A 57,671-nucleotide genomic window follows, 5' to 3' on the forward strand; every position below is an offset into this window, starting at 1 on the left:
GGTGTTTCGTGCGCCGCTGCTGATCGGCCTGGCCGCCGCAGCCGGGCTCGCCTTCGGACTGTTCGGCGACGGGCTCTGGGACGGCCTGTGCTGGCTCGGGCTGTCGATTCCGATTCTGCTGTCGCTCGCATACGGCACGAAACTAAGCCGCGGCGCGAAGGCCGGAGCGCAAGGCGCTCAGGCCGGGACGCAAGATCTGCCGCTCTGAGCGCCGACGTCCGCCGTCGGTCGGCGGAAGATACCCCGCATCATTGACCTCGATCCGCGCTGCTGGACGACGCGCCCGGCGCGATGACCCTGATGCGCTCGGCCGGCCAACGATCCCACGCATCTCTTCTCTCACGCGTCCTCTCGCGCGCGGCGCCTCATTGCGATGGCAGCGCGCTGCGTCGGCGGCGCGTGATCGGTCTCGCGCAGCGAGGACCGACGCGAGCGGCGTCGCTCCGCCCTGGAAACAAACAGATACAATGGTCCCGGTGCTTTCTTCGATCTGCGCGCGGCGCGGCGGAGATGTGGCGCATTTGAAAGCAAAGATTGATTCAAAAGTGGCAATTTGATTAGTTATCATCGTACGATTGATCGAAAGTATCTCGATGAGTTCGAGACGATCGGTGTCGTGAGTTGTATCAGCCGACGCGATCGCATCGCTCTTCCCCGCGACATGCGCTTCTTTTGAAGGCTTCAAAGAAGCGGAGGGAAAAGAATCTCGTAGTAGCGACAATCTGTTGAGCCGATCGATTCGGCGAAGCTGTCGCTCGTTAGACGAGTTCTACGTCGCGCGGCGCCATCCTCAAATACCTGTATGTTAGGACCACCGACGAGCCGAGTTGGAACTTGGAATGATCGGGGTGTCAGGATGGTCTGTCGCATTTGGGATAAAGACGTTGGATTGACGATGTCGTTGGGACTTGTGAGCTCATTGGCGCTCTCGCTGAATGTCGGAGGCGTTCAATCGGCCTTCGCGCAGACCAAGCTCCCCGATGTGACCGTCGACGCGCCGAAGCCGAAAGTCCGGCAGACCGCTTCGAGACCGCAGACGACCGCGACGCGGACCGCTCAGCAGCGCCGCGTCGCGCCGCGCAACCTGCCGCCGACCGCCCCGGTGGCCTACGTGACGCCGTCGACGGGCACGATCGGCGCGCCGCCGTCGCCCTATGCCGGCGGCCAGGTCGCGAGCGGCGGCGGCCTTGGGCTGCTGGGCAACCGCGGGGTGATGAACACGCCGTTCAATCAGACGAGCTTCACATCGCAACTGATCCAGAACCAGCAGGCGCGCACGATCCGCGACGTGCTGATCAATGATCCCTCGGTGCGCACGATCCAAGCCGCCGGCGGCGGCGCCGACAGCCTGTTCATCCGCGGCTTCTACTACGACAGCGGTGACTACGCCCTGAACGGGCTGGCCGGAATCGCGCCATATTATTCGACGGGCGCCAATTTCATCGAACGGGTCGAATTGCTGAAGGGGCCCGCGGCTCTGCTCAACGGCATGACGGTCGGCGGCACTGGCGCCTCAAGCGGCGGCGCGGTCGGCGGTAGCGTCAATCTCGTCACCAAGCACGCGCTCGACACCGACATCACGCAGCTAACGGCGACCTATGCGTCCAAGACGCAATTCGGCGAGCAGATCGACGTCGGCCGTCGCTATGGCGAGCACAAGGAGTGGGGCGTACGGCTGAACAGCAAGTATTCGAACGGCGATACCCCCTGGAACCGGCAGACCGACGAGTTCGGCAATGCGCACCTCGCCGTCGACTATCATGGCGAGAATGTCCGAATCGATGCCGATGTCGGCTATCAGGCGGACAAGCTGAATCCACCGCTGCGATTCTTCGGCGTGGGTACTGCCGTCACCAGCATTCCGTCGCCACCGTCGTCCGGCACCAATTTCCAGGTGCCGTGGGCGTATTATGCGCCGACCGATTTCTTCTCGACGGTGAAAGGCGAGGTCGATCTCAACGATCGTATCACCGCCTATGCCGGATTCGGCTATCACGACAGCAACATCAACTACCGCTATCCATCGCCGGTGCTCTCGAGCAATGCTGGCCTGTTGTCCGGGACTCCGGGAACGGGAAGCGAGACGTACAAGACGTACGCCGGGGAGGCCGGCCTGCGCATGACGGCCGATACCGGCCCGATCAACCATGCCATCAATGTCGGCTATTCGGTTACCGACCGCACCTATACCCAGCAGGTGGTCTCCGGCAAGATGCCCAACTGGAGCCTTTACAGCGAGCCAACCAACATCGGGTTGCCAAGCTTTGCGACGCTCCAAGCCAATCAGACCGTCGGCGCCAATCTCTGGAGCATCGGCGTCTCCGACACGATGTCGCTGCTGAACAAGCGGATTCAACTGACCGTCGGTGTGCGCAGACAAACCGCGGGAACGGAAGTCACGAATCTCGTTACTCCGGCATCGAGCCGCCCCTTCGAGGACACCTCGGTGTGGACGCCAGCCTATGCACTCGTGGTCAAGCCCGTCGAGTTTGTGTCGCTTTATGCCAATTACATCGAAGGCCTGCAGACCCCGACCGTCGTCGCCGCCGGCTATGCCAACAGCGGCACGGTCTTCCCGCCAGGGCAGACCAAGCAGGTCGAGACCGGCATCAAGGTCGACTTCGGCCGAATCACGACCACCGTCAGCGCCTTCGATATCTCGCGCCCGAGCGTGATTACCACGAGTTCAGGGGGAGTCTTGACTCAAGAGCTGAATGGCCGGCAGCGCAATACGGGGGCCGAGTTCAACGTGTTCGGCGAGGTCACGCCGACGCTGCGGCTGCTAGGGGGCGTCGCGTATATTCACGGCGTGCAGGAGAAGACCTCGGGCGGCCTGACTGACGGCAAGCGGGCGATCGGCGTGCCCGAGCTCACCGTGAATCTCGGCGCCGAGTGGGATACACCGTTCGTGCGGGATCTGACGCTGACGGGGCGGGTCGTCTACACCGGTGCACAATATGTCGACGCGGCCAACAAACTCTCGCTGCCGGATTGGACACGCGTCGACCTGGGCGCCCGCTACACCTTCACCTCGCCCTGGAACGGCAAGCCGATCGTGCTGCGGGCGAGCGTCGAGAATGTCTTCGACAAGGCGTATTGGGCGTCGGCCTATAGCGGTGTGATCACCCTGGGGGCGCCGCGCACCTATCTCGTTTCCACGACGTTCAATTTCTAGGACGTCGATACGCGTTGGCGATGATGGGGCCGCCGCACGGCCGTTGTGCGGCGGCCTTGTTAGTCTGAGCGATGCGGACGGCGTTCAATTCCAATCTGATGAAAATTTGCGTAGCTCATCGATTGCGTCGAGGCGTGATCATCCCCGCGGTGACAAAGCGGTCGGGTCAGCAAATCATCTAGTTGGAGCCGATACATCCTCGTGTTGAATCGTCACCTGCGTGTCACCTTGGAGAGATTAAAAACTTCGATCGGCGGTATCCTTTTGACTGTCATTATCAACTGCATTACTCGTAGTCCATCAACGTCGATTGTTAGTAGGAGTAGCCGGGCATGATGGTCTTCGACAGAGATGACGTCACCTTCACCGTCGTCGTGAATCACGAAGAGCAATATTCGATCTGGCCGACCTTCAAGGACATTCCGAACGGATGGACGGCCGTCGGCGTGACCGGAAGCAAGAAGGAATGCCTGGACCATATCGAGCAGGTGTGGACCGACATGCGGCCGCTCTCGCTGCGCAAATTTATGCAGGACAACGCTCTCGCATCAGCCGAATCCTGACGCGAAGGAGATCGCTGCGATGCGGCTCATCTGTTTGCCCTATGCCGGCGGCAGCGCCATGGTCTATGCGCGCTGGAGGAGAGGTCTTCCGTCCTGGATCGAGGTCCAGCCGCTGGAGCTGCCAGGACGAGGCGCACGGATGGACGAGCCGCTGCAAACGGATGCGACGGCGTTGGTCGATCAGCTCGCGTCCGAACTGGTCGGGACGCCGTTGGCGGAGCCTTACGTCCTGTTCGGGCACAGCCTCGGCGGCTTGCTTGCCTTCGAGCTCGCGCACAGGCTGCTCGCGCTCGGCGCGCCGAGACCGCAGATGCTGCTCGTATCGGGAACGGAAGCGCCGGCCGTGCGCGACGGCAGCCGCTGGCGCGAGCCGCTCGGTGACGCCGCATTGCGCGAGGAGCTTCTCAGGCTGAACGGCACACCGCCGGAAGCGTTGCAGAGCATGGAGATCATGCGCAGCACGCTGCCGATCCTGCGGGCCGATTTCCTGATGTGCGGGAACTACGTGTATCGGCGGCGCCAGCCGTTGCCGTGTCCGCTGCACGTGTTCGGCGGAGAGCTCGACGAAACGCGTGCCGAGGCGCTGGAGGCATGGCGGGCCGAGACCTCCGGCACGTTCGGCCGCGACATGCTGCCGGGCGACCATTTCTTCATCCACAGCCAGCAGGCGGATCTGCTGAAGCTCGTTGCCGCATTGCTGGTACGTCGGGCATGGCCGGAGCCCGCCGTTGCTCGCGCGGGGCCTTGAGCGGCGCGTCGAAAGCAGGACCCAGCCGGAAAAGCCGGCTGGTGAAGAAACTTCGATGCCGAAATCGACGGGAGACGGGGAGAAGTCATGTTCGCAATACAATCTAAAGTAGAACAAGAATCGCTGCCGTTCCTTCTGCGGGCCAGCCGCACGCAGCAGCCGCTGATGGAGGCCGTCAGCGAGGTCCGCGACATGATCGAGCGCCAGCTCTACGCGTGCGGCGGAATTCTCTTCCGTGGCTTCCATCTCGACGGCGCCGAGGCGTTCAGGAGCTTCGCCGCGAGCTTCGGCCATCCGCTGCTGTCCTATGAATTCGGCTCGACGCCGCGATCGCAGGTCAGCGCCGGCGTCTACACCTCGACCGAATATCCGCCGCACCAGAGCATTCCGCTGCACAACGAGCAGGCCTATACGCGCGACTGGCCGATGAAGATCTGGTTCTATTGCGAGCAGGCGGCGCAGCAGGGCGGCGAGACGCCGGTCGCCGACAGCCGGTCGATCCATCGCGACATGCCGGCCGCGATACGCAACCGCTTCGCCGAGCGGGGCGTCATGTATGTCCGCAACTATGGCAGCGGACTCGATGTCGACTGGCGGCAGGTGTTCGGCACCGAGTCGAAGGCCGAGGTCGAGGCCTATTGCGCCTCCCATGCGATCGCCTGCGAATGGAAGGGTGGCGACGAGCTGCGGACGCGGCAGGTCTGCCAGGGGACCGCGGTGCATCCCGTGACCGGGGACATGGTGTGGTTCAATCAGGCGCATCTGTTCCACGTCTCCAGCCTTGCGCCCGAGGTGCGGGAAAGTCTTCTCGACATCGTCGGTGATCCGCTCGAGCTGCCGCGCAATGCGTTCTACGGCGACGGCTCGCCGATCGAGGATGAGACGCTGGCCACAGTCAGAGCCGTGCTCGACCGGCACAAGATCGTCTTTCCCTGGCAGACCGGCGACGTCGTCATGCTCGACAACATGCTGACGGCGCACGCGCGCGAGCCGTTCAAGGGGCCGCGCAGGGTGATCGTCGCGATGGCGCAAGCCCATCGCGTGAATTGAGCCTGCGCGATCGATCCTCACATTGTTATCGGACCTTCGGAAGATGCCGACACAGACCCTCGTCGAACGACTCCGCGAGCATGCCGCCTCGCGTGCCGACCATCCGGCGCTGCGCTTCATTGAAGGCGACGATGTCGTCGACGAGCTGACATTCGCGGCGCTGGATCGACGCATTCGCGCAACGGCCGCACATCTGCAGCAGCTTGCCGGCGCAGGCGAGCGCGCCGTGATTCTGCTGCCGAACGGTCCCGACTATGCCGTCGCGTTCTACGCGTGCCTCTATGCCGGGGTCATTGCCGTGCCGGCCTATCCGCCGGAAGCCGGGAAGGAGCGTTACACGAGCCGGCTCGACGGCATCCTGCGCGATGCGGCGCCGCGGCTCATTCTCACCCAGGCGCGTCTGCGCGACGCCGTCGTCGCTGCGTTCGGCGAGACCAATGCTCGTGTTGTTGCCGTCGACGAGGTGCCGGTCGATGCCGCCGCATCGTGGCGCGAGACGGACTTGCACGGCGAAGCGATCGCGTTCCTCCAATATACGTCGGGTTCGACGTCGCAGCCGAAGGGTGTCTGCGTCACTCACCGGAACCTGGTCGCCAATGAGTTCGCAATAGAGGCGGCGCTCGGCGGGACCAGGGATGACGTCTTCGTCAGCTGGCTGCCGCTCTATCACGACATGGGGTTGATGGGCGGATTGCTGAATCCGCTGTTCACGGGCTTCACGGCGGTGCTGATGTCGCCGCGCAATTTCCTGGAGCAGCCGCGGCGCTGGCTCGACGCCATCCATCGCCACGGCGGCACCTGCAGCGGCGGGCCGGACTTTGCGTTCGCGCTCTGTGCGGACCGGATCTCGGACGAAGCGATCGCGCGGCTGGACCTCGGCCGATGGCGGTTCGCGTTCTCCGGCTCGGAGTTCGTGCGCCGCGCGACGCTGGATCGATTTGCCGCGCGCTTCCGGCCGGCGGGCCTCGATCCTCGCGCGCTGACGCCGTGCTACGGCCTTGCCGAGGCGACCTTGCTGGTGACGGCAGGCGACCGCGCGAGCCGGGCGGTTTGTCACACGCTCGATCCCGCAGCGCTCGCCGGCGGGCGCGTTGCGGACGCCGGCGAGGGCACGGATCTGATGGCGTGCGGCGCCGTGGCAGACGGCCACGCCGTGCGCATCATGAGGGTCGATGCGTCCGCCGAGGCCGAGAGGAATGAGGTCGGCGAAATCTGGGTCGCAGGCCCGAGCGTCGCGCAGGGCTATTGGAACAATCCCGGGGCGACGCAGCAGACGTTCGTCGTTCGCGACGGCGCGCGCTGGCTGCGGACCGGCGACCTCGGCTTTGTCCGCGACGGCGAACTCGTCGTCACGGGAAGGCTCAAGGATCTGCTGATCGTCCGCGGCCAGAACATCTATCCATTCGATCTGGAGCAGGCCGTCGAGACCGAGGTGGCCTCGGTTCGGAAGGGACGTGTCGCGGCCTTCCCGGTCGAGATCGATGGCGTCGAAGGCATCGGCGTAGCTGCCGAGTTCAGCAGGGCAGTGCTGCGGCGAACGCCGGCCGACGTGCTGATCAAGGCGATCGGCGACGCGGTCATGCGGCAGACGCAGGAATATCCGGCGGTGGTCGTGCTGCTGAACCCGCAAGGCATGCCGCTGACCACCAGCGGCAAGCTGCAGCGGTCCGCCTGTCGCGCCAGATGGGTGCAGGGCACGCTCGATAGCTTCATGGTGTTCGAGCAGCGACGCGAGGCGGCGGACCCATCGCCGTCCCCGGAGCTTGCGACGGCGACCGAACGCCGTCTTGCGCTGATCTGGCGGGATGTGCTCCGGCGCGAGACCGTCGATCGCGACGACGACTTTTTCATGCTCGGTGGCAACTCGGTCGCAGCCGCTCAGATCACGGCGATGGTGCGCGAGCAGTTCGGAATCGAGCTCGCGCTGCGCGGCTTCTTCGATGCGCCTACGCTCGCCGCGCTCGCAGAGCTTATCGATGCGGCCGGCGCGGACGCGAAAGTGCTCCCGCCGCTGCAGCCGGCACCGGCGGGCATACGCGAGCTGCTGTCTCCCGCGCAGGAGCGGCTGTGGTTTCTCTGGAGCATGGATCCGGCCGGCACGGCCTACACTATCGCCTGCACGGTGCATTTCGACGGCCCGCTCGATCAGGCACTGATGGTGCAGGCGCTGACCGAAATCGTCGCCCGCCACGAGACGCTGCGCACCACCTTCTCCGCCCCGGATGGCCGCGTCGTGCAGGTCATCCATGCGGCGCCCGACATTCCGGTCGCGGTCGAGGATCTGCGGCGCAGCCCGGCGGCGGAGCGCGCGTCGCGGGTCGCGGCGCGGACACGCGAGGAGCTGGCGCGGCCGTTCGATCTCGTCAATGGCCCGCTGCTGCGCGCCGTGCTGATGCAGCTCGCGGACGACCGCCACGTGCTGCTGCTGTCGGCGCATCACATCGTCGCCGACGGCCTCTCGCTCGACGTGCTGCTGGCGGAGATCGCCGCGCTCTATGACGGGCTCCGGCGCGGGGCAGGGGCGCCGCCGTCCCCATCCGCCGTCCAATATGCCGACTACGCCGCATGGCAGCGGGATTGGCTTTCCGGCCCCGAGGCTGCGCAGCAGCTCGCCTACTGGCGCGGGCGGCTCGGCGACGCGGATACGCCGCTTGCATTGCCGTTCGACCGGCCGCGCCCGCCTTTACCGAGCTATCGCGGCGACACCATTCACGTCGAGATCGAGCCCGATCTGGCGCTGAGGCTCCGCGCGCTCGCCAGGGAGCATCGCGTCAGCATGTTCATGCTGCTGCTCGCCGCCTATCAGTTGCTGCTGTTCCGCTACTCCGGCCGCTCCGACCTGCGCGTCGGCGTGCCCGTCGCCGGGCGCCGCCAGGCCGAGCTGGCGTCGCTGATCGGCTGCTTCGTCAATACGCTGGTGCTGCGGGCCGACGTGGCCGACGGCATGAGCTTCGCCGAGCTGCTGGGGCAGGCGAAAGAGGAGGTCATCTCCGGGCTTGCACATCAGGATCTGCCGTTCGACCGTCTCGTCGATGCGCTGAAGCCGACCCGCTCCGGCGGCCACAATCCACTGTTCCAGGTCAAGTTCAACTACATGGCCGCGCCGGCCGGATTTGCGCTCGGCGATGGCCTGCACGCCCAGCCGCGCATCGTCGATCTCGCCGGCTCGCATTTCGATCTCGCGCTCGACATCATCGACGGCCCAACGGGCATGAATGCGAGCCTGAATTTCGCAACTGATTTGTTCGATGCGGCCACGGTCGAGCGGATCGGGAGCCAGCTCGTCGATTTCCTGCGGCAGATCGCGGCGGGCATCGACCGGCCGCTGCGCGACTTCGCAATCGCGCGAGACGTCAGGCAGGTCGTCGCGGCGGAGGTGAAGAGCTTCCCATCGATGGACATCCTCGATCTGATCGACGCTGCGTTCGCGGGCCGCGACGATCGGATCGCGCTGCGCCAAGGACAGGACACCGTCAGCGTCGCCGAGCTCGTGGGTTGGTCGGACCAGATCGCGCGCATGCTCGTTGCGGCGGGCGTCACGCGTGAGACGCCGGTGGCGCTGTGGATCGAGCGGTCGCCGAGCTTCGTCGCGGCGCTGCTCGGCGTCTTGAAGGCGGGCGGCGCCGCCGTGCCGCTCGATCCGGCGTGGCCGGTGGCGCGTGTTGACCGTATTCTTCACGATGGTGGCATCGACATCCTGGTCGCGACCGGCGAATGCCTCGCTGCGGCGAGCGCGTTGCAATGCGTCGCGCTGGATGGCGAGCCGCGCAGCGATGCGTCTCGCGGCGAGTTTATTCGCCCGCACGTTCATCCGGCGCAGACTGCCTACATCATCTACACGTCGGGCTCGACCGGCGCGCCCAAGGGCGTCGCCGTGTCACACGGTGCACTTGCCAACTATGTGCAGGCGCTATTGTCCCGGCTGCGGCCACGCGCCGACGCGAGCATGGCGATGGTCTCGACCGTTGCCGCCGATCTCGGCCACTCCGTGCTGTTCGGCGCACTCGCGAGCGGCGCAACCTTGAATCTTCTTCCGGCCGATGCCGCGTTCGATGCGGATGCGTTTGCGCAAGCGATGCGCGACGGCGAGGTCGGCGTCCTCAAGATCGTGCCGAGCCATCTGCGCGGCCTGTTGCGGGCGCAGCGGTCGGCCGACGTTCTGCCGCGCGACATGCTGATTCTCGGCGGCGAGGCTTGCGATCCCGGCTTGATCGAAGAGGTCCGCCGGCTGCGGCCGCACTGCCGGATCGTCAATCACTACGGCCCGACCGAGACGACGGTCGGCGTGACGACCCATGAGTGGACGGACGCCGAGGCCAAAGGTGTGCTGCCGGTCGGATTGCCGCTTGCCAACCTGCGCGCCTACGTTCTCGACGATACGCTGAATATCGTCCCGGCCGGGGTCACCGGTGAACTCTATGTGGGCGGCGCCGGGCTGGCGCGCGGCTATCGCGGTGCGCCTGGACAGACGGCCGAGCGCTTCATTCCCGATCCGTTCGGACCCGCAGGCGAATGCCTCTACCGGACCGGCGATTTGGTGCGCTGTGATCAAGCGGGCCGGATCGTGTTCCTGGGCCGGCGCGATGATCAGGTGAAGCTGCGCGGCTACCGCGTCGAGCCCGCCGAGATCTGCCGCGCGATCACATTGCTGAGCGGCATCGCCGATGCAGCCGTCGTGGCCCGCGCCGTCGATGCTGAGCAGGAGCGCCGGGAGCTCGTGGCCTATTGTGTCGCTGCGGCCGGCGTCGTGTTGCAGCCGGAGGCGCTACGGCAGCAACTCTCGGCGATGCTGCCGGACTACATGGTGCCGTCGCGCATCGTCGTGCTCGACCGGCTGCCGCTGACCGCCAACGGCAAGCTCGACCGCGCGGCGCTGCCGCAGCCGGACGAGGACGCCGTGCTATCCTATGCCGCCCCGGCCGGCGCGGTGGAGGAGACAATCGCCGCGGTCTGGCAGGACGTGCTGGGCCGCGAGCGGATTGGCCGCAATGACAATTTCTTCGAGCTCGGCGGCGACTCCATCCTCAGCCTGCAGATCATCGCGCGGCTGCGCAAGCGCGGCGTCATGCTGACGCCGAAGCAGATGTTCGCGCAGCAGACGATAGCGGCGCTGGCCGGCGTGGTTGCGACCACCTCCGCGCCGGCCATCACGCCGCCGGCAGCAGCACGCAACGCAATGAACGCCTGCGCTGCGGAGCTGCTGCCGATCCAATTGCGCTTCTTCGCGGAGGATATCTCCAACCGCGATCACTTCAACCAGGCGGTGCTGCTGATCCCGCGGGACCGGATCGACTGGAGCGTGCTGCAGCGGGCGCTCGCTGCCGTCGTGGGGCATCACGATGCGCTTCGCATGACGTATCGGCAGGTCGCGGGTGAATGGCAGGCGGTGCCGTCCGACCTGCCTGCCGCGCCTGAGCTGCTTTGGCTCCGCACGGCAGTCGAGCCGGCCGACGTCAGCGCGATCGCGTCGGCGGCGCAGGCGAGCCTGTCATTGGCATCGGGATCTCTGCTGCGCGCCGTCGGATTCGACATGCGCGACGGCAGCCAGCGGCTGCTGGTCGCCATTCACCATCTCGCCGTCGATGGCGTGTCATGGCGGATTCTGCTCGAGGACATCGCGTCGGCTTGCGAGCAGCTGACGGGGCAGGCGGGCGCCGTCAACCTGCCGCCCCAGAGCTCCACGCCGTCCTCCTGGGTGCAGCGACTGCGAGCGCATGCGGCCTCCGACCGGCTCGGAGACGAACTGCCGTTCTGGCTGGCGTCCTCCCACGGCAGCGAGCTGCCCTGCGACGACGACCATGGTGGCACCGACGTCGAAGCCGACGCCGAGGAGGTCGTGCTGAACCTCGAGGCGGAGCTGACCGAACGGCTGCTCGATGCCGCGCCTGCGGCCTATCGCACGCAGGTCAACGACCTGCTGCTGGCTGCGCTGGCGCGTGCGGTCTGGAACTGGCGTGGGATCGATGGCGTCGTGATCGAGCTCGAAGGCCACGGCCGCGAGGATGTCCTTGCGGACTGTGACCTCACACGGACGGTGGGCTGGTTCACGACCGCATTCCCGGTCCGTCTCGACAGCGGCAGCGAGACCGACGGCGCGCTCATCACCCGCGTCAAGGAGACGCTGCGCGCCGTGCCCGATCGCGGGCTCGGCTATGGAGTGCTGCGCCATCTCGGTGCGAAGGAGCATCGCGAGGCGCTGGCCGCGGTGCCGAACCCGCGCATCGTCTTCAACTATCTCGGCCGCTTCGATGGCCAGCTCGGCGCGTCGGCGCCGTACCGGATTGCGCCGGAAAACCCGGGACCGATGCGAGCCGCCGACACGCCGTTGCGGGCCTGGCTCACCATCAACGGCGAGGTGCGTGACGGGCAGCTGCGTCTCGGTTTCCGCTATGGCAGCCGGCGCTATCGGCGCGCGACCGTCGAACGGCTCGCGGAGCTCTATCGTGCGGCGCTGCACGGTCTCGTCGATCATTGCCTCGGCGGCGCCGGCGGTCTCACGCCGTCCGACGTTTCGCTCGCGGGGCTCGATCAGGCGGCGCTCGACCGGCTCTGCGCGACGATCGACTGTCGCTCCGTCGAGGACATCTATCCGCTGTCGCCGATGCAGCAGGGCTTGCTGTTCCATGCCCTGCGCGATGGCGCTGATGATGTCTATGTCAACCAGCTCTCGATCGAGCTCCGGGGCGTGACGCCGGCGCGGTTGCGTGCGGCATGGCAGGCGGCGAGTGCGCGGCATGCGGTGCTGCGGACTGGATTCGTCTGGCAGCAATTGTCCGGAGCGGCCCAGCAGATCGTGTACCGGCAGCTCGACGTGCCCGTCGTCGAGGAGGATTGGCGCAGCCGTATCGCTGATGGGGCCGCGGCGGCGGATATCGAGGCGGCGCTTGCGGAGGCGGCACGGCGCGAGCGTGAGCTCGGCTTCGACATCACCCGGCCGCCGCTGCAGCGGCTGCGGCTGATCCGGCTCGGCGATGACAGGCTGTGGCTGATCTGGACGCATCATCACATCGTGATCGATGGCTGGAGCTCGGCGCGGCTGCTCGCAGACGTGCTGCAGCAGATCGGCGGCGCAGCGCCGTCGGCGGCGCAAGCCAGTTATCGCGACTACATCGCCTGGCTGCAGACGCGCGACCACGCGGCGGCCGTGGATTTCTGGCGCGAGACGCTGCGCGGCTTCGATGAGCCCACGCCGCTCGCCGACGCCTTGCGCGCGAGCAGCGCGATCGACGCTGCGAGCGGCCACGGCCGGCTGACGCTGCGCGTGGACGTCGATCTCGCTGCCCGCCTGCGGCGGTTCGCGACGCAGCAGCGCATCACGATGAATACGCTGCTGCAAGGGGCCTGGGCCCAATTGCTGCGGCAGTATACCGGGCAAAGCTCGGTCTGCTTTGGCGTGACGGTCTCGGGCCGTCCGGCCGAGCTTGCCGGCGCCGAGCACATGGTCGGCCTCTTCATCAACACGCTGCCGCTGATCGACCGCGCGCACCCGCAGACCGCGACCGGCGATTGGCTGCGAACCCTTCAGGCGCAGAGCGTCGCGGCGCGCGACTATGAGTGGCTGCCGCTGCACGAGATCCAGCGCCTCGCCGACAGGGCCGGGCAGCCCCTGTTCGACAGCCTGATGGTGTTCGAGAACTATCCGATCGATCAGGCGCTCACCGCGCGCAACGGTGCCGGGCCGCAGATCGGGCGGGTCGAACATGTGACGCCGACCAGTTATCCGATCGCGGTCATCGTGTTCGACGGACCCGAGGGCCTGCGCCTCGACTTCAACTACGATCGTGCGCAATTGGACGAGCACGCGATTCGACGGGTGAGCGCGTCGTTGCGGGACTGGCTGATGCAGATTTCGGCGGATGCCACCCGTCCGACCGGCAGCCTTCGAATGGTCGATGGGGAGGCGCTGGCGTGGCTCTTGCGCTGGAGTGGAGCTGCGATTGGCGAGACGTCATCCCCACGTCCGTTGATCGACGCAGCGCCCGGCGTGGTGGCGCAGATCGAGGCGCGGGCGAAGGTTGTCCCGGACGCGGTTGCGATCGTCAGCGGCGACCGCCGGATCAGCTACGGCGAGTTGAACGCGCGCGCAAACCGGCTGGCGCGGCGACTGCGCGCGCGCGGGATCGGCGCCGATGTCGTGGTCGGACTGGCGCTGGAGCGCGACGCCGAGATGATCGTCGCGCTGCTCGCCGTGCTGAAGGCGGGTGCGGCCTACCTGCCGCTCGACCCGGATTATCCGGCCGAGCGTCTTGCTCACATGCTGAGCGACAGCGGCGCGAGGCTTCTGCTGACGCAAGCTGGGCTGCAGGATCGGTTCGCGCTTGCGCTGGCCGACAGCGGAGCCGAGGCCTGGCTGCTCGATCGCGACGATGATGCGGGCGACGCCGACAATCTCGGCAGCACCATCCATCCGGAGAGCCTCGCCTACGTCATCTATACCTCGGGCTCGACCGGCCTGCCCAAGGGCGTGATGGTGCGTCACGGCGCAGTGACGAACTTCCTGGCGACGATGGCCGAGCAGCCAGGGATCGCATCCGACGACCGGGTGCTGGCATTGACCTCGCTGTCGTTCGACATCGCGGTGCTGGAGCTGTGGCTGCCGCTGACACGGGGCGCCCGGATCGTGCTGGCCGATCGCGCCTCGGCGCAGGATCCGATGGCGCTGAAGGCGATCGTGGCCAGGCACGGCGTGACCATGATCCAGGCGACGCCGTCGAGCTGGCGCATGCTGCTCGATCATGACGGGACCGCGCTGCCTCGTCGCTGTCGCGTACTCTGCGGCGGCGAGGCGCTGGCTCCCGATCTGGCACGGCGGCTCGTCGCGCTGAGCGGCGAGGTCTGGAACATGTATGGGCCGACCGAGACCACGGTGTGGTCTGCGCGCCACCGGCTCGATTCCAATGATCCTATGCCGGTGCTGGGTGGTCCGATCGGCAACACCACGCTCTACGTGCTCGACGCCAATCTCAATCTGGCGCCGCCCGGCGTGACCGGCGAACTGTTCATCGGCGGCGAGGGACTGGCGCGCGGCTATTGGAGGCGCGCCGGGCTCAGCGCAGAGCGCTTCGTTCCCGATCCGTTGGGCGGTGCTGGTGCGCGGTTGTACCGGACCGGCGATCTGGCGCGCTGGCGTGCCGATGGCACGCTCGACTATGTCGGCCGCGCCGATCACCAGGTCAAGATGCGCGGACATCGCATCGAGCTCGGCGAGATCGAGGCGCGGCTGCGCGCACTGCCCGGCGTTCGCGACAGCGTCGTGGTCGCGCAGGAGTTCGGCGGCGGGCGGCACCTGATCGGCTATGTCAGCAGTGACAGCACCCTCGACGGCGGCGACTTGCGCGCGATGCTCACGGCCATGCTGCCGGACTACATGGTGCCGTTGCGCGTCATCGTGCTGCCGCGGCTGCCGCTGACGCCGAACGGCAAGGTCGACCGCAAGGCGCTGCCGCTGGCGTCACAAGGCGAGGCGGGGGACGACTATCAGGCTCCGGTCGGTGAGATCGAGATCATCGTGGCCGGCATCTGGGCGGAACTGCTCGGCCTCGATCGCATCGGGCGGGACGATCACTTCTTCAGGCTCGGCGGCCACTCTCTGCTGGCGGTACGGCTGCTCAGCCGTGTCGCGCAGGAGTTCGGCACGTCGGTGCAATTGTCCGAGCTGTTCGCTCATCCGGAATTGGCGGAATTCGCGCGCGTCCTCTCGATCAGTCTGATCGAGCAGGAGTTCGCCGAAGGTGAGCTCCAGGAACTGATGACGGCGGAGCTATCATGAGCGGACAATCAGGACGGTCTCTTCTGCGTGACCTCGATCTGGAGACGCTGCGCCGGTTGGCATCGCGCGCGCGACAGCGCGGCCGCAACGCCGCCAGACGCGACACAAGCACGATCCCGATCGTCGATCGCGGGGGCCGGCTGCCGCTCTCCTTCGCGCAGCAGCAGCTGTGGCTGCTGGCGCAGCTCGATGGCGGAAGCGCGAATTATCACATCGACGTGGCGCTGCGGTTGCGCGGCCGGCTCGACATCGGCGCATGGCGCCGCAGCCTCGACCGCCTGTTCTCCCGGCACGAGGCGCTGCGGACGGTCTTTGTCGCCGAGGACGGCGAGCCGCGAATTGCGCTGCTGCCGTCCGACACCAGCCTGCCGCTGGAGATGCATGATCTTCGCGGCCGGCCGGACCGCGAGAAGCAGCTGGGCGACGTGCTGGATGAGTGCACGCGCGCGCCGTTCGATCTCGCTCGGGGGCCGCTGATCCGCAGCCATTTGATCCGTCTGGGCGATGATGATCACGTCGTTCTGCTCAGCCAGCACCACATCATCTCCGACGGATGGTCGATGGGCGTCATCGTCCGCGAGCTCTCGGCGCTGTATGGCGCCTTCGCCGCAGGCGGCGATGATCCGTTGCCGCCGCTCGCGATTCAGTATCCGGACTATGCAGCATGGCAGCGCCATTCGCTGACGGCAGATCGACTGCAGCGGCAGCTCGATCATTGGACCGCCGTGCTGCGCGACGCGCCATCCTTGCTGACATTGCCGACCGACCGTGGGCGTTCTGCGCCGCGATCCAACGCCGGCGCCGCGGTGCCGGTGGAGATCGACGACGGTCTATCGGCCGACATCAGGCGGCTGGGCCACGCGCTCGGCGCCACCCCGTTCGTCATCGTGCTGGCGGCCTGGGCCATCGTGCTGTCGCGGTTGGCGGGCCAGCAGGATCTCGTGATCGGCACGCCGAGCGCCAATCGGATGCGTTCGGAGCTCGAAGGCCTAGCCGGCTTCTTCGTCAACATGCTGGCGCTGCGGCTCGACCTCTCGCATGGTCCTGCTGTCGCCGAGCTGATCGACCGCGTCAAGACGGCGGTCCTCGCGGCGCAGGATCATCAGGATCTTCCGTTCGAGCTCCTGGTCGAGGCGCTCCAGCCGCCGCGGCATCCGGAATACACGCCGGTGTTCCAGGTGGTGTTCGCGTGGCAGAGTAACGATGTCGGCTCGTTCGCACTGCCCGGCCTGGCGGTCGAACGCCTTGCGATCGAGCAGCACAAGATCAAGTTCGATCTCGAGCTCGATCTCAGCGAAAGTGGCGGCCGCATCACTGGCAAGCTCAACTACGCGACGGCGCTGTTCGACGCCGATACCGTACAGCGCTATCGCTTCTATCTGTTGGCTGCGCTGCGCGCCATGGTCGCCGACACCAGCCAGCCGGTCGATCGGATCGAGCTGCTGCCGGCCGAGGAACGTACGCTGCTGCTGGATGTCTGGAACCGGACGCAGTCGTTCACGCCAGCCGACTGCTGCATCCAGGAGCTCATCGCAGAGCAGGCGCGCCGCCGCCCCTCCGCCGTGGCGCTGGTGCATGGCGCGGTCAGCTTGAGCTATCGCGAGCTCGAGCTGCGCGCCAATCGCCTCGCACATCATCTCGTTGCGCTGGGCGCCGGTCCGGACCGGCTGGTCGCGATCTGCCAGCAGCGCGGCATCGATGCGATCGTCAGCATGCTCGCGGTTCTCAAAGCGGGAGCGGCCTATCTGCCGCTTGACCCTGCCTATCCGCCGCAGCGGCTGCGCGAGACCGTGGCCGATGCTCAGCCGACGCTGTTGCTCTGTGACGGTGAGAGCGCCAGCACGCTCGGCAGCGTGGCGCACCCTGTGATCGATGTGGAAAGCGATGCGCCGGCCTGGAGCCGGCTGCCGGAGAGCGCACCGGATGTTGCTGCCCGTGGCCTGACGCCGCGCAATCTCGCCTATGTCATCTACACGTCGGGCTCGACCGGACAGCCGAAGGGCGTGATGGTCGAGCACCACGGCCTGGTCAATCTCGCGCAGGCCCAGATCGGGCTGTTCGACACCGGTCCGCACAGCCGGATCGTGCAATTCGCCTCCTTCAGCTTCGACGCAAGCGTGTGGGACATCGTCATGGCGCTTTGTGCTGGTGCCGAGCTGCATCTGCTCGGAAGCCGCGAGCATCGCGACGCGCCGGAGCTGTTGAATTATCTCGTCGAACATCGCATCACCCACGCCACCTTGCCGCCCGCGATGCTGCAGGGCCGCTCGGACCTCGCCCGGCTCTCCGGGCTCGAGGTGCTGGTTCTCGCCGGCGAGTTGCCAAGGCCGGAGCTGTTCGAAGCGCTGCCGCCCGAGATTGCGGTCTTCAACGCCTACGGGCCGACGGAAGCGACCGTCTGCGCCACCGCATGGCGCCGTCCGCCCGGCTTCGCCGGCGGTGTCGTCTCCATCGGTCGCCCGATCGCCAACGCGCGGATCTATCTGCTCGACGCCCAGGGCATGCCGGTGCCGCGCGGCGCCGTGGGCGAGATCTGGATCGGCGGGGCAGGGGTTGCCCGCGGCTATCTCAACCGTCCCGATCTGTCGGCGCAGCGCTTTGCTGCGGATCCCTTCGATCGTTCGGCCGATGCACGGATGTATCGAACCGGTGATCTCGGCCGCCATCTCGCCGACGGCAACATCGAATTCCTGGGCCGCAACGACCATCAGGTGAAGATCCGCGGCTTCCGCATCGAGCTCGGCGAGATCGAGCATCGGCTGAATGCGCAGGCCGGCGTGCGGGACTCGGCAGTCCTGGCGCGGCGCGATGCGCAGGGCGATCTCACGCTCGTCGCCTATGTGGTGCCGGCGGACGATGCAGGTGATCCCAGCGCATGGGCTGCGCGCCTGCGCACGCAATTGCAGGCGTGTCTTCCGGACTACATGGTTCCGTCGGCGATCGTTCACCTCGATGCGTTTCCGCTGACGCCCAACGGGAAGGTCGACCGGCAGGTGCTGCCGGCGCCGGACGACGAGGCGTTCTCGCACGCCACCTATGATCCTCCCCAGGGCGAAGCCGAGCAGACGCTCGCTGCCATCTGGCGCGAGTTGCTTGGCGTCGAGCGCGTCGGCCGCAACGATCACTTCTTCGAGCTCGGCGGCCATTCGCTGCTCGTCGTCCGCATGCTGGACCGGCTGAAGCGCCATGCGCTGACGATCGATGCGCAGATGGTGTTCGCCAAGCCGGTGCTGCGCGATCTCGCGGCCAGCCTGCGGCAAAGCGAGGAGACCGCAATTCCTGACAACCCGATCACGGCGCAGAGCCCGGTCATCACGCCGGACATGCTGCCGCTGATCGCGCTGAGCCAGGACGAGATCGACCGCGCGGTGGGCCGTGTGCCGGGCGGCGTCGCCAACGTCCAGGACATCTACGCGCTGTCGCCGTTGCAGGAGGGAATCCTGTTCCATCATCTGCTCGCGACCAAGGGCGACCCCTACGTGCTGGTCGCGCAGATGGCATTTGCGGGCCGTGATCTGCTGGATCGCTATCTTGCGGCCGTTCAGGACGTGATCGACCGGCATGACGTCCTGCGGACGTCATTCCTCTGGGATGAACTGTCGGTGCCGGTGCAGGTGGTCTGGCGCCAGGCACCGCTAAGCGTCACCGAAGTTGAGCTCGAAGGCAACGAGCCGGCCCAGGTCGAGCTGGCGCGCCGCTTCGATCCGCGATCCTGCCGGCTCGATCTGACCCAGGCGCCATTGCTGCGTCTCGTTGTCGCCCGCGACCCACGAAATGATCGCCTGCTGCTGCTGGTCCTGCTGCATCACATGGTCGGCGACCATTCCACCCTGGAGGCGTTGCATGAGGAGGTGCAACTGATCCTGTCGGGACGCCGTACTGCTCTGCCTCCGCCGATTCCGTTCCGCAATCTCGTCGCCGAGACTCGCAAGCCGGGCGGACAGGATGCTCAGCAGCGCTTCTTCCGCAGCATGCTTGCCGACATCGATGCGCCGACGGCGCCGTTCGGATTGATCGAGGTGCGCAGCGACGGCGCCGGCGTGCGCGAGGCAAAGCTGCCCCTGCCGGCTGCGCTCGATGCAGGGCTGCGCGCGCAGGCGCGCCGCCTGGGGGCGAGCCTCGCCAGCCTCTGTCATGTCGCCTGGGGGCAGGTGCTGGCGCGCAGCAGTGGGCGCGAGCAGGTCGTGTTCGGCACCGTGCTGCTCGGCCGCATGCAGGCTGGCCATGATACCGGCCGCAGCCTGGGCCTGTTCATCAACACGCTGCCGTTGCGGCTCGATCTCGACGGCACGTCGGTTGAGGACAGCGTTCGCGCAACGCATGCGCGGCTGGCGGAGCTGATGGTTCATGAGCATGCCTCGCTGGCAATGGCCCAGCGTTGCAGCGGCGTCGCGCCGCCGACGCCGCTGTTCTCCGCGATCCTGAACTATCGGCACGGCCAGCGGCAGGACGCGCGGGCAGACGCGCAGCCCATCCAGGCTCTGCGTGGCGTCGAATGGCTCGGTGGCGAGGAGCGTACCAACTATCCGCTGATGCTGGCGGTGGATGACGACGGTCATGGACTTCACCTGACGGTCCAGGCCGTGGCGCCGGTTGCGCCCGAGCGGGTCGGCGCGATGATGCAGCAGTCGCTCGATCGGCTGGCGCTGGCGCTCGAAGCGGCGCCGCACGCGCCGGTGCGCCAGCTCGATGTCGTTCCAGAGGACGATCGCGCGCGGCTGCTGCGCGCTTGGAATGCGACGGCTGTCAGCTTCGCGGATACGCTCTGCGTGCACCGGCAGTTCGAGGTGCATGCGGCGCGATCTCCCGATGCGATCGCGCTCGTACACGGGCAGGAGACGATCAGCTACGGCGCGCTGAATGCGCGGGCGAACCGCCTGGCGCGGCGGCTCAGGGATCGCGGCATCGGGCCGGATGTTGTGGTCGGGCTGGCGCTGGAGCGCGGCGTCACGATGATGGTTGCGCTGCTCGCGGTGCTCAAAGCGGGCGGGGCCTATCTTCCGCTCGATCCGGACTATCCGGCCGAGCGGCTCGCGCACATGCTGAACGACAGCGGCGCCAAGCTGCTGCTGATGCAAGCCACGCTCCACGACCGCTTCGCGCCGGTGCTGGCCCGGAGCGAGGCCGAGGCATGGCTGCTCGAGGTGGCGGCTGGCGAGGGCCTCGGCCAGACCGATAATCTTGCTGTCGACGTGCATCTGGAGAGCCTCGCTTACGTCATCTACACCTCCGGCTCCACCGGTCGGCCCAAGGGCGTGATGGTGCGTCACGCCGCGGTGACGAACTTCCTGACGACGATGGCCGAGCAGCCGGGCATCGCGGCCGACGACCGCGTGCTGGCGTTGACCTCGTTGTCGTTCGACATCGCCGTGCTGGAGCTGTGGCTGCCGCTGACCCATGGCGCCCGGATCGTGCTCGCCGACCGTGCCGCTGCCCATGATCCGGTGGCGCTCAAGGCGATGGTGGCACGGCACGGCGTGACCATGGTCCAGGCGACGCCGTCGAGCTGGCGCATGCTGCTCGATCACGACGCGGCCGATACACACGAGACGGCTCCATGGCTGCCGAAGGGCTGTCGCTTGCTGAGCGGCGGGGAGGCGCTGGCCTCGGACCTGGCGCGGCGGCTGGGCGCGCTGGGCAGCGAGGTCTGGAACCTGTATGGGCCGACCGAGACCACGGTGTGGTCGGCGCGTCACCGCCTCGATGCGACCGATCCGTTGCCGCTGCTCGGCAGCCCGATCGGCAACACCCGGTTGTACGTGCTCGACACCGAACTCAATCTGGCGCCGGTCGGCGTCACTGGCGAGCTCTTCGTCGGCGGTGACGGGCTCGCGCGCGGCTATTGGAAACGCGCTGCGCTGAGTGCCGAGCGCTTCATTCCGGATCCGTTCGGCAGCGACGGCGCGCGGCTGTACCGGACCGGGGACCTCGCGCGCTGGCGGGCCGACGGCGTGCTCGACTATGTCGGCCGCGCCGATCATCAGGTGAAGATCCGCGGACATCGGATCGAGCTCGGCGAGATCGAGGTGCGGCTGCGGGAGCAGCTGGGCGTGCGCGACAGCGTCGTCGTGGCGCAGGAGCTCGGCGGCGGCCGTCAATTGGTCGGCTATGTCAGCAGCGAGGATACGCTCGACGGCGGCGGCCTCCGCGCTGCGCTCGCAGCAGCGCTGCCGGACTACATGGTTCCGTCGCGCGTGATCGTGCTGCCGGAGCTGCCGCTGACGCCGAACGGCAAGATCGACCGCAAGGCGCTGCCGCGGCCCGATGTCGGGGCTCCCGAAGCGCATCGCATCGCCCCGCGCAATCCGACCGAGGCCGCACTCGCGGCGATCTGGGCAGAGCTGCTGCACAGGCCGGACGTCGGCGTCACCGACAATTTCTTCGAGCTCGGCGGCGACTCGCTGGTGGCCGTCCAGCTCGTCGGCCGCATCAAGCGCGATCTCGCGTGGGAGGTGCCGCTGAAGCGGTTGTTCGAACTGACCACGATCGAGGCCATAGCGTCTGCGCTCGCCGCGGACCCGCCGACGAGCAGGCGGAGTGACGACATCGCCGCCATGTTCGATCTGCTTGAGGAAGTCGAGTTTGCCAATGAATGATCAGTCCGGACTCCAGGCCCAGCAGCTCGGCGAAATCGCGCGTCGATTGGTGCGTCTCGATGCGTCGAAGCAGCGCGCGTTCCTGACGCAGTTGGCGGCCAAGGGGATCGATCTGTCGATCTTGCCGATCGCCCGGCAGCATCTGCAGCGCGCGCCGTTATCGTTCGCGCAGGCCCGCCTCTGGTTCCTGTGGCGGATGGATCCGGGCGGCTCCGCCTACAACATGCCGGTCGCGATCCGCCTGCGGGGTCGGCTTGATGTTGGTGCGCTCCAAAGGGCGCTCGATGAACTCGTCATGCGCCATGCCGCGCTCCGCACGACGTTCCGGCAGGACGACGGCGAGGCGGAGCAGATCGTAGGGTTGCCGGCGCCTGTCGCGCTTCGCCGCATCGAGATCGCGGGCGATGACCGCGAGCAGCGGGCGAGCCGGCTGCTGCGTGAGGAAGCGGCGTTGCCGTTCGATCTGGAATCCGGACCGCTGCTGCGCGCGGCGCTGCTGGGTCTTGGCGAGCACGACCATGTCCTCTCGGTCACGCTGCATCACATCGTCGCCGATGGCTGGTCGATGCAGGTCCTCACCGAGGAGTTCTGGCAGCTCTATCGCGCCGCCGTCCGCGGCGAGACCGCCTCACTGCCGGCGCTCGAGATCGACTACGCCGATTTCGCCGCCTGGCAGCGACTGTGGCTCGGTGCCGTCGAGGAGGAGCGGCAGCTCCGCTACTGGACCGGCCGTCTCCATGACACGGCCATGCTGCCGCTGCCGTTCGATCGGCCCAGGTCAGCCCAGGCCGATCAATCCGGCGATGCCATACGGCTGTCGCTCGGGGCGGAGCTTGCCGATCGCCTGCGCGAGCTGGCGCGGGGACAGCACACGACGTTGTTCGTCGTTCTGCTGGCGGCGCTGAAGCTGGTGCTCTATCGCTACAGCGGCCAGCCCGACATCAGCATCGGCGTTCCGCTCGCCAATCGCGACCGGTCGGAGACGCGGCGTCTGATCGGCCTGCTGGTCAACACCCAGGTGCTGCGCACACGGATCGACAGCCGGAGCACGATCGCCGACGTCATTCACGCCCTGCGCGAGGCCTCGCTCGAGGCCCAGGATCACCAGGATCTTCCGTTCGAGCGGCTGCTCGACGTGCTGCAGCCGCAGCGCAGCCTAAGCCAGACTCCGCTATTCCAGGTGCTCTATAACCATCAGCACCGGCGCGAGCCGGCGCATGCGCCGGCTGCGTCCGAATTGCAGATCGAGACGATCGCGGCAGAGATCGACACGGTGAAATTCGACCTCGCTCTCGACAGCGAGGAGGCGCCGTCGGGAGACGTCTCGGCGCTGTTCTCCTTTGCCACCGCGCTGTTCGACCGGTCGACCATCGCACGGTTCGCCGGGCATTGGCTCACGATCCTACAGGCGATGGTCGCGGATCCCACACGTCGGATCGCGGCATTGGAGCTGTTGTCGGCCCGGCAACGCGACGACGTCAGACAGTGGAACGCTTGCCCTCCCGCGCTCGTGCCGTTCCAGCCGGTGCATCGGATGTTCGCCCGGCACGCAAAGGAGACGCCGAGCGCAGCGGCCCTGGTGTTTGGGGCCGAGACGATCACCTATCAGGCGCTCGATCGCCGCGCCAACGCCATCGCACAGCATCTTGCAACGCTCGGCGTTCGTCCCGGCGAGCTCGTCGGGCTCTCGATGCGGCGCTCGCCCGATCTCGTCGCCGGTTTTGTTGCCGTCCTGAAGGCCGGCGCGGCCTATCTGCCGCTCGATCCTGATCATCCGCCAGCGCGGCTTGCCGCCACCGTTCGAGATGCCGGCGCGCGCGTCGTGCTGGTCGATGCGGCGGGACGATCGCAATGGCCGCCGATGCCGGGGATCGCGGTCGTCGATCTCGGCGCGATGGCGGCTGAGACGACGGAGAGCGACCCGGCGGTCGATGTCCATCCCGCGAGCCTCGCCTACGTGATCTATACGTCCGGCTCCACCGGCGTGCCGAAGGGCGTTGCGGTCGCTCACGGATCGTTCGCAATGCATTGCGAGGCCACCGCCGAGCTCTACGAGATGGGCCGGCAGTCGCGCGAGCTGCACTTCCTCTCCTTCACGTTCGACGGCGCGCATGAGCGGTTGTGGACCGCGCTGGGCTGCGGCGCGACCTTGGTGATGCGTGATGCCGATCTCTGGTCGGCGGAGAAGACGCTCGACGTGATGGGCGCGCAGCGGGTGACCAATGCCGGCTTTCCGCCGGCCTATCTGCAGCAGCTCGCCGACTTCGCGGCGTGGAGCGGCGATCCGCCGCCCGTGTCGCTGTATTCGTTCGGCGGCGAGGCGATGCCCAAATCCGGCTTCGACAAGGTCAGGCAGGCGCTGCGGCCGCGCAAGCTGATCAATGGCTATGGTCCGACGGAGACGGTGGTCACACCGCTGGTCTGGAAGGTCGACGCCGATGCCGAGATCGACTGCGGCTATGCGCCGATCGGCCGTCCAGTCGGCCGGCGCTCGGCCTATGTTCTCGACGGCGATCTCAACATCGTTCCGGTCGGCGTCACCGGCGAGCTTCATATCGGCGGCGAGGGGCTCGCGGCCGGCTATTGGAATCGGCCGGCGCTGACGGCGGAGCGCTTCATCCCCGATCCGTTCGGCGCACCTGGCGCGCGGCTGTATCGCACCGGCGATCTGGCGCGCTGGCGCGCCGATGGCGTGATCGACTATGTCGGACGGTCCGACCATCAGCTCAAGATCCGCGGCTTTCGCATCGAGCCGGGCGAGGTCGAGGCACGGCTGACGCGGCAGACGGGTGTTCGGTCGGCGGTGGTGGTGGCACGCGAGATCGCCGGACGCCAGCAGCTCATCGGCTATGCCTGCGGCGAGGATGGCCTCGACGAGACGGGGCTGCGCGCGGCGTTGTCCGAGGAGCTGCCGGACTACATGGTTCCGGCCCGCATCGTACTGATGTCGCGGATGCCGCTCACGGCGCATGGCAAGGTCGATCGCGACGCCTTGCCGGCGCCCGAGCAGTTGTCTGCTGAGGCCGACTACGTCTCGCCGCAATCCCCGGCCGAACTGGAGCTGGCGGCGATCTGGGCTGAATTGCTCGGCCATTCGCGGGTCGGGCTGACCGACAACTTCTTCGAGCTCGGCGGCGATTCCATCATTTCATTGCAGGTGGTCGGACGTGCGCGCCAGCGCGGGCTTGCCATCGAGCCGCGCGACCTGTTCCGGCATCAGACGCTGCAGGAGCTGGCGCGGGTCGCGCGTCGCGATCGGGCCGTCGTTGCATCCGCTGAGCCGCTTGCGCGCGATGGCGATCCGGTGCCGCTGTTGCCGATCCAGCGCCGCTTCTTTGCCGAGGACGCCGGCGAACGGCATCACTGGAATCAGGCGTTGATGCTCGTGCCGTCGGCGCGGCTCGACTGGCGGGTGATGGCGCAGGCGGTCGAGGCCGTGGTGGCGCATCACGATGCCCTGCGGCTGCAATTTCGGCAAAGCGACCGAGAGTGGCAGGCGAGATACGGCGCGATGCCGGCGAGCGCCGATCTGCTCTGGATCCGCACCGTCGCCGATGCGGCTGAGATCACCTCGGCTGGCGCGACCGCGCAGGCAAGCCTGTCTCTGCAGGGACCGTTGCTGCGGCTCGTCGGCATGGACGTTGCCGACGGCAGCCAGAGGCTTCTCATCGTCGTGCATCATCTCGTCGTCGATGGCGTGTCCTGGCGCGTGCTGCTCGAGGACATCGCCTCGGCGTATCGACAGGTGGCGCAGGGCGCGGCCGCGATTGCTCTGCCTTCCAACAGCCGGTCCATGGCGTCATGGGGCATCAGTCTCGAAGACTACGCCGCCAGCGAGGAGCTGGCTGGTCAGCTCGACTATTGGAGACAGCGGACCGCCGCCGGCGACGTGCCATGCGACGATGATCACGGCGAGACCGATCGTGTCGCCGATGGTGAGGATGTCGTCGTGTCCTTCGATACCGACATGACCGGGCAACTGCTCAAGCAGGCGCCCGCTGCCTACAGGACCCAGGTCAATGACCTGCTGCTGGCGGCGCTGGCCCGCGCGGTCAGCCGCTGGGGCGGGCTCGATGAATGTCTGGTCGAGCTCGAAGGTCACGGCCGGGAAGACATTTTCGAGGGCTTCGACCTGTCGCGGACGGTCGGCTGGTTCACGACCGCGTTTCCCGTTCGACTCGCCGGCTGTGCTGGCGATAACGCCACGCTGATCAGATCGATCAAGGAGGAGTTGCGGGCCATCCCGGCGCGCGGGCTCGGCTACGGCGTGCTGCGCTATTGCGGCAGCCCCGAGCAGCGCGCCGCCCTGACGGGCGGAGCCGAGCCGCGGATCGTCTTCAACTATCTCGGCCAGTTCGGCGCCGGCTCTGACCTTGCCTTCGCGCTCGCGCCGGAAAGCGCGGGGCCGTCACGCAGCGCCAGCGCGCCGCTCGGGCGCTGGCTCAGCATCAACGGTCAAGTGCTTGATGGCCAGCTGAGGCTGACATTCAGCTTCGGCCGCCGACGCTATCGCCGCGCGACGATCGAGCGGCTGGCCGCGTGCTATTCCGCGGCCCTGCGCGAACTCGTCGCGCATTGCACGAGCGGCGTATACGGCCTCACGCCGTCGGACGTTCCGCTCTCAGGCCTCAGCCAGCCGGAGCTCGACCTGCTCGGAGCGTCGCGCGATTGGCGCGATATCGAGGATATCTATCCGCTGTCGCCGATGCAGCAGGGCATGCTGTTCCACGCGCTGCGCGATGGTGACAGCGGCAACTATGTCAGCCAGATCGCCGTCGACATCAGCGGTGCGGACGCGGCGCGATTGCGCGCGGCGTGGCAGGCGGTGACGGCGAGACACGCGGTGCTGCGGACAGTGTTCGTGTGGAGAGAATTGTCGGGCGCGCCGCAGCAGGTCGTCCACCGGCAGGTTCCTGTCCCCTTCGTCGAGGAGGACTGGCGCGACCGTGTGGACTCGATGGATCAGGCCGCGCGTGACGCGGCGCTGGCCGATGTGGCCGCAGCCGAATGGCGGGCCGGCTTCGACCTGTCGCGTCCGCCATTGCAGCGGGTCCGTCTCATCGATCTCGGCGGCGGTGTGCACCGCCTGATCTGGACACATCATCACATCCTGCTCGACGGCTGGAGCGCGGCAAGGCTCATCGGCGAGATCATGAAGCATGTCGGTGGCGCGTCGCTGTTCGCCCCACGCGGCCGCTACCGCGACTACATTGCCTGGCTGCAGCAGCAGGATCGCGATGCGTCGAGTGCGTTCTGGGCACGCTCGCTCTCGACGGTCGGCGAGCCGAGCCTGCTTGCCGATGCGCTGGGCGGGCCGCCCGCGCCTGCCGACGGCCATGGCTCGATCGATCTCGTCATCGATGCGGCGACGACGGAGCGGCTGCAGGTCGTGGCGCGGCGCGAGCGGGTGACCCTGAACACGGTCCTGCAAGCGGCCTGGGGACAGCTGCTGCGGCGCTTGACCGGCCAGGATGTCGTCTGCTTCGGCGCCACGATCTCCGGCCGGCCGCCTGAGATCGCGGGCGTGGAGGAGACCGTCGGCCTGTTCATCAACACCGTGCCCGTGTTCGAGGATGCAACGCCTCAAACGTCGGTCGGTGATTGGTTGCGCGGCTTGCAGGATCGCAACGTAGACCTGCGCGAGCATGGCTGGATGCCGCTCCACGAGATTCAGCGGCTTGCGGGCCGCGCCGGCCGGCCGCTGTTCGACTCCATCTTCGTGTTCGAGAACTATCCGGTCGACGCGGCGCTGCGCGATCAGGCCGGCGAGGGGCCGCGTGCCAGCCGCGCCGAGCAGATCTCGATCACGAACTATGCGCTCACGGTCGCGGTGTTCGTGACGGACAGGGGCATCCGGCTTGGATTCCGCTACGATCGCAGCCAGTTCGACCAGGCGCAGATCGAGCGGATACAGGCAGCTTTCGCCTGTCTGCTCGCGCGCATTGCCGACGACAGCAGCCGACCGGTCGCAGAGCTGCATGGATTGGACGCCGCCGCTTTGCATCGAGTGCTCGGCTGGAGCTCGGGACCTGTCGCGCGGACGGTGAATGACGACTTCGTCGACGTCGTGACGCAGATCGAGCAGCAGGTCGCACGGTCGCCTGCGGCCATTGCCGTGATCTCCGATCAGGAGAGGATCAGCTACGCCGAACTGAATGCGCGGGCGAACTGCCTGGCGCGACAGATCAGGCAATCCACCGTTGCTCTGGATGCTCCCGTCGGCTTGGCATTCGAGCGCAGCGCCGACCTGGTCGTGGCTGTGCTGGCCGTTCTGAAGGCCGGGGCCGGCTACCTGCCGCTCGATCCGGATTATCCCGCCAAGCGGCTCGCCGCGATGCTGGGCGACAGCGGCGCGCGGCTGGTGCTGACGCAGCCGCAGTTGCGTGATCGGCTGATCGAGATCACGGCAGGGGCGGGCGCCGAGTTGATCGCCGTCGGCGACAGACGCGCCTCGCAGGACACGGACACCGGCAGCTTGGATCTCCAGAGTCCGACCCACGCCGAGAGCCTCGCCTATGTGATCTACACGTCCGGCTCGACCGGCGTGCCGAAGGGCGTGGCCTGCACGCGTGGCGCGCTGGCGGCGCGGCTCGCCTGGATGCAGCGGGAGTACGGGCTCGATCCCGGCGAAACGCTGTTGCAGAAGACGCCGTTCAGCTTCGACGTCGCGGTGTGGGAAATCCTGTGGCCGCTGATCGTCGGCGCGCGGCTTGCGATTGCAGCGCCGGGCGCACATCGCGAGCCGAAGCGGCTGATCGATGCGGTCACTGCGCATGGCGTGACCACGCTGCATTTCGTGCCGCAGATGCTCGCGCAATTCGTGGCTGAGCCGGAGGTTCAGCGATGCGTGACCTTGAAGCGCCTGTTCTCCGGTGGCGAGGCCCTGCCGGTCCAGCTGAAGGACCAGGTCTATTCGGTGTTCCCCGCGATCCGGTTCGACAATCGGTATGGGCCGACCGAAGCGCTCATCAATGTCAGCTTCTGGCACTGTCGCGGGCCGAGCGGATCGGGCGTGCCGATCGGATTTCCGATCCCGGGCACGACCCTGCGCGTTGTCGATGCCGATCTCAATCCGGTCGCCGAGGGAACGACGGGCGAGCTCCATATCGGCGGAGACGGGCTGGCGCGCGGCTATCTCGGGCGCGCGGCGCTGACGGCCGAGCGCTTCATTCCCGATCCTTTCGGACCTCCCGGCGCGCGGCTCTATCGAAGCGGCGATCTGGCGCGCTGGCGCAGCGACGGCGCCATCGACTATGTCGGCCGGGCCGATCACCAGGTGAAGGTTCGCGGCTTCCGCATCGAGCTCGGCGAGATCGAAGCGCGACTCCTGCAGCAGCCCTCGGTCAGCGCGGCCGTCGTGATCGCCAGGGATTTCGGCGTGGGCCGGCAGCTGGTCGGCTATGTCTGCGGCGACGGCATGCTCGATGCTGCGACGCTGCGTGAGGCCCTGTCCGCAACGCTGCCGGACCACATGGTGCCCGCGCGGATCATGGTCCTCGACCGCCTGCCTCTGATGGTGAATGGCAAGGTCGATCGCACCGCGCTGCCGGCGCCGGAGGCGCGCGCTGCAGCCGAGGGGATCGCGCCGCGGACGCCGGCCGAGGCTGCGTTGGCCACCATCTGGGCCGAGCTGCTGCATCAGCCGGATGTCGGGATGACCGACAATTTCTTCGAGCTCGGTGGCGATTCCATCATCTCGCTGCAGATGGTCAGCCGTGCGCGGCGGGCCGGCCTTCTGATCGAGCCGCGGGACGTCTTCAAGCACCAGACGCTGGAAGCCCTGGCGCGTGACGCGCGGGTGATCGTCCGGCTGGAGACGACGGCAGAGCAGGGGCGCATCGCCGGGCCACTTCCGTTGCTGCCGATTCAGCTCCGCTTCTTCGAGCAGGAACTGGACGCTCCTGATCACTGGAATCAGGCTTTGCTGCTGCGGCCGCGGCGGCGGCTCGACTGGGACGTGTTGCGACGCGCAGCGGTGGCCGTCGTCGCGCATCACGACGCACTGCGACTGCGCTTCGAACGCATCGACGGTGTCTGGCGCGCCGAGCACGGGCCGGGGCCGGCTGTCTCGGACCTGTTGCGGTCGTGCGAGCTCGCCGACGGCGAGGCGGTCACCGCGCTCGCCGCTGAGGTCCAGGCGAGCCTCTCGCTCGCGCATGGTCGCCTGGTGCGGATGGTCGGCATGGATATGCCGGAGGGCGAGCAGCGCCTCCTGATCGTGATCCATCACCTCGTGATCGACGGCGTGTCGTGGCGCGTGCTGCTGGAGGATATCGCGGCTGTCTACGAGCAGCTCATGCGCGGGCAAGAGGCGACACTGCCGGCCAAGACGCACGCCTACGCCCAATGGGGCGCAGCGCTACGCGCACACGCGGCCTCGGATGCGCTGGTTGCCGAGCTGGACTACTGGTCAGGGCTTCGGCGGGCGGAGGACGTGCCACGCGATTCTGATCATGCGGATCGGGATACGATCGCCGACGCCGACGACGTGCCGCTTGCGATCGACGCCGAGCTGACCGCGCGTCTGCTGGGTACGGCGCACGGCGCGTACAGAACCCAGGTCAATGATCTGCTGCTGTCGGCGCTCACGCGCGCGGTGTGGCGGTGGTCGGGCCGCGAAATCATGACGGTCGAGCTCGAAGGCCACGGCCGCGAGGATCTGGGCGGCGGGCTCGATCTGTCGCGAACCATCGGCTGGTTCACGACTGCGTTTCCGGTACATCTGATGGCTGGATCGCAGCCACCCGCGGTGCTGATCAAGACGACCAAGGAGATGCTGCGGTCAGTCCCCAGCCGGGGACTTGGTTACGGCGTCCTGCGCTATCTGGGTTCTGATGCCCAGCGTGCGACGCTGACGACGGGAGCGCAGCCGCGCATCGGGTTCAACTATCTCGGTCAGGTCGATGGCAGCACGGACGAGACTGCGCTGTTCTCGATCGCGCCCGAGAGCGCCGGCCCGTCGCGCGCGGCATCGAGCCCGTTGCGCCACCATATCGCCATCAATGCGAGGGTGCTCGACGGTCGTCTGGAGCTATCGTTCGGCTTCAGCAGGAAGCGCTATCGACGCGAGACCGTGACCCGCGTCGCAGGCTGTTTCGAGGCGGCGCTCCGTGAGCTGGTCGATCACTGCACGAGCGGCGTCCACGGCGTGACGCCATCCGATGTGCCGCTGTCGAAGCTGAGCCAGGCCGAGCTCGACGCGCTGACGCTGGATTGGCGCGAGGTCGAGGACATCTATCCGCTGTCGCCGATGCAGCAGGGCATGCTGTTCCACGCGTTGCACGACGACGGCACCGGGGTCTACGTCAACCAGGTTGCCGCCGAGATCCGCGGTCTCGACGCCGGCAAGCTGCAAGCCGCATGGCAGGCGGTCAGCAATCGCCATACCGTGCTTCGCACCGGTTTCCTGTGGCGTGAATTGCGGGGACCGCCGCAGCAGGTCGTGCATCGCAGTGCCGACGTTCCCTTCGTCGCGGAGGATTGGCGGGAACGTGCGGCGCAGCTCGCTCCGGCCGCTTTGGATGCTGCGCTCATGGCGGCTGCAGACCGCGGGCGCGTCGACGGCTTTGATCTCTCGCGGCCGCCGCTGCAGCGCGTGAGGCTGATCCGGATCGCCGACGACCGGCATTGGCTGATCTGGACTCATCATCATATCCTGATGGACGGCTGGAGTTCGGCCCGCTTCATCGCCGAGGTGATGCAGCACAAGGAGCAGGCGGCGCTGCAGGGACAGCCGCCGCGCTACCGCGACTACATCGCCTGGCTGCAGGCGCAGGACCATGGTGCTGCGGCCGAGTTCTGGCGAGCGGCGTTGGCCGGGCTCGACGAGCCGAGCCTGCTGGCGCAGCCTGCGGTCGACGCGCGCATGGGCCATGGCTCGCTCGCCATGGCGGTGGACGTCGATCTCAGCGAGCGACTGCAACGTTTCGCGACCCGCGAGCGGGTCACGCTGAACACGGTGATGCAGGCGGCATGGGCGCAATTGCTTCGTCGATTCACCGGCCAGGACACGGTCTGCTTCGGTGTGACGGTGTCGGACCGACCCGCCGGGCTCGCCGGCGCCGAGGAGATGGTCGGTCTCTTCATCAACACCTTGCCGGTGGTCGACGCCGAGAATCCGCAGCAGCGGATCGGCGCGTGGTTGCGCGACCTGCAGGATCGCAATCTCGCCTTGCGGGATCACGGCTGGATGCCGCTGGCCGACATCCAGCGGATCGCGGGCCGGGCAGGGCGTCCGCTGTTCGACAGCATTCTCGTGTTCGAGAACTATCCGGTCGACGAGGCCTTGAGGACCAAGGATGGCCGCCTGAGCGTCAGCCGGACGAGGATCCTCGAAACGAGCAACTATCCGCTGTTCGTGAGCGTCGGTCTCGAAAGAGAGCTGCGGTTGGTGTTCAATTTCCAGCAGCAACATTTCGACGAAGTCGAGATCCGTCGGCTGCAGATGGCGTTCGTGCAACTGCTCGCGGCCATCACTCGCGATGCCGAGCAGGCGGTCGGCTGCATTGCGGCCGATGATTCCGCAGACATCGCGCTGCTGGCGCGGGTCAACGATTCGGCGGGGGCCGTGACGACACCGAGCGTCGTCGCTCAGTTCGAGGCGCAAGCAGAGCGCGCGCCCGATGCGATCGCGCTCGTGCACAATGAGGAGACGATCAGCTATGGCGCGCTGAACGCGCGCGCGAACCGGCTCGGCCACAGGCTCAGGGAGCATGGCGTAGGTCCCGACGTGGTGGTGGGGCTGGCGCTCGAGCGCGGTGTCACGATGATGGTGGCGCTGCTCGCGGTGCTCAAGACAGGCGGAGCCTATCTGCCGCTCGATCCGGACTATCCGGCCGAGCGTCTCGCGCACATGCTGAGCGACGGCGGCGCGAAGCTGTTGCTGACACAAGCGACGCTCCACGACGGGCTCGCGCCGGTGCTGGCAGGCGGCCACGCCCAGGCTTGGCTGCTGGACGAGGTGGCTGGAGAAGAAACGGTCGACGCAGGCAATCTCGACGTCGCCATCCATCCTGAAAGCCTCGCTTACGTCATCTACACCTCCGGTTCGACCGGCCTGCCCAAGGGCGTGATGGTGCGCCATGGCGCCGTGACGAATTTCCTGGCGACGATGGCTGAGCAGCCCGGCATTGCGCGCGATGACCGCGTGCTCGGTTTGACCTCGCTGTCGTTCGACATCGCGGTGCTCGAGCTCTGGCTGCCGCTGACGCGTGGCGCTCGGATCGTGCTGGCGGATCGCGCCTCGGCCCATGATCCGGCGGCCTTGAAGGCGATCGTGGCCCGGCAGGGCGTGACCATGATCCAGGCGACGCCGTCGAGCTGGCGCATGCTGCTCGATCACGACGACGGTTCGCACGGATGGCTGCCTCGGGGCTGCCGGTTGCTGAGCGGCGGCGAGGCGCTGGCTCCCGACCTGGCGCTCCGGCTGCTCGCGCTCGGAGACGAGGTCTGGAACCTGTTTGGACCGACGGAAACCACGGTGTGGTCGGCGCGCCATCGGCTCGATGCGCGCGATCCCGCACCCGTCCTGGGCGGCCCGATCGGCAGCACGACGCTCCATGTGCTTGACGGCGGTCTCAATCGCGCGCCCGTCGGCGTGACAGGCGAACTCTTCATCGGTGGCGAGGGCCTGGCCCGTGGCTATTGGAGCCGTCCGGCGCTCAGCGCCGAGCGCTTCATTCCCGACCCATTCGGCGATCCCGGTGCGCGGCTGTACCGGACCGGCGATCTGGCGCGGTGGCGGCCCGACGGATTGCTCGATTATGTCGGCCGCGCCGATCACCAGGTGAAGATCCGCGGCTACCGTATCGAGCTCGGCGAGATCGAGGCGCGGTTGCGATCACAACCCGGCGTGCGCGACAGCGTCGTGGTGGCGCAGGAACTCGGCAGTAGTCGGCAGCTGGTCGGCTACGTCAGCAGCGACGATGCGCTCGATGGTGCTGAGCTGCGCGCGCAGCTCATCTCCTTGCTTCCGGACTACATGGTGCCGTCGCGTGTGATGGTGCTGCCACAACTGCCGCTGACTCCCAATGGCAAGATCGATCGCAAGGCGCTGCCGCTGCCTGACACGCGGTCCGCTAAGGCGCAGCGCATCGCGCCACGCAATCCGACCGAGGCCGCACTCGCTGCGATCTGGGCCGAGCTGCTGCACCAGGTGGATGTCGGCGTCACCGACAACTTCTTCGAGCTTGGCGGCGACTCGATCATCTCGCTGCAGATGGTCAGTCGCGCACGCCGCGCCGGTCTCGAGCTGGAGCCGAGAGACGTGTTCCGGCTGCAGACGATCGAGCTGCTCGCGCCGGCTTGCCTGGTGGCGCGGAACGACCAGCCCCCGGTTACCGTCGCGCGCGGCGCATTGTCGGGACTGACGAGCGAGGAGCTCGCGCGGCTTGGTGTCGACTGGGACCGCATCGAGGACGTCTATCCGCTCTCGCCGATGCAGCAGGGCATGCTGTTTCACAGCCTGCGCGATGCCGGCAGTGGCGTCTATGTCAACCAGGTCAGCGTCGAGATCCGAGGGCTGGACGTCGAGCGACTGCGCAGCGCGTGGCAGGAGGTCTCTGCTTGTCATCCGATGTTGCGCACCGGTTTCCTCTGGCGCGAGCTGTCCGGCGCACCGCTGCAGGCGGTCCATCGCGAGGCGAGCGTGCCGTTCACGACGGAAGACTGGCGCGGACAGGCCGTCGATGAGGCGCGGCTGTCAGCGACCCTGGCCGCAGAGCGTGACGCCGAGTTCGATCTCGCGGTACCGCCGCTGCAGCGTGTCCGCCTGTTGCGGCTCGACCACGATCGCCATCGCCTGATCTGGACTTACCACCACATCCTGATGGATGGCTGGAGCTCGGCCCGCTTCATCGCCGAAATCCTGCAGCGCTATGCCGGGCGGGCGCTCACGGCTCGTTCGGCGCACTATCGAGACTATGTTGCCTGGCTTCTGGCCCAGGACGCGCAGGCGGCCGAGCGCTTCTGGCGAGGACAACTCACGGCCTTCGACCAGCCGACGCAACTGGCCGATGCCTTCGGCGCGCGGCGCCACGATGCGCACGGACATCGCCGCTGCTACACGCGGCTCGACAAGGATGCGACCGCGGCATTGAAGGCGTTCGCACGGCACGAGCGCATCACGCTGAACACGCTCATCCAGGGCGTCTGGGCGCTGCTGCTGCAGCGCTACACCGGCCAGCAGACCATCACGTTCGGCGTCACCGTCGCTGGCCGTCCGCCCGGTCTCGACGGCGCCGAGCAGATGATCGGCCTGTTCATCAATACGCTGCCGATGATCGAGGCGCCCCCGCCGGATGTTCTGATCGGTGACTGGCTGCGCGCCATGCAGGACCGTAACGCCGCGATGCGCAACTTCGAGCAGACGCCGCTCTACGACATCCAGAGCTGGGCCAGGCGTGCCGGCGAAACCATGTTCGACAGCATCATCGTGTTCGAGAACTATCCGGTCGAGCGTGGCCTGCTGCAGGGTGATGGCTCGCTTCAATTCGGCGAGCTGCGCAATGTCGACGTCACCAACTATCCGATGGATCTGTCCGTCTTGGTCGAGGATACGCTGCAGGTCGAATTCACCTATATGCCGAGCCACTTCATGCCGGATCAGGCGGAGCAGGTGAGGGCACAGTTCGAACATCTGCTTGCGGTCATGATGCGAAGTCCGGATGCCCCGCTCGGCGCGATCGATGCGGCGGCTGCTCAGGACGTGCAGCGAGCACGTGTCTGCAATGGTCGGGCGGCGTCTGCCGCGACGCGTCCGCTCGTGCACGAAATGATCGGCGGTCATGCACAGCGCAATCCTGAGCGTGTCGCTCTCACGATCGGCGGCAGCAGCGTCTCCTACGGCGAGCTCGATCGTCGCGCCAATCGGCTCGCGCACCATCTCATCGAGGCCGGGCTCAGGCCGGACCAGCGAGTCGGGGTCGTCGTCGAGCGCAACGACGCCACGATGGCAGCGCTGCTCGCCGTGCTGAAGGCCGGCGGAGCCTATGTGCCGCTTGATCCCGAGCTGCCGCCGGACCGCATTGACTTTGTGATGCGTGACGCCGGCATCACGGTTCTGCTGTCCGGCTCGCGTCACGTCGCCGCCATCGCCGGCGTTCGGGCCATCGATCTCGCCTCGTTTGATTTCGAAGCCGGTCCGCATCATGCGCCGGATCCTCATCTGCATCCGGAGAACCTCGCTTATGTGATCTACACGTCAGGCTCCACCGGGCGGCCGAAAGGCGTTGCGGTTGCGCATGGCCCGCTCGCGATGCATTGCAGGGCGACCGCTTCGCTCTACGAGCTCGATGAGCACGCAAGCGAGCTGCATTTCCTGTCGCTGGCGTTCGACGGCGCACATGAGCGCTGGCTCACGGTGCTGTCGCAGGGCGCAAGGCTGGTCATGCGCGATGCGGAGCTATGGACGCCCGAGCAGACCGTTGCGACGCTTCATGCCCAGCGCATCACGCACATCGGCCTGCCGCCGGCCTATCTCCAGCAGGTCGCCGAATGGGTGGACCAGACCGGCAATCCGCCGCCGGTGAGGCTGTATTCGTTCGGCGGCGAGGCCATGCCGAAGGCCGGCTTCGACAAGGTCAGGCGGACGCTGAAGCCGCAGATCCTGATCAACGGATATGGTCCGACCGAGACCGTCGTGACACCGCTCGTCTGGAAGGTCGACGGAAACACGGAGTGCGACAAGGCCTATGCGCCGATCGGCAGTCCCGTCGGCCGCCGCACGGCCTACATCCTCGATGCCTTCCTGAATCTCGTTCCAGCGGGCGCCGCCGGCGAGCTCTACATCGGCGGGTTCGGGCTCGCGCGCGGGTACCACGCCAAGCCAGGCATGACGGCGGAACGCTTCGTGCCGGATCCATTTTCGACGAACGAGGGCGCGCGTCTCTACCGCACCGGCGACCTTGCGCGATGGGATGCGAGCGGCACGATCGAATATCTCGGACGCAGCGACGATCAGGTCAAGGTCAGCGGCTTCCGGATCGAGCTTGGCGAAATCCAATCGGCTCTGCTGAGCGACCCAGCAGTCGCGCAGGCCGCCGTGCTTGCCGTGGTGGGTGCGGGAGGAAATCAGCTCGTGGCCTATGTGGCGCCACGGGCGCCAGGCGACGCCGCCGCTGCTGCGGCCGAGCGGCTGTCTGCAACGCTGACTGCCGCGCTGCGCCGGACTTTGCCGGCCTACATGATTCCATCCCGCATCATCGTGCTCGAGCGCCTGCCGACGCTGTCGAGCGGCAAGGTCGATCGCAAGGCGTTGCCCGCGCCGGACATCGCTGCCGCGGCCGCGTTCATCGCGCCGGAAAGCGCTGCCGAAGTCGCGATGGCGAAGCTGTGGGCGGAGATTCTCGGCGTCGCGCAAGTTGGCGTCACCGACAACTTCTTCGAACTCGGCGGCAATTCGATTCTCAGCCTCAAGGTGATCGCGCGACTTCGCCGCGACCCGGTCCTCGATGGCGAGATCAAGCTGCGCGATCTCCTGCAGAGGCCGACCATTCGCGCCTTGCTCGGCACCCCCGCAGCATCATCCACGCGGCCGTCGGCGCTGCTGCCCCTGAGTTCGCCGGTCGATGGCACGCCGCCGGTGTTCTGCCTTCACGGCGGATTCGGCACGGTGTTCGACTATGCGCCGCTGGCGCGCCGTTTGGAGGGACAGAGACAACTGATCGGACTGCAGTGCCGGACGCTGGTCGAACCATCCTTCATCGACCAGTCGCTGGCGGCAATGGCCGTGGGCTATGTCGATGAGATCGTGCGGACGCAAAGCAAGGGACCCTATCATCTGATCGGCTGGTCGCTTGGCGGACTGGTCGCGTGCTTGGTTGCTGCAGAACTTGAGCGGCGCGGTGAGCGGGTCGAGCGCCTGGCGCTGATCGACAGCTTCGTTCCGCATGGTGACGAGCAGCCGTCGCCCGGGCGGCATTGGACGGACGACTTGCTGACGCTGCTGTCGGTCACGGCGCCGGGCGTGCAGCCTTCAGCCATCACGTCGCAGGTGACGGCGATTCGTTCCGGCGATGTGCCGGTGACGGACGAGGTGATCCGGCGCCTGGTCGCCGATGCAATCGGCATGGCGCCGCTGCAGCCGCGCGACGGTCTTCTCGGCGTCGACGACATCGTCGCGGCCTTCAGGGTCGGGCGCCACCTCGCGCAACTGGCTCGGGCGGCCGAATGGCCGGCCGATCTCGTTGCAGCACCCGGCTGCTGGTGGACGTCCGGCCGGCTTCGACAGCGCGATCGGCTCGCGGCGCGGCTGCCGCACGCGGCGGATTGTGGCGTGGCCGGCGACGACCACTTCTCGATCCTTAGCAACGAATCCTTCCTGGCGGCGCTCGGCGCGTGGCTGGAGCCCGTCCGGGCGGCGCAGACATCGCCGGATCTGCAGCCCGAACCGGCTGAATGAGGTGATCATGAGCCTTCATCCTGATATCGCTGCACTGCTCGAGATGATTCAGCTCGGAACGGAATCCGGCGCGCGCATTCCGTTTCGGCAACTCACGCCGGCGCAGGCGCGTGCCGATTTCGACGCCTCCTCGCCGTTGCTGGATATCGATCCGCCGCCGCTCGCATGCGAGAGACAGCTTGTGCTGCCCATGCGCGACGGGACGGAGATCGCCGCGCGGCTCTATGCGCAGCGGCCGTTGGACGTCGCCGATCCGATGCCCGTGCTGCTCTACATGCATGGCGGCGGCTTCGTCGTCGGCAGCCTCGACTCGCACCAGCCGCTGTGCCGGGGTCTTGCCGATGACAGCGGCGCGGCGGTGCTGTCGATCGGCTACCGGCTGGCGCCGGAGCATCGGTTTCCGACCGCGTTCGAGGACTGCGTGGATGCGCTCGCCTGGATCGGGCGCGAGGGGCCTGCGCTTGGTCTGGACCCGCGGCGTGTCGCGGTCGGTGGCGACAGTGCGGGCGGCACGCTCGCTGCAGCCCTGGCGATCGCCGCGCGCGATGACCGGGCCTTGCCGCAGCCCGCTCTTCAGGTCCTCGCTTATCCCGGCCTCAGCCCGCAGCAGATCTCGGATTCCTACGAAAAATACGGCTCGGGCTATCTGCTCGAGCGCGAGACCGTGGACTGGTTCTTCGACCACTATCTCCCCCAGGACGCCGATCGCCACGACTGGCGATTTGCGCCGCTGGCGGCATCCGATCTCACGCGCGTCGCGCCTGCGCTGATCGTGCTCGCCGAGTTCGATCCGCTGGCCGACGAGGGGCGGGCCTATGCTGAAGGCTTGCGCGCGGCCGGGGTCGCCGTGGATCTGAAGGTCTATCCCGGCATGATCCACGAGTTCCTGCGCATGGGCAACGTCGTGCCGGACGCTCTGCGGGCCCGCGCCGACATCGGCGACAAGCTCGCTACCGTCTTCGGCATGGGAATGGGAGCTGGCGACCGATGATGACGTCATCCAATCCAGGACTTGCCAACGTCGGAAGCCTGCTGCGGCCTTATTGGTTGCTGCTCGTCGCAGCCATCCTGCTCGGTCTCCTCGGCGGCGCCAGCGTTGCGGGTCTGCTCGCCGTGGTGAACCGCGGCCTTTACGCAGGGCCAGGCGACATTGGTGGGCTGGTCGCCTCGTTCGCGGGTCTCTGCGTCCTGATCGTGGTCGGCTCCGTCGGCTCGGACATCAGCGCCAACGTCGTCGGACAGCGGATCGTCGCCTCGCTGCGCAAGTCGCTGGCCGCCAAGATCCTGATGGCGCCGATCGACCAGCTCGAATCCTATCGGTCCCACCGCCTCATCCCGGTTCTGACCAAGGATGTCGACGCCATCAGCGATTTCGCCTTCTTCTTTCCGGCCTTCCTGGTGTCCGGCGTCATCGTCGCCGGCTGCCTGATCTACCTGGCGGTGCTCTCGTGGCCGCTGTTCCTGGTCACGGCAGCCTTGATCGCGCTCGGATCGTTTGTCCATTATCTCGCTCGCAAGCGCGGAATGACGGGCTTCAATCTCGCGCGCCAATACGAAGACGACCTGCAGAAGCATTACCGCGCGATCTCCGACGGCGCCAAGGAGTTGCGGCTGCACCGCCCGCGCCGGCGCCACGTCCATGTCGATCTGATAGGGCAGACCGTCGACCGGATCGGCGACGTCCAGATCAAGGCCATCAATCTGCTCGTGACGGCGCGTGCGCTCGGGACGGTTCTCCTGTTCCTGGTGATCGGGACCACGCTCGTGCTGCGTCCGCTGCTGTGGCCCGACAGCCCGGCCTCGGTGTCCAGCGGCTTCGTTCTGGTGCTGCTGTTCATGCGCGGACCGATCGACCAGTTGATCGGTATGCTGCCGTCGCTCGGCCGCGCCCAGCTCGCGATGCGTCGGATCGCCGAATTGTCGGACCGTTTCACCACCGAAGAGGCGGAACTGCTTGATGATCCGGCCGGTCGGACTGCCGACCAGATTGAATCGATCGAGTTGCGCGGAGTCTCCTACGCATTCCCGGCGTCCTCATCCGAACGGCCCTTTGCCATCGGACCGATCGACCTTCGCATACGCCGCGGCGAGATCGTCTTCATCGTCGGTGAGAACGGCAGCGGTAAGACGACGCTGATCAAGCTGCTGCTCGGACTCTATGTGCCCGATCGCGGCGTGCTGCTGCGCGACGGCAGTCCTGTCGTCAGCGAGACCCGCGACGACTACCGGCAGCTCTTCACCACAATATTCTCGGACTATTTCCTGTTCGACACCCTTGCACAGCAGAGCAATCAGCGATCTGAGCTCGCACAGCGCTATCTCGACCGCCTCGAGCTTGCGCACAAAGTCTCCATCGAAGGCGGCGCATTCTCCACAACCGACCTGTCGACAGGCCAGCGCAAGCGGCTCGCCTTGATCAATGCCTGGATCGAGGGACGGCCCGTGCTGGTGTTCGACGAATGGGCGGCCGATCAGGATCCGGCGTTCCGTCAAATCTTCTACACCGAGCTGCTCGCCGACCTCAAACGTCTCGGCAAGACGATCATCGTGATCTCGCACGACGATCGCTACTTCCACTGCGCCGATCGGATCGTGCGCCTGCGCAACGGGAATATTGACGTGGGCGCCCCCTCCGAGCGCCGCGAGCCGGCGCGAAGGCAACGCTCGCTCACGCCGGCTCTGCAGGAGTCCATTGAGTCATTTGAGGCAACGAAGCCGTGATGCGCAGCTTTGTAGTTAATCTAAACGCGGTGCCTCGGACCTTCTTGTTTTCGTCGTGCCGGCCGATCTACATCCTGAACGGGAGTGGACAGGGATGACGCCCGTGCAGATCAATGAAGGGGGAGGGTTTCGCATGAGCGCGACCGCGAGCGCTGCAGGCAGCGCCCGGACATTTCCCGTCGCAATTGACGCGACAATGTCGGTCGTTCGCGACGATGACGGGATAAAGGTGATCGCGGATGGTGCGGCGCTGTTGTCGTTCCGGTCAGATGGCGAGCTGATGCGGCTGACCGTGCACGACGGCATCGGTGATTGGGGCCGCGTGTCGCGCGGAGTCGCGGCGATGGCCGAAGCGGTCTTCGGCTGGACGCCGTCGCTGGAGAGGCTCGTCCTTGCGCTCGACGACAATCCGGCAGCAGCATCGGCCTTGGCGAGAGACGGCCTTGCGGTGGTCACCGACGGCAGGTTGACGCTGCGTCCGGACATGGTGATGCAGCGACGCGAGAACTGGCTGACGGACGCCGCATGTCCGCCGTTTCCACTATCCTACACGATGACCGATGGCAGGCGCCATCCACGGCGACCGCCCAAGCCGGTCGGCACCGTCTACGCCCGTTTTATTCCCTGGCTGTCCGACGTCGTCAGTTTTCGCGTCGTCGACATCGCTCACGATCTCCCGCTGGTCCACCGCTGGCTCAACGACCCGCGGGTGGACTCGTTCTGGAACGAGGCGGGGGACATCCACGCGCACCGGCAGTATCTGTCGCGGATCATGTCGGACCCGCACATGGTGCCGCTGATCGGCTCCTTCGGTGATCAGCCTTTCGGCTATTTCGAGCTCTATTGGGCAAAGGAAAATCGCATCGCGCCGTTCTACGAGGCGGCGGACTATGATCGCGGCTGGCACGTGATCGTCGGCGAGGCCGGCTTCCGGGGCCGCCGCTTCATCACGGCCTGGCTTCCCTCGCTCATGCACTACATGTTCCTCGACGATTGCCGCACCGAGCGCATCGTCGGCGAGCCGGCGGCGGCGCATTCCCAGCAGCTGCGTAACCTGGATCTGGCGGGCTTTGCCAGGCTCAAGAACTTCGACTTCCCACACAAGCGGGCAACCCTGGTCATGTTGCTGCGCGAGCGCTTCTTCGGCGACCGGCTGTGGCAGCCGGCTCCTAAGGAAGCACCCATAGAAGCCTAGCGCGGACGGAGCATCACTCATGTCGTATCATCCTGCCCCTGAATATGATGTCGTCGGCGTTGGCTTCGGGCCATCGAACCTCGCACTGGCGATTGCACTCGACGATTGCGCCAGGCAGCAAAGCTTGAAATGCCGGTCCCTGTTCGTGGAAAGGCAGCAGGACTTCAAGTGGCATGGCGGAATGCTGCTGCCCGGCAGCAGCATGCAGATCTCCTTCCTCAAGGATCTGGTATCGCTTCGCGATCCGACCAGTCCGTTCACCTTCGTCAACTATCTTCACAAATCCGGCCGGCTGCTCGACTTCACCAACTGCAAGACGTTCTATCCGAGCCGGATCGAGTTCAACGACTACCTCCGATGGGTCGCCGGCCAGTTCAGCGCCATGGTCGCATATGGAGAGACAGTCGAGGCTGTCGAGCCCGTGCACGCCGGTCAGTCCGTCACCGCGCTTCGCGTGCTCACGCGCATGGCTGACGGGAAAGAACGGTCACGCGTCACGCGGCACCTCGTGGCCGCCGTCGGCGGCGTGCCGCACATCCCGTCCGTATTTCGAGCGGTCGCGATGGATCCGCGGGTCGTGCACACCAGCGGCTATCTCGGCTCGACGCTTGCGGCAGGATCGGACGGCCGCTCGCCGCGGGTGGCGGTCATCGGCGGCGGGCAAAGTGCGGCTGAGGTCACCCTCGATCTCAGCGAGCGGATTCCGGGCGCCCAGATCGATCTGGTCTTCCGCGGGCATGCGCTCAAGCCGGCCGACAGCAGCCCGTTCGTGAACGAGATCTTCAACCCGGACTACACCGATTATTTCCATTCGCGGTCCGACGGGCAGCGCGAGACAATCGTCCGCAGCTTCCGCAATACCAATTATGCGGTGGTCGACCCCGACCTGCTCGATCAGCTCTACCGGATGACGTATCAGCAGCGCGTTGCCGGAGCTCGGAAGCTGGCGCTTCATCCGCGCAGCGAGATCGTCGCAGCTCATGCCTCCCCCGAGGGGGTGGTGCTCGAGTTCAATAACAAGGACGAGGAGGTCCGCCGCCGAGCGGCATACGATGCCGTCGTGCTCGCCACCGGCTACGAGCGATCTCCGATCCCGGGGTGTCTCGATCCGATCAGCCGCTACATCGAGTCGGCGTCGCTTGATCGCGACTATCGTCTGCAGACAAGTCCCGCGTTTCGTCCACACGTCTATGTGCAGGGCTGCGCCGAGACCTCGCACGGCCTCTCCGATACGCTGCTCTCGGTGCTGCCGATGCGGGCTCAGGAGATCACGAAGTCGCTCGTGTCGACAACGGCGAGAGAACAGGACGCAGCGTCCTCGCATGACCGGGCCGAGCGCGTGTACTCGTGATGGAAAGCCGAATGCGGAGCCGCGACGAGCGCGCCGCGCGCGACGTCGTGGATTGAAGCCGAAAGGGCATCTTTGCGACGACCTGGCCGTCCCTGGCGTGTCACGGTCGAATTGTGATCGGGGGGCGCCGTGCCTGCAGCTGCTGGATGACCGACATCTCGAGTCGGCCGGCGGGCACGGTGGAGTGCAGGATTGGAAATGGGTGAGCCGCATCTGCCTGAGCGGGTCGTAACCTTGCTAGTGTCGAGTGAATACGCGCGGCTCGTCGGCCGGACCATGTCGGAACGGCTCGAATACATCGTCGACATCGCCTCGCTGCATACGCGCGACGAGTTGGTGCGGCGACTGGGACTCGGCCGCGTGGTCGTGCGCCAGGTCGAGAAATGGCTCGCGTTCCACGGACGCCGTCTACGGCATCCGAACGAAAGCATCGATATTGCCATGTGCGGATTGGAATTTCGGAAGCGGCGCATCCGGCGGTCTCGGGTGGCGGTACGATCGCGTCGGTTGAACTCTAAGACGATCCCAAGGGAGCCGGGCCGAGGCAGTTGAGTTGCCCGTGCTCTGCCAGCGCGGCCAGGCCGCTGCCACGCCGACGAAGCCCTGACGGGACCGCGATGCACGCGGAATGCATCACAGGCTTATCGCGTCGCATCATGGAAAATGAGACTCGTCGTCAAGGCGGAGGCCGGGCGGGTTGCGCCCGGCCTCGGCTCATCCGCTAGCCTCCGCGGTCGATGGGGGCTCACCGTCGCTCGTCAGAGATCACGCGAGGCGTCGGGAAGGTCCGCTGCCAACATGGCCAACAAAACAGTGGCCGGCACACGCTCGTGTGCCCCAGCAATGGGCGACAAGGGAGGAGTTCGATGCACATGCGAAGTGTAGGTATCGCCGTGTTCACGGCGCTTTTGCTGTCCGGCACGGCATTCGCGCAGGAAAAGATCAAGGTCGGCGTCACGGCGACGCTGGAGGGCACCTATACCGTGCTCGGCGAGGACGGGATGCGCGGCCATGTCACCGCGCTGAACGTGCTCGGCAAGAAGGTCGGCGACAAGGAGCTGGAGTTCGTCGTCGCGTCGACCGATGCCACGCCGGACTCGGCCGTCCGTGCCGTGCGCAAGCTGATCGAGCAGGACAAGGTGCAGATCCTGCTGTCGCCGCTGTCGGGCGACGAGGGCATCGCCGTCAAGAACTTCGCCAAGACGCACCCCGAGCTGACTTTCGTCAACGCCGCGTCCGGTGCGCAGGAGACGACCTATGTCGATCCCGCGCCGAACTTCTTCCGTTTCAACATGGATGGTGCTCAGTGGCAGGTCGGCCTCGGCAAATATGCCTATGAGACCAAGGGCTATCGCAAGATCGCGACCGTCGGCGAGGACTATTCCTTCATCTATACCCAGGTGTTCGGCCTGGCGCTGGAGTTCTGCGGCCTGGGCGGCAAGATCTCCAGCCGGCAATGGGTGCCGCTCGGCACCAAGGATTTCGCGTCGGTGATCGCGGCGCTGCCCGATGATGTCGATGCGATCTATCTCGGTCTCGGCGGCGCCGATGCCGTCAACTTCCTCAACCAATATCAACAGGCCGGCGGCAAGGCGCACCTGATGGGCGGCTCGATCATGATCGACCAGACCATCCTGTCGTCGAAGGGCAATGCCAAGAACGCTCTGATCGGTACGATTGCGGCATCGGGGCAGGCCGATACCTGGGAGGATCCGCGCTGGCAGAAGTTCGTGAAGGCCTATCAGGACTCGTTCCCGCCTGAGAAGCGCTTCCCGAGCCCGTCGCTGCTTGCCACCAACTACTATGGCTCGACCATGGCGTTGATCCTGGCGCTGCGCGAGGTCAATGGCGATCTGTCGAACAACCAGGCCAAGCTAAAGGCGGCGCTGGCGAAGATCGAGATCGATGCTCCCAACGGCAAGATCAAGCTCGACGCCAACCGCCAGGCGATCGGCACCAACTTCGTCACCGAGGTCGTCGACGATGGCAAGGGCGCGCTGTTCAGCAAGGTCGTGAAGGTGATTCCCGACGTCAACCAGACGCTGGGATACGACGCCGCCACCTTCGCCAAGATCGGCCTGCCGAGCCGCACCGTGCCCGAATGTAAGAAGTACTGACCTTCTGCAGAGAGCGACGCGGCTCGAGCGGGCTCGGGCCGCGTCGTCGCGTCTCTTGCTTTCTGCAAAACAATGATCGACGCTGACGAACAATAAGAACCATTTCGGTGAGGAAGTGATGAGTAGGGCGCTCGCCGTCTTTCATGCTCGCTTCGGCCGCGCGACGGTTTATCAGCTCAATCGGCCATTCAATGTGCATGCCCACCGCGAGGGACATCTGATCTTTCATGTTGGCGGGACGCCGGCCGATATCGACGTCTGCGATCAGCATTATCAGATCGGCGAGGACTGGATCGTCGCGGTCAATCCGTGGGAGCCGCACAACTTTCTGCCGAACGATGTCGGCAACGGCGCCATCTTCTTCGTGCTCTACGTCAATGCGGAGTGGTTCACGCCGTCGGCCGCGCGCGAGCAGGGCCTGCGGTTTGGTCGTACCTGCTTTCGGCGAACCGTCGCCCTCGATCGCTGCATTCGCCGCGCCGCAGCGTTGGTATGTGGCGCGCCATCGCTGGGTTGCCTCGACGGCGAGTTGCGGCAGCTGATCGACAGTTGCTACGAGGAGAGCTGGCGCGTCTCGGATCAGATGCCCGAGCGGCCGTGCGCGGAAGTGACGGATTTTCGAGTTCGCAAGTGCATCAAGCTGATGTCGGACAGTCCGTGCGCCGAGATCGAGCTCGATCACATAGCCCGCGAATCCGGACTGTCGCGGCCGCATTTCTATCGGCTGTTCCGTAGCCAGACCGGAGTAACGCCCAACCTCTATTTGAATACGCTGCTGATGGAGCGGGCGCTCGATGCGGTGGTGGCGACGGAGTCGCCGATCGCCGACATCGGCTTCGATCTCGGATTCACCTCCCAGAGCGGCTTCACGCGCTTCTTCGCCGGCAATGTCGGCATGGCGCCGACCGACTATCGCCGCGCTGCAAAAGTGCTGCGCGCCTGACGTGCTGCTGCGCGTCGCGCGAAAAGAGACTGTCGATCAAGTGCGCATGCTTGTCTGCCGCTACACTCTTCGGAACGTGATCCGGAAAAGGATCCGACGAGGGAGGACGAGCGATGGCCGGCACACCCGGCGATCTTCGGCTGAATGCGCCTTTCCGCTGTGATGACGGATCCGTCCCTCTGACCATGAGGGAGGGACGATGAGCCGCTTCATCGAGCGCCACCCGATCTGGTCTCTCATCATTCTCCTCGCCTTGGCGCTGCTGGCGTGGCTGATCGTCGCCGTCTGGCCGCCGGGGCTCGAGGAGGCGATCGGTCGGAAGAAGGTGTTCCTGAGTGCGGTTTTCAACGGCATCACGCTGGGCGGACTGTATTTCCTGGTCGCGAGCGGGTTTACGTTGATCTTCGGCCTGATGCGAAACGTCAATCTTGCGCACGGCTCGCTCTATCTGCTCGGCGGCTATGTGGGCTACGGAGTGTCCGCCGCGACCGGGTCATGGATCCTCGCATTCGCCGCCGCCTTCATCGTCGTCGCGGCCATCGGCGTTCTCCTGCAACTGCTCGTCTTTCGCCGCATGGAGGGGCAGGACCTGCGCCAGACCATGGTGACGATCGGCCTCTCGATCGTGTTCGCCGATCTGATGCTGTGGGCGTTCGGCGGCGACTTCTATCAGATCCAGACGCCGGCCTGGCTGATCGGACCGGTGCAGCTCCCGCTGATGACGGCGATGAAATCGTCGGGCGAGCCGGTGTTCCTGCAGTATCCCCTGGTACGGCTGGTGATCTTCTGCGGCTCGGTCGTGATCGGCCTCGCGATGTGGCTCGCGCTCAACCGCACCCGTGTTGGCATGATCGTGCGCGCCGGCGTCGATGATCGCGAGATCCTGGCGGCGACCGGCGTGCAGATTCAGCTCGTCTTCGTGCTGGTGTTCGCGCTGGGCGCGGGGCTGGCCGGCATTGCCGGCGTGGTCGGCGGAACCTTCCAGTCGATCTCGCCCGGCGAGGATACGCGCTTTCTGCTGGCCTCGCTGGTCGTCGTCATCGTCGGCGGCATGGGATCCATCCCTGGCGCGGCGCTCGGCGCTGTCATCATCGGGCTCGCCGAGCAGCTCGGCTCGGTCTACATCCCGACCTATGCGATCGTCGTGACCTTCCTGATCATGGTGCTGGTGCTGGCGCTGCGGCCCCAGGGCCTCCTGGCGAGGCGGTGAGATGTCGCTGATCCAGGAGGCACGGGCGCGGGAGAGCATGCTGGCGGGAAGCGCGAGAGCGCAACCGGCGGCATGGTCGGCCACCGAGCAGCCCTGGGCCTGGGCGGTCGCGGCCCTGCTGCTGATCATGCCGCTGATCGCCAACGGCTTCTTCCTGATCGAGATATTCGGCACCACCCTGATCCTCGGCACCATCGCGCTGAGCCTGATGTTCCTCGCCGGCTATGGCGGCATGGTCAGCCTGATGCAGCTGACCATTGCGGGCTTTGCCGGCTACATGGTTGCCGTGTTCGGCGTCAGCGGCAACGCCAATATCAGCCTGGGCTGGCCGTGGTGGCTGGCGACGCCCATGGCGCTGGTGCTCGCGGTGCTGTTCGGCACGCTCGGCGGCGCGCTCGCGGTGCGTACCGAGGGCATCTACACCATCATGATCACGCTCGCGATCGGCGCCGCGTTCTACTACTTCACCAACCAGAACTGGGCGATCTTCAACGGCCACACCGGCATCAATACGATTGCGACGCCGCATTTTCTTGGCGTCGATTGGCGCATGGACATCGCGTTCTATTACCTGACGCTCGCGGTGGCCGCGCTGTGTTATTTCGTCGTGCTCTATCTGTCGCGCGCGCCATTCGGCCTGGCGCTGCAGGGCGTACGCGACAATCCCAGGCGCATGGCGACGCTCGGCTTCAACGTCAATGCGCATCGCATCGCCGCCTATGCGTTCGCGGCCCTGATCGCCGGCATGGGTGGCGTGCTGCAGGTCTGGAACTATCGGCAGATCTCGCCCGGATCGGTCGCGGTCGAGCGCTGCATCGACATTCTCATCGTCGCCGTCGTCGGCGGCATCACCCGGCCGGTCGGGCCGTATATCGGCGCCTTCATCTTCGTCATCCTGCGCACCTTTGCGCTCGACTTCCTGGTGAAGGTCGGGCTCGACGGCAACCGGTTCCGGCTGCTGATCGGGCTCGGCTTCCTCGCCATCGTCTTCTGGTCGTCCGATGGCGTGATCGGCCTTTATGATCGGTGGCGCCGTCGCAGCAAGGCATCGGAGCCGGCGTCGCGCCCCGGAGGTTACGGCCATGGATAGGGTCGCGGACCGGCTCTCGGCGCTCGGCTCGACTGCAGCCCTCGAATTGCGCGGCGTGACGCGGATGTTCGGTGCGCTCGCCGCGCTGACCGACATCACGATCACGGTGCGGCCTGGGGAGCGGCGCGCGGTGCTGGGCTCGAACGGCGCCGGGAAAACCACCTTGTTCAATTGCGTCACCGGCGACTTTCTGCCGACCTCCGGCACGATCCGCTTCTTCGGCGAGGACATCACCGCCTTTCCGCCCTATGAGCGGATCCGCCGCGGGCTGCGCCGCACCTACCAGATCTCGGCGCTGTTCCTCGGCCTCTCGGTGCGCGACAATGTCTACCTGGCCTGCCGCGGCGTCTCGCGCGCGCGGTTTTCGATGCTGCGACCCAGCGTCAACGATGCACTGATGCAGGCGACCGAACGCCTGATCGAGGCGGTGCATCTGACGTCAGTGCGCGATCAATTGGTGTCGGAGCTGGCCCATGGCCAGCAGCGCCAGCTCGAGATCGCGCTGGCGCTGGCCGGAGCGCCGCGATTCATCCTGTTCGACGAGCCGGCGGCGGGCCTGTCGCCGACCGAGCGGCGCGAGCTGGTCGAGATCCTCACCGCGCTGCCGCCGCACATCGGCTACATCATCATCGAGCACGACATGGACGTGGCGCTGCGCGTCGTCGAGAGCGTGACGATGATGCACAACGGCCGCATCTTCAAGGAGGGCGCGCCGCAGGAGATCGAATCTGATCCGGAGGTGCAGGAGCTCTATCTCGGAGGCGGTCATGAATGACATCCGCCGCTCCGCGCCTGCGCTCGAGGTCCGCGGCCTCGACGTGTACTACGGCCATTCGCATGCGCTGCAGGGCGTCGATCTCCGGCTCGACAGCGGCGTGTTCTCGCTGGTCGGCCGCAACGGCATGGGCAAGACGACGCTGTGCAAGGCCATCATGGGCCTGCTGCGGCCGTCCGGCGGCACGGTGCGGCTGCGCGGCAATGATATCACCGGGCTCAATCCGGCGCGTATCGCGCGGCTCGGCGTCGGCTATGTGCCGCAGGGGCGGCGTCTGTGGCGCTCGCTCAGCGTCGACGAGCACCTGCGCCTGGCAGCGGGCCAGCGCCGCGGCGCCTGGACCGTCGAGCGCGTCTACGAGACATTTCCGCGCCTCGCCGAGCGGCGCAACAATGGCGGCGGCCAGTTGTCGGGCGGCGAGCAGCAGATGCTGGCGATCTCGCGCGCGCTGCTGACCAATCCGCAGCTCCTGATCATGGACGAGCCGACAGAGGGCTTGGCGCCGGTCATCGTCGCCCAGGTCGAGGAGATGCTGATCCGGCTCGGCCAGGACGGCGACATGGCGGTCCTCGTGATCGAACAGAACATCGGCGTCGCCACGGCGATCTCGCCGCGCGTGGCCATCATGGTCAACGGCCGCATCAACCGCATCATCGACTCGGCCCGGCTCGCCGCCGATCGCGAGCTGCAGCAGCGTCTGCTCGGCGTCGGCCAGCATGCCGGCGACGAGACCGATCTCGGGACGGGAGGGGTTCAGGAGGTGCCCGTCGCAGGTGCGGCGGTGTCAACGACGCCGAAAGCTGCGCCCGTCAAGGTTTACGTCTCTAATCCCGTGCTGCCGACGCGCTGGTCGCAGCCGGTGCCGATCGCGCAGATCGAGGCCAAGGCGCGCACGCTGTCCACCAGTGTGACCCGGCTCGACGAGGCAACTCGCCAAAGTCGCGAGGGCGCCGTGTCGATCGCGGCGGGCCCGCCGGCGGTGATCGTGGTCGGCACGCTCGACACCAAGGGTGACGAGCTGCGCTTCATCCGCGACATCGTCGCGGGCCACGGCCTGCGCACCCGACTTGTCGATGTCTCCACCAGCGGACGGCACGCGAGCTGCGACGTCTCGGCCCAGGAGGTCGCACTCAATCATCCCCGCAGCGGCTCCGCCGTGTTCGGCCCCGATCGCGGCGCATCGGTCACCGCGATGGCAGAAGCTTTCGCACGTTGGCTGCGGCGGCAGGACAACGTAGCCGGCATCATCTCGGCCGGAGGGTCTGGGGGCACATCGCTGGTCGCGCCGGGAATGCGCGACCTGCCGGTCGGTGTACCGAAACTGATCATCTCGTCGGTCGCCTCGGGTGACGTCGGCCCCTATGTCGGGCCGGCCGACATCGCGATGATGTACTCGGTCACCGACGTCCAAGGACTCAATTCGATTTCGCGCGCGGTGCTGAGCAATGGCGCGCATGCGCTTGCCGGCATGGTGACGGCGCGCGAGCAGCAGTCCGCCGTCGCTGACCGCACCCGACCGCAACGTCCCGCCATCGGCGTCACCATGTTCGGCGTGACCACGCCGGCGGTGCAGAAGCTCACGGCCGAGCTGCGCGACGACTACGAGTGCCTGGTCTTCCACGCCACCGGCGTCGGCGGCCGCTCGATGGAGAAGCTGGTCGAGTCCGGCATGCTCGCCGGCGTGATCGATCTCACCACGACCGAGGTCTGCGACCTGCTCATGGGCGGTGTGTTTCCGGCCATCGAGGATCGCTTCGGCGCCATCATCCGCAGCCGCGTGCCCTATGTCGGCTCGGTCGGCGCGCTCGACATGGTGAATTTCGGCGCGCCCGAGACCATTCCGGAGCGCTATCGCGGCCGCAAGTTTCACGTCCACAACCCGCAGGTCACCTTGATGCGGACGACGGCGGCGGAGAACGCGCAGATGGGGCGCTGGATCGGCGAGCGGCTCAATCGCATGGACGGGCTGGTCCGGTTCTTCCTGCCCGAGAAGGGCGTCTCGGCGCTCGATGCGCCGGGCCAGCCGTTCTTCGATCGCGAGGCGGACGAGGCGCTGTTCCGCAGCCTCGAACAGACCGTGCGGCAGACCTCGAGCCGGCGCCTGATCCGCGTGCCGCATCACATCAACGACAACGAGTTCGTCGCGGCGATCGTCGGCGCCATCAGGCCGATGCTCGGGCGGCTGCCGGCGCGGCGCAGACAGGCGAGGTGAGGGGATGGCGAGATATGAGCGCGCACCGCTGCTGAAGAAGTTTCGCGACATGGTGCGCCGTGGTGTGCCGATCATCGGCGGCGGCGCCGGCACCGGCCTGTCGGCCAAATGCGAGGAGGCCGGCGGCATCGACCTGATCGTGATCTACAATTCCGGTCGCTATCGCATGGCCGGCCGCGGCTCGCTCGCCGGGCTGATGGCCTATGGCGACGCCAATGCGATCGTCGTGGAGATGGCGAGCGAGGTGCTGCCGGTGGTGAAGTCCACCCCAGTGCTGGCGGGCGTCAACGGCACCGACCCGTTCCGTGACATGGATGTCTTCCTCGATGAGCTGAAGACGCTCGGCTTCTCCGGCGTGCAGAACTTTCCGACCGTCGGCCTGATCGACGGCACCTTCCGCGCCAATCTGGAGGAAACCGGCATTTCCTACGCGCTAGAGATCGACATGATCGGGCGCGCCCATGACAAGGACCTGCTGACGACGCCCTACGTGTTCAACGAGGCCCAGGCCGCGGGCATGGCGATCGCCGGCGCCGACATCATCGTCTGCCATCTCGGTCTCACCACGGGCGGCTCGATCGGCGCGCAGACCGCGCCCAAGCTCGATGACTGCCCCGGCCTGATCGATAGCTGGGCCTCGGCTGCGCTCAGCGTCAACCCGGAGATCCTGGTGCTGGCGCATGGCGGCCCGATCGCCGAGCCGGCCGATGCCGACTTCATCATGAAGCATACGAAGAATTGCCACGGCTTCTACGGCGCCTCCTCGATGGAACGGCTGCCGGTGGAGCGGGCGCTGACGGAGCAGGTGCGACATTTCAAGGCGATCAGCTCGCGGCCACGCCGCGTCTGAGGCGACAACAAGAGATCCGGCAGCAACGGTGCACGGCGCCGCGCTCGCCGGACGGGAGACCGAGGGAGGAATGAGATGTCCGGGGTTCTGGTTGGTGAGCTGATCCTTTGGCTGATCGTCGCGATCGTCGTCATCGTGGTCGCCGTCTACATCGTCAACTGGCTGTATCATCGCTCCTCGAAGGAGGTCTCCTTCGTCCGCACCGGCTTCATGGGGGAGCGCGTCGTGATCAATGGGGGCGCCTTCGTGCTGCCGTTCATCCACGACTATACGCCGGTCAACATGAACGTTCTGCCGATGGGCATCACGCGTGCGCGGCAGGACGCCGTCATCACGCGCGACCGGATGCGGGTCGACGTCGAGGCCGATTTTTACGTTCGCGTTCAGCCGACCCGCGAGGCCGTGTCGATCGCGGCGGCGACGCTTGGCCGCCGCACCCTCGAGCCGGAAAAATTGCACGCGTTGCTGTCCGGAAAGTTCATCTCCGCCGTGCGCGCGGTCGCCGCGGAGATGACCATGGAGCAGATGCACGAGCAGCGCGGCGACTACGTCTCGCGCGTCAAAGCGGCGGCCGCCGAGGCGCTGGCCCAGAACGGCCTCGAGCTGGAATCGGTCGCGATCACCGATCTCGACCAGACCGATCTCGAATTCTTCAACCCCTCGAACCGGTTCGACGCCGAGGGCTTGACACGGCTGATGGAGGACATCGAAAGCAAGCGCAAGCTGCGCAACGACATCGAGCAGGACTCGATGATCAAGATCCGCACCCGCAATCTCGAAGCCGAGCGCGAGGCGCTGGAGATCGAGCGGGAGAGCGAGACGGCACGGCTGGAGCAGGAGCGCGACATCGAGATGCGCCGTGCCTTGCAGCGGACGGAGGTCGCGCGCGAGCGCGCGCTGCGTGAGACCGAGGCTGAGCAGGCACAGATCATGGCACGGGAGGCGATCGAGAAGTCCCGCATCGCCAACGAGCTGACGATTGCGGAGGCGCGGATCGCGGCCGAGCGCGACACGCGGCAGCGGGAGATCGAGCGCACGCGCGCGGTCGAGGAGCGCGAGCTGCTGGCGCGCGAGGACATCGAGAAGGCGCGCATCGCCAACCAGCGCGCGATCGATGCCGCGCGCATCGAATCCGAGCGCGAGGTGCGCCAGCGCGACATCGAGCGGACCCGTACCATCGAGGAGGCTGAGATTGCGGCGCGCGAGGCAGTGGAGAAGGCGCGGATCCAGCAGGACCGCGTGGTCTCGGATGCGCGCATCGCCAACGACGAGGAGACAAGCCGCCGTGAGATCGAGCGCACCCGCGCGATCGAGCAGGCGGAGATCGCGGCGCGCGAGGCGACCGAGAAGGCGCGGATCGCGCAGACCATGATCGTGAACCTGGAGCGCATCAGCTCCGACGAGCGGACGCGCGCCACCGAGATCGCCCAGGTGCGCAACATCCAGGAGGCCGAGATCGAGGCGCAGAAGGCGGTCGAAGCCGCGCGCATTGCGCGTGAGCAGGTGCTGTCCGCAGAGCGCATCGCCGCCGAGCATGCCACGCGCAAGCTGGAGATCGAGCGCAACCAGGGCATCGAGATCGCCGGCATTGCCGCGCGCGAGGCGACGGAAGCCAGCCGCATCGCGCAGGAGGAACGCGTCCGAGCGCTGGAGATCGCGCGCATCCGGACTATCGAGGAGGCCGACATCGCCTCGCGCGAAGCGATCGAGGCGGCCCGTATCGCGCAGGAACAGGCTGTCGCCGAGAAGCGCATCCGCTCCGAGAAGGAGACGCGGAGCCTGGAGATCCAGCGCACCGAGGCCGTCGAAGCCGCGGATTTGAAGCGGCGCGAGGCCGTGGAGCGGCGCCGCATCGAGGTCGAGCTGGCGCTGGAGGCTGAGCGCATCGCCTCGTCGCGGACGCGCGAGGTGCTGAACATCGATCAGAAGAAGGCGATCGAGCTCGCCGATGAGATCAGGGTGATCGAGCTCGCCGCCAAGCGCGCTGAGCGCATCGATGCCGATCGGCAGGTCAAGGAAGCCGAGATCGTCGCGCGCAAGCAGGTCGAGACTGCGGACGTGTCGCGCGAACAGGCGCTGGAGGCCGTCCGGCTGGAGCGCCGCCGCGCCATCGAGCAGCTCGAGGTCGCGCGTGTGCAGTCGCTGCAGGAGGCCGAGATCGCCGCCCGCGAGGAGGTCGAGCGCGCGCGCATCGCCTCCGATCGCGGTCTCGACGAGGCCCGCATCGGCCGCGAGCGCGAGCTGCGCAAGCTCGAAGTGAACCGCGAGAAGGACGTCGAGACGGCGCTGATGGAGAAGGCGATCGCGCTGTATCAGAAGTCGCTGGAGGAATCCGCGGCCAAGGTCGCCGCCGAGGAGGCGCGCACGCGTGCCACCGAGGCAACGGAAAAGGTGATCACTGCGCGCGAGAGCGAGATCGCCCGCCGGCGCAAGACCGTGGAGGTGCTGATTGCCGAAAAGCAGGCGGAGGAGACCCGGATCGCCGCCGAGGCCGAGCGGGTCCGCGCGGCTGTCGAGGCGGAAGCACAGAAGCTGCTCAACGAGGCCGAGAATGTGCTGACCGACCAGGCGCGCTACTCGCTGTTCCGGCGCAAGCTGCTCGACCGGATCGAGGGTATCGTGCGCGAGAGCGTCAAGCCGATGGAGAAGATCGAGGGCATCCGCATCCTCCAGGTCGACGGCCTGAACGGCAATGGCGGCAACGGCAATGGGGGCCGCAGCGCTACCGACGAGGTGATCGACTCCGCGCTGCGCTACCGTGTCCAGGCGCCGCTGATCGACTCCATCCTCTCCGACATCGGCGTCGAGGGCGGCAGCCTTGCCAAGATGCCGGGCTTGATCCGCGAAGCCAGGGACATGCAGGGCATCCGCAAAGAGACCTCGGCGCGCAAGGACGCAGGGGGAAGCGGAGGGGGGGACGCCAGCCCAACCGAACCGCCGGCCGACCGCGGTCCGCGCAAAAAGGGGTGAGGCACCATGGCGAGGGTCTACGTCTCCACCGTCGTGAGCGCCCGCAACGATCGGGTGTGGGCGCGCGTCCGCGACTTCAACGGCTTGCCGAACTGGCATCCGGCGATTGCGGAGAGCCGGATCGAGGGCGGTGAGCCCGCCGACAAGATCGGCTGTGTCCGGGACTTCCGCTTACGCAACGGCGACCGCATCCGCGAGAAGCTGCTCGGCCTGTCCGACTACGACATGTTCTGCACCTATTCGATTCTGGAATCGCCGATGGGGGTGACGAACTACGTCGCCACCTTGCGGCTGACCCCCGTCACGGATGGCGATAAGACCTTCCTGGAATGGACCGCCGAGTTCGACTGCGCGCCGGAGCGCGAGGCCGATCTCGTCGCCTCGATCGGCGGCGGCGTGTTCCAGGGCGGCTTCGATGCGCTCAAGCGCGCGTTCGGAGGCTAACGCCGTGCCGCACGTCGTCAAGAGCACCATCATCGACGCGCCGACGGAGGCCGTGTGGGAGGTGCTGCGCGACTTCAACGGCCATGACCGCTGGCACCCGGCGGTCGCGACGTCGGCGATCGAGCGTTCGCAGACGTCTGACAAGATCGGCTGTGTCAGGCGCTTCCGTCTCAAGGATGGCTCAGAGCTGCGTGAGCAGCTGCTGGCGCTGTCCGATCTCGAACAGAGCTTCAGCTATTGCCTGCTCGATACGCCGCTACAGCTGTTCAACTACGTCGCCCATGTCCGGCTGCTGCCGGTCACCGACGGCGACCGCACCTTCTGGCACTGGGAAAGCCATTTCACGACGCGGCCCGAACAGGCCGAGGTGCTGACGCGCATGGTGGCGGAAGACATCTACCAAGCCGGCTTCGAAGCGATCCGATCGCATCTGAAGCAGGCGGCATGAGGACGAGGTGAATCGATGCCGGTTACGGTGAAGACGTTTCAGGCCGCGAGCGAAGCTGCGTCTGCGCTGTCGTCGGACCGCGCCGCGCGCTATCTGGGCGGCGGCACGCTGGTCATGCGCGATCTCAACGAAGGCGACGTCTCGATCGCCACCGTGATCCGCGCCACCGATCGCGCGCTGCAGAGCATCGACGCCACGGGCGGGCGCACCCGGATCGGCGCCGGCGTCACCTTCGCCCGCGTGCTGGCCGAGCGCGACCTTGCGTTTCTGCATCCGGCGGCGCGCTCGATCGGCGGCCCGGCGGTGCGCAACATGGGCACCATCGGCGGCAATCTGTTCGCACCGGCCCCGTTCGGCGACTTCGCGGTGGCGCTGCTGGCGCTCGACGGCATGGTCTCGCTGCAGGGCGGCTTTGGCGTCCGGGAGATGCCGATCGAGGATTTCCTGCAATCGCGCGACCGCCAGGGTGCTGCGCTGGTGGTCGCCGTGTCCTGCATCAGGCCGGCGTCATCAGATGCGTTCCGCTATCGCAAGATCGCGCGCATCAAGCCGAAGGGCGGATCAGTCATTACGCTCGCGGCGCATCTTCCGCAGAGCGGCGGCCGCGTGACCGGTGCGCGGATCGCGCTGGGATCGATGGCGCCGACCGCTGTTCGCGCCAAGGCCGCTGAGCGCGCGCTCGAAGGCCGGCCGCTCGATGCCGGCGCGATCAGCGCCGCCGCTGCGGCGGCAGCCGAGGGAACGGCACCCACGGACAATTCGCTGGCGAGCGCGTGGTATCGCCGCGAAGTGGTCGGCGTGCATCTGCGGCGGCTGCTGTCGGGACAGGAGAGCTAGACCATGGCCAAGACCCCACTTCAGTTCCGGCACAATGGTCGCGACGTCGCGCTGTTCGTCGACGGCGGCACCAATCTCCTGGTCGTGCTGCGCGAGATGATCGGCGACGTCACGCCGAAATTCGGCTGCGGTCAGGGCGGCTGCGGTGCCTGCACCGTGCTAATCGACGGCGACGCGCATCTGTCGTGTCTGACGCTCGCCGAAGCCG

General features: G+C 66.8%; 25 protein-coding genes (2 of these 25 cut by a window edge). All 25 read left to right on the plus strand.

The genetic code is table 11. The annotated features are described in order from the left end of the window. Positions 1 to 208, plus strand: the 3' portion of a protein-coding gene (locus QX124_RS15005; protein WP_315797569.1) for a hypothetical protein. 62 nt of this gene lie to the left of the window's left edge; the window shows 208 of its 270 coding nt (coding positions 63–270); the start codon falls outside the window, past its left edge; the stop codon is at positions 206 to 208. A gap of 687 nt (positions 209 to 895) precedes the next feature. Then, positions 896 to 3,175 (plus strand): TonB-dependent receptor, encoded by a 2,280-nt coding sequence (locus QX124_RS15010; RefSeq protein ID WP_315797570.1) that lies wholly within the window; start codon positions 896 to 898, stop codon positions 3,173 to 3,175. A gap of 332 nt (positions 3,176 to 3,507) precedes the next feature. Next, complete coding sequence (locus tag QX124_RS15015; protein WP_315776990.1) at positions 3,508 to 3,738, plus strand: MbtH family protein; 231 nt, start codon at positions 3,508 to 3,510, stop codon at positions 3,736 to 3,738. Positions 3,739 to 3,757: 19 nt separating this feature from the next. Continuing rightward, on the plus strand, positions 3,758 to 4,486 hold the full coding sequence (locus QX124_RS15020) for a thioesterase II family protein (protein WP_315797571.1): 729 nt from the start codon (positions 3,758 to 3,760) through the stop codon (positions 4,484 to 4,486). 87 nt (positions 4,487 to 4,573) lie between these two features. Then, positions 4,574 to 5,536, plus strand: coding sequence for a TauD/TfdA family dioxygenase (locus QX124_RS15025; protein ID WP_315797572.1), 963 nt, complete (start codon positions 4,574 to 4,576; stop codon positions 5,534 to 5,536). A 43-nt stretch (positions 5,537 to 5,579) separates the two neighbouring features. Further along, positions 5,580 to 15,305, plus strand: a complete 9,726-nt coding sequence (locus QX124_RS15030; RefSeq protein ID WP_315797573.1) for a non-ribosomal peptide synthetase — start codon at positions 5,580 to 5,582, stop codon at positions 15,303 to 15,305. Then, a complete protein-coding gene (locus QX124_RS15035) occupies positions 15,302 to 21,901 on the plus strand; it encodes a non-ribosomal peptide synthetase (RefSeq protein WP_315797574.1) in 6,600 nt (2,199 codons plus the stop codon). Before QX124_RS15030 ends, QX124_RS15035 begins: the two co-directional genes overlap by 4 nt. Next, complete coding sequence (locus QX124_RS15040) at positions 21,894 to 38,300, plus strand: non-ribosomal peptide synthase/polyketide synthase (RefSeq protein WP_315797575.1); 16,407 nt, start codon at positions 21,894 to 21,896, stop codon at positions 38,298 to 38,300. The genes QX124_RS15035 and QX124_RS15040 overlap by 8 nt, the downstream gene beginning before the upstream one ends. Before the next feature lie 7 nt (positions 38,301 to 38,307). Next, on the plus strand, positions 38,308 to 39,291 hold the full coding sequence (locus QX124_RS15045; protein WP_315797576.1) for an alpha/beta hydrolase: 984 nt from the start codon (positions 38,308 to 38,310) through the stop codon (positions 39,289 to 39,291). Next, complete coding sequence (locus QX124_RS15050; RefSeq protein WP_315797577.1) at positions 39,288 to 41,021, plus strand: cyclic peptide export ABC transporter; 1,734 nt, start codon at positions 39,288 to 39,290, stop codon at positions 41,019 to 41,021. Before QX124_RS15045 ends, QX124_RS15050 begins: the two co-directional genes overlap by 4 nt. A 196-nt stretch (positions 41,022 to 41,217) precedes the next feature. Next, entirely contained in the window at positions 41,218 to 42,216 is a 999-nt protein-coding gene (locus QX124_RS15055; RefSeq protein ID WP_315797578.1) for a GNAT family N-acetyltransferase, read from the plus strand. A gap of 19 nt (positions 42,217 to 42,235) precedes the next feature. Beyond that, positions 42,236 to 43,567 carry a lysine N(6)-hydroxylase/L-ornithine N(5)-oxygenase family protein gene (locus tag QX124_RS15060; protein ID WP_315797579.1) on the plus strand — a complete coding sequence of 444 codons (1,332 nt, stop codon included), beginning with the start codon at positions 42,236 to 42,238 and terminating at the stop codon, positions 43,565 to 43,567. A gap of 198 nt (positions 43,568 to 43,765) precedes the next feature. Further along, positions 43,766 to 44,119 (plus strand): hypothetical protein, encoded by a 354-nt coding sequence (locus tag QX124_RS15065; protein ID WP_315739522.1) that lies wholly within the window; start codon positions 43,766 to 43,768, stop codon positions 44,117 to 44,119. Positions 44,120 to 44,433: 314 nt separating this feature from the next. After that, entirely contained in the window at positions 44,434 to 45,684 is a 1,251-nt protein-coding gene (locus QX124_RS15070; RefSeq protein WP_315781202.1) for an ABC transporter substrate-binding protein, read from the plus strand. A gap of 118 nt (positions 45,685 to 45,802) precedes the next feature. Beyond that, the gene (locus QX124_RS15075) at positions 45,803 to 46,627 is read left to right on the plus strand and encodes an AraC family transcriptional regulator (RefSeq protein WP_315797580.1); all 825 of its coding nucleotides are present in this window, start codon (positions 45,803 to 45,805) and stop codon (positions 46,625 to 46,627) included. A gap of 199 nt (positions 46,628 to 46,826) precedes the next feature. Beyond that, positions 46,827 to 47,837: a branched-chain amino acid ABC transporter permease gene (locus QX124_RS15080; protein WP_315797581.1), complete on the plus strand. Its 1,011-nt coding sequence runs from the start codon at positions 46,827 to 46,829 to the stop codon at positions 47,835 to 47,837. 1 nt (position 47,838) lies between these two features. Continuing rightward, entirely contained in the window at positions 47,839 to 48,927 is a 1,089-nt protein-coding gene (locus tag QX124_RS15085; protein ID WP_315797582.1) for a branched-chain amino acid ABC transporter permease, read from the plus strand. Beyond that, positions 48,920 to 49,702 carry an ABC transporter ATP-binding protein gene (locus tag QX124_RS15090; RefSeq protein ID WP_315797583.1) on the plus strand — a complete coding sequence of 261 codons (783 nt, stop codon included), beginning with the start codon at positions 48,920 to 48,922 and terminating at the stop codon, positions 49,700 to 49,702. Before QX124_RS15085 ends, QX124_RS15090 begins: the two co-directional genes overlap by 8 nt. Beyond that, positions 49,695 to 51,914, plus strand: coding sequence for an ABC transporter permease (locus QX124_RS15095; protein WP_315797584.1), 2,220 nt, complete (start codon positions 49,695 to 49,697; stop codon positions 51,912 to 51,914). The genes QX124_RS15090 and QX124_RS15095 overlap by 8 nt, the downstream gene beginning before the upstream one ends. Positions 51,915 to 51,918: 4 nt before the next feature. Then, entirely contained in the window at positions 51,919 to 52,764 is an 846-nt protein-coding gene (locus QX124_RS15100; protein WP_315739529.1) for a phosphoenolpyruvate hydrolase family protein, read from the plus strand. 75 nt (positions 52,765 to 52,839) lie between these two features. After that, complete coding sequence (locus QX124_RS15105; RefSeq protein ID WP_315797585.1) at positions 52,840 to 55,734, plus strand: flotillin family protein; 2,895 nt, start codon at positions 52,840 to 52,842, stop codon at positions 55,732 to 55,734. Between the two features lie 6 nt (positions 55,735 to 55,740). Beyond that, complete coding sequence (locus tag QX124_RS15110; protein ID WP_315758248.1) at positions 55,741 to 56,178, plus strand: SRPBCC family protein; 438 nt, start codon at positions 55,741 to 55,743, stop codon at positions 56,176 to 56,178. A 4-nt stretch (positions 56,179 to 56,182) separates the two neighbouring features. Then, positions 56,183 to 56,626 (plus strand): SRPBCC family protein, encoded by a 444-nt coding sequence (locus QX124_RS15115; protein ID WP_315797586.1) that lies wholly within the window; start codon positions 56,183 to 56,185, stop codon positions 56,624 to 56,626. A gap of 15 nt (positions 56,627 to 56,641) precedes the next feature. Next, positions 56,642 to 57,463: an FAD binding domain-containing protein gene (locus QX124_RS15120; protein WP_315797587.1), complete on the plus strand. Its 822-nt coding sequence runs from the start codon at positions 56,642 to 56,644 to the stop codon at positions 57,461 to 57,463. 3 nt (positions 57,464 to 57,466) lie between these two features. After that, positions 57,467 to 57,671 carry the 5' portion of a (2Fe-2S)-binding protein gene (locus QX124_RS15125; protein WP_315776971.1) on the plus strand. 275 nt of this gene lie beyond the right edge of the window, so 205 of the gene's 480 nt are visible here — the first part of the coding sequence; the start codon lies at positions 57,467 to 57,469; its stop codon lies beyond the right edge, outside the window.

Origin of the sequence: Bradyrhizobium sp. SZCCHNRI3043, from assembly GCF_032377735.1 — a bacterium.
Lineage (GTDB): Bacteria > Pseudomonadota > Alphaproteobacteria > Rhizobiales > Xanthobacteraceae > Bradyrhizobium.

What these genes read in the sequence shown, in the direction of transcription:
- QX124_RS15010 (WP_315797570.1), top strand. Translation starts at nt 896, where the DNA reads ATGTCGTTGGGACTTGTGAGCTCATTGGCGCTCTCGCTGAATGTCGGA.
- QX124_RS15120 (WP_315797587.1), top strand. Translation starts at nt 56,642, where the DNA reads ATGCCGGTTACGGTGAAGACGTTTCAGGCCGCGAGCGAAGCTGCGTCT.
- QX124_RS15035 (WP_315797574.1), top strand. Translation starts at nt 15,302, where the DNA reads ATGAGCGGACAATCAGGACGGTCTCTTCTGCGTGACCTCGATCTGGAG.
- QX124_RS15080 (WP_315797581.1), top strand. Translation starts at nt 46,827, where the DNA reads ATGAGCCGCTTCATCGAGCGCCACCCGATCTGGTCTCTCATCATTCTC.
- QX124_RS15050 (WP_315797577.1), top strand. Translation starts at nt 39,288, where the DNA reads ATGATGACGTCATCCAATCCAGGACTTGCCAACGTCGGAAGCCTGCTG.
- QX124_RS15020 (WP_315797571.1), top strand. Translation starts at nt 3,758, where the DNA reads ATGCGGCTCATCTGTTTGCCCTATGCCGGCGGCAGCGCCATGGTCTAT.
- QX124_RS15095 (WP_315797584.1), top strand. Translation starts at nt 49,695, where the DNA reads ATGAATGACATCCGCCGCTCCGCGCCTGCGCTCGAGGTCCGCGGCCTC.
- QX124_RS15060 (WP_315797579.1), top strand. Translation starts at nt 42,236, where the DNA reads ATGTCGTATCATCCTGCCCCTGAATATGATGTCGTCGGCGTTGGCTTC.
- QX124_RS15015 (WP_315776990.1), top strand. Translation starts at nt 3,508, where the DNA reads ATGATGGTCTTCGACAGAGATGACGTCACCTTCACCGTCGTCGTGAAT.
- QX124_RS15040 (WP_315797575.1), top strand. Translation starts at nt 21,894, where the DNA reads ATGAATGATCAGTCCGGACTCCAGGCCCAGCAGCTCGGCGAAATCGCG.
- QX124_RS15065 (WP_315739522.1), top strand. Translation starts at nt 43,766, where the DNA reads ATGGGTGAGCCGCATCTGCCTGAGCGGGTCGTAACCTTGCTAGTGTCG.
- QX124_RS15085 (WP_315797582.1), top strand. Translation starts at nt 47,839, where the DNA reads ATGTCGCTGATCCAGGAGGCACGGGCGCGGGAGAGCATGCTGGCGGGA.
- QX124_RS15075 (WP_315797580.1), top strand. Translation starts at nt 45,803, where the DNA reads ATGAGTAGGGCGCTCGCCGTCTTTCATGCTCGCTTCGGCCGCGCGACG.
- QX124_RS15025 (WP_315797572.1), top strand. Translation starts at nt 4,574, where the DNA reads ATGTTCGCAATACAATCTAAAGTAGAACAAGAATCGCTGCCGTTCCTT.
- QX124_RS15030 (WP_315797573.1), top strand. Translation starts at nt 5,580, where the DNA reads ATGCCGACACAGACCCTCGTCGAACGACTCCGCGAGCATGCCGCCTCG.
- QX124_RS15055 (WP_315797578.1), top strand. Translation starts at nt 41,218, where the DNA reads ATGTCGGTCGTTCGCGACGATGACGGGATAAAGGTGATCGCGGATGGT.
- QX124_RS15090 (WP_315797583.1), top strand. Translation starts at nt 48,920, where the DNA reads ATGGATAGGGTCGCGGACCGGCTCTCGGCGCTCGGCTCGACTGCAGCC.
- QX124_RS15045 (WP_315797576.1), top strand. Translation starts at nt 38,308, where the DNA reads ATGAGCCTTCATCCTGATATCGCTGCACTGCTCGAGATGATTCAGCTC.
- QX124_RS15070 (WP_315781202.1), top strand. Translation starts at nt 44,434, where the DNA reads ATGCACATGCGAAGTGTAGGTATCGCCGTGTTCACGGCGCTTTTGCTG.
- QX124_RS15110 (WP_315758248.1), top strand. Translation starts at nt 55,741, where the DNA reads ATGGCGAGGGTCTACGTCTCCACCGTCGTGAGCGCCCGCAACGATCGG.
- QX124_RS15105 (WP_315797585.1), top strand. Translation starts at nt 52,840, where the DNA reads ATGTCCGGGGTTCTGGTTGGTGAGCTGATCCTTTGGCTGATCGTCGCG.
- QX124_RS15100 (WP_315739529.1), top strand. Translation starts at nt 51,919, where the DNA reads ATGGCGAGATATGAGCGCGCACCGCTGCTGAAGAAGTTTCGCGACATG.